Source organism: Psychromonas sp. SP041, from assembly GCF_000470315.2.
Classification (GTDB): Bacteria; Pseudomonadota; Gammaproteobacteria; order Enterobacterales; family Psychromonadaceae; genus Psychromonas.
This window is the reverse complement of record NZ_CBRF02000023.1, coordinates 1-57,671: the sequence shown is the minus strand read 5'-3', so window position 1 is coordinate 57,671 and position 57,671 is coordinate 1. Positions and strand designations below refer to the sequence as shown.

Below are 57,671 nucleotides of genomic sequence, written 5' to 3'. Positions count from 1 at the left end.
TTAATTCTTCATGCTTAATTTAACGTTACTCATACTTTATTACAACCTAGTTATGTTTAGTTAACAACCAGCATTGGTGTATCTTTTCATTACCTTTAAAGTCTTCAGGTATTGATGCTTTACTAATATCTTTAACATAAAAACCTAACGCTTTAATCGCTTCAATATCGAGTTTAAAACCACGTTTGTTATTAGAGAAAATAATCTCTCCGTTAGGGTTAACACGTTCACTTGCAGAGGTTAATAACGCAACGTGATCATCCTGTACATCAAACACATCACTCATACGTTTTGAGTTTGAGAACGTAGGTGGATCAATAAAGATAAGGTCATACATTTCATGTGCATGTTGTAACCACTTAATACAATCCTGTTGGATAAATTCGTGATTACCTTTGATGCCATTTTCTGTAAAGTTTTCTTGTCCCCAATTTAGATACGTATTAGACATATCAACACTTGTGGTTGATTTAGCACCACCTAATGCAGCATGGATTGAAGCTGTTGCTGTATAACAAAATAGGTTTAGGAAATCTTTACCTTCAGCCATTTTGCCAATACGTAAACGTGTTGGACGGTGATCTAAGAATAAACCCGTATCTAAATAATCTTGTAAATTAACAATTATTTTTGCAGGACCCTCTTGTACCACTAAACGTTGTTTTTTGCTGTCTAGTTTTTCATACTGTTGACGCCCTTTCTGACGCTCACGTACTTTGATGATCAGTTGGTCATCTGTTAAATCTAATAAGTAACGTGTTGTAGATACAATATCTAAGAAACGACGACGTACTTTTTGTGCATCTATTTCTTTAGGTGCACGATATTCTTGAATAATTAAATACTCATTGTAACGATCAATGGCTACATTATATTCCGGTAAATCGGCATCATATAAACGGTAACATTGAATATTTTCGCGTTTAGCCCATTTGTCTAAACGTTTCATGTTTTTTAATAAACGGTTAGCGAAGTCTTCTGCATAAATAGCAGGTTTAATTTGCTTAACCGCTTTAAATACGATTTCTGATTCAGACTCTTCTGCCATTGGGAAATCTTGAGCGGGTGTGATAGTGCCCCAAGGATTGTCATCGGTTGATTCAACATAAACCACTTCAGCAGCTTTTGCTTGCTTAGGTTGTTTAGCAGGTTTAACTGCTTCTTCAACAATAGCTGCCCCTTCAACTAAACGTTTAGGCGAAATTCTGTAGTTTTTAAGTACACACTCAATTGGACCATTAAAGAATTTAAAGCTTTTACCTGCACGCATCCCTAAACAGCTTAATAATTCAGTATCCATTGCAAACATACTTAAATTCCAGCCTGCAAAAGCTTCTTTAAAGTGATGACCTAATTCAGTATATAAACTGATGGTGTCACTAAAACCGCCTAGACGTTCACCGTATGGTGGATTTGAAATCAACATACCTGTGCTTAGTTCTTCTGGCGGCAATACTTTTTTCGCATCTTGTACGCTGAATTCAATTAACTCTGCAACACCTGCACGTTGTGCATTTTGACGTGCAATGGCAATCATATCTTTGCTTAAATCTGACGCATAGAATCGATCAGAACAATCTTTAACAGCACGTTTACCATAAACTTGTGCCGTTGTTTTTAATGTTTTCCACGTTTCAGCATCGTGTTTTTTCCACTGCTCAAAACCAAATTTTTCACGTAGAGAACCTGGTGCAATATTAAGTGACATCATCGCCGCTTCAATGACTAAGGTACCTGAACCACACATTGGGTCTAATAACGCTTCGCCTTGCCAACCACTACGTTTAATAATACCAGCCGCTAATGTTTCACGTAATGGCGCTTCACCAGCAATAGTACGGTAGCCACGAAGATGTAATGGTGAACCAGAAAGATCCAGATAGATTGACGCTTTATCTTTAAATAAACGACCATTAAAACGAATATCTGCATCACGTTTTTCAACGTTAGGACGCTCATCGAACTTTTTACGGAAACGATCCACAATCGCATCTTTAATTTTTAATGCGCCAAACTGTGTGTTACGAATTTCGTCGTTACTGCCAGAAAAGTCAATTGAGAATGTTTTATCAACATCAAAGTGTGTTTCCCATGGGATATTGCTACACCCAAGATATAAATCCATTGGGTCAATAACTTTGAACTCACTTAGTTTAAGTAAGACACGAGAGGCAAAACGAGACCATAAACAAACTTGGTAACCTTGCTCTAATGAACCGTCAAAGCTAACACCACCAGCAATTTGCTTAGTATTTTCAATACCAAGATCTTTAAGTTCTACTTCTAATAAAGGCGCAAGCCCTTTGGCGGTGGGGATAAAATAACTGAACATAGACGCTCTCATGCAATTGTTGAATAAAAAATAGCGCGTATTATACCTTGCAAACGGTATTATCCCTATGAAATTTTCAGCTGTTTGTTGTCTATTATTAATCTGAATATTTTACTTAGTTTGTTTATTATTAAGTTAATAAACAAACTAATTTATTTTCTCTTTTTATAAACCTTATTTACCTCTCTTTATAAAATAAGGTTTGATGCTGCTTCGCGGTGTCGAGCTTGTATTTCATCGATATCACTATCAATTAACTGCCCCAGTTTAACCTTCCAATGGCCTGCAACCATTACATAATCGGCTTTGTGAGCACCACATAAGATTAATGCAGCCAATGGATCATGTGACCCAGAGAAACGTAACTCATCTAAATTAAACAAAGCAATATCTGCTTGCTTTCCAACGGCTAATTCCCCTATATCATCTCGACCTAATACTTGAGCAGAACCTTTCGTTGCCCAAAATAAGGCATCTAAATGAGTGACTTGATCCGCTTGATAGCGTAAACGATTAATCATCAATGCCTGACGAACTTCTTGAATCATATTAGAGCCATCATTTGAAGCAGAACCATCAACGGCAAGACCTACGTGTACACCTGCGGCTTCTAATTCTTTGGTTCGACAAATACCAGAAGCTAATATCATATTAGAGGAAGGACAATGGGCTACTCCTACTTTTGCGTCCCCTAATCGTTTAATTTCTTGATCATTAAAATGAATACCATGTGCTAGCCATACGTCAGACGATAACCAACCAACGGATTCTAAATAATCAACAGGACGTAAACCAAAAGTACTTAAGCAGAAGTTATTTTCATCTTCAGTTTCAGCTAAATGTGTATGTAAACGCACACCATTTGCACGGGCGAGCTTAGCCGTTTCTTTCATTAAATCAGTGGTCACAGAAAAAGGGGAACAAGGTGCTAATGCTAATTGCACCATAGCGCCCTCGCCTTGTTGGTGGAATTGAGTGATCACACGTTGGCAATCATCCAATATTTCAGCGTCACTTTGTACTGTAGATTGTGGCGGTAAACCACCATCGTCTTGCCCTAAGCTCATGGAACCACGCGTTAGCATGACGCGATTACCAATCAGTTTCGCAGCTGACACTTGAATATCAATCGCTTCCGTTAATGCTTGGGGAAAAAGGTAATGATGGTCTGCCACTGTCGTACAACCTGATAATAATAACTCCGATAACCCTAACTCCGTTGCGGCATGTAACATATCAGGTTGTAATTTTGCCCACACTGGGTACAGCGCCTGTAACCAAGGGAATAAACGTTTATTTAATGAGTCAGGAAAAGCTCTGGTCAGTGTTTGATAAAGGTGATGATGGGTATTGATTAAACCAGGTAATAAAACGTGTTGGCTGGCATCGAAGATAGCATCAATAGGTTGTGTCGGTTCGTGATTGCTTGCAACAAGTTCAATAATAACGCCATTTTTAATAACAATGCCATTGCCTGCATCTTGTTGGTTAGCGTTAAAAATTGAAAGTGGTTTTTTGATCCATAGACTTGTAGACATGTGTTCACCTATATATAAATAGAGCAAACGATAGAAAGGAGTTTAAAAAGCAGCTTACTTAAAAGGTCAATTGCTCAGTCACCTTATATCGTTGCGATATAATAAATAGCAGTGACTTGCGTGTTAATCTGCTGAGAGACTGTAATTGTACTGATTTATTTGTAAATTTGAATAGAAACTAACAAGACTTTATAGAAGCACTAGAGTCAGGGTTAACACTAAACCAGGAATGAGATTAGGAATGAAAGTAAAAACGCTTCACTCTAGAAGCGTTTTTAAGTCTACATACGAATAAAATTACTTATTCAATAAATATTTAATACGTGTTTTTAAAATATCAGTAGCGATACGATTTTTACCACCACGAGGGATGATGATATCTGCATGTTGTTTTGACGGCTCAATAAATTGCAAGAACATCGGTCTTACGGTTTTTTTATACTGCGCCATCACTGAATCTAATGTTCTACCACGCTCCATAATATCGCGTGTTAAACGACGCATTAAACAAATATCCAATGGCGTATCAATAAAGATACTGGCATCAATTTGTGAGCGTAATGTTGAGTCTGTTAGTAATAAAATACCTTCAATGATAATGATTTTTTTAGGTGACAAGTTAATCACTTCATCAGTGCGGGTATGTTCAGTGTAACTATAAACAGGAATTTCAACGGATTGGTTGTGTTGTAATGATTTTATATGCTGGCTTAATAACTGATGGTCAAATGCTTTTGGGTGGTCGTAATTGGTTTGTACACGCTCTTCCATTGGCATGTGCGATTGATCTTTGTAATAAGCATCTTCTGAAATAATGCCTATTTGATCAGTCCCTAATTCTTGTCGAAGCTCATTACAAATAGTATGTGCAATTAAACTTTTTCCTGAGGCTGATGCCCCTGCAATGGCGATAACGACACAGTGATTTTTATTCAAAATTGACCTTCATAAAATAAATTAAATTTAAATAAGCTTTAATTTATTAGGTAGCCATGTTTCTTTTTAAGTATTCAAAACACTTAAAAAGAAAGACTGTCTAATAGATTAATTCTTCAGTATAGATACGTTTAATGAGCTGGAAATAAACGATTAGTGATAAAAGCTAATGCCGCACCACAAGTCAGCCCACCAATATTAGCCAGTAAATCCAACCATTCACCATAACGGTTTTGGTAAGGTTGGATTAATTCGATAGCGCCGCTCAATAAAGCAAATAAAACGACAATAACAAACCAATAGTTTGGCTTTTTCAACATCAATGGAAAAATTAGAGCGCTATAGGCAATAAAATGATGGCTTTTATCACTGCCCGGTACATCAGGTAACTGTGCCATCGGCGTCAGTGATAAAAACGTAATTAATGCGGCTAATATTAGCGATAATAAAATCCAATAATTTCTTATTAACTGCAGTAGTAGCATTATAAAATTTCCAGTAATGTCTTAGTTCATTGATTCTGCTAATTCAGTCAGTAACTGATGTTGATGATCAGTTAATTCTGTCGGCGTTGGAATGATAACGGTATAAATTAAATCGCCTATTTGATCGCTGTTCATGGCTTTAACGCCACGACCTTTGATTCTAAACTTGCGTCCTACTTGTGTACCAGCAGGGATTTTTAAGTTTATATGTCCAGTGAAAGTAGAGGCTTTAGCAGTACCACCAATAGTAGCAACAGGGAAAGATGTCACTAAATCACAATATAAGTCATTACCTTTACGAATGAAGAACTCATGCTCTAGTACAACGACTTCAACAAATAAATCACCACGCGGCGCCCCTAACGTACCAGGATTACCTTGACCAGCAATACGAACGCGCTGACCTTGGTTAATACCAGCAGGAACAACGACTGCTAATGGGTTTGTTGTATTAGGTAAACGTACTTCTTTGTTACAACCTTCCACACACTCTTCTAATGTTAATTCGATTTGTAGAATAATGTCTGAGCCTTTTTCAGGCTGTGGTTGATGACGTGGTTGTTGCTGATGTTGTTGGCGTTGACCAAACATATCACCAAACATGTCATTAAAATCACCGCCACCACCTTGTCCGAATCCGCCTCGACCACGTGCTTGACCATTTTCAAATGCACTGTGTCCAAAGTCATCGTACTGTTCACGCTTTTCAGGATCATTTAGTATTTCATAAGCAGCTTTCACTTCACGAAATTTTTCTTGTGCAACTGGGTTATCAGGATTTCTATCAGGGTGATATTTCATCGCTAATTTTTTATAGGCTTTTTTAATTTCTTTCTCAGATGTTGTTTTAGTCACACCTAATACTTCATAACAATCACGTTTTGACATTCTTTTCTCAATAATTCCAATTGTAGTTGCATATTGCACAGCAAAGCGCGCGAATTATAGCTTAACTAATTTAAAATCACATAAAAATTGCTCAATGAAAAAAATAAATAAACACAAATAAAGCCATCTATACATTTATTTATGGTGTATTTTATTTTTTAATAATAATTCAGGAACATCATATTAATCAGCAACCTTACGTGCACTCATACTGCTTTTATTTTTAATAACCTAGTAGAAACTAATATATTAAGTTTATCAGGGACAACGTTTTTATTACATCCACTTTTATAATTACTCAATGATCGCTCAGTAGTCATGGATAATTACTTTATTTATTAAGAAGTAGACAACTTATAAGTCTATTTCATAAATAACCTTAGCTCTGGATAAGCAAAGCGATACAACACCGCTATGTGCGCAGATTTCTGCCATAAATTATCTATCAATAACCCGTTATTACTTCAATAATTCGCCTTGAACTACGCAAAAATAACGACACTGACTAGTAAAAAATAGTACCTTATGATTTTAAATATAACTCCGTTTTCATTAACTAGAATTGAGTTTAAATACATATAAATGAGGTATCCAACCCTCTTCCCACATAAACTATCAGTCTAACCTTTTAGTAAAAAATCTTAGTGAGAGCCTATTAGTTGCTATTTAAAATACTCTTTTATCTTTTAGATTTTTTAAACCATTATTAATGTAAACAATAATTAAATCATTGATTGGAAAGATTATTTAATTAATTTTTTCTTTTAAAAAATTTAATTAAATATATCTCTGCAATACATAAAAACTATATAAAAACAACAATCAATCGACTTTGCCTATCAATCGTATCAGTACAAACGTTTTTTCTTTTCATTTGAATCCCTCTATTATCCTCATCACTTACTACAAACAACAAGTCAAAAGGGAATAAATATGAAATCTAAATTTAAGGTATTAGTACCGGCGTTAAGTCTTGCTACCGCTTTCAATGTAGGCGCAGAAGTCTTTACTAAAGATAATGGAGCACCTATTGGTGACAATCAAAACTCAGTGACTGCTGGACCAAATGGCAGCGTATTATTAGAAGACGTTCATCTTATTCAAAAATTACAACGTTTTGCGCGTGAACGTATACCTGAACGTGTTGTACATGCTCGTGGTACTGGCGCCCATGGTGTATTTGTAGCATCTACAGATTACAGCGATGTAACAACGGCAGCTCCTTTTGAAAGTAAAGGAAAAGAAACACCTGTATTCGTGCGTTTCTCTTCAGTTATTCATCCGTTAGGTAGCCCTGAAACAATGCGTGACCCTCGAGGCTTTGCGACTAAGTTTTACAGTGATGAAGGTAACTGGGATCTAGTGGGTATTAACTTACCAGTCTTCTTTATCCGTGATGCAATTAAATTCCCAGATATGGTGCATTCATTAAAGCCTTCTCCAGTCACTAACATTCAAGATCCTAACCGCTTTTTTGACTTCTTCTCAAATGAGCCAGGTTCGACCAGTATGTTAACACGCGTATTTAGTGATAACGGTACACCTGCAAGTTACCGCGAAATGGATGGTTTTGGTGTTCATGCCTATAAAATGATCAATGACGAAGGCGATGTAAAATATGTGAAATTTCATTGGAAAAGTCATCAAGGCATTAAAAACCTAGATGCAGACCAAGTTAAAGAAGTGCAATCAACAGATACACAACATATGACACGTGATTTATACGCAAACATTTCAGAAGGTAACTTCCCTAAATGGGATTTATACATCAAAACGATGAAACCTTCTGACCTTAATAAATTTGCTTATAACCCATTAGATGCAACAAAAGCATGGACAAATATTAAAGAAACAAAAGTCGGTACGATGACGCTGAATAAAGTTCCAGACAACTTTTTCCAAGAAACTGAGCAAGTTGCAATGGCACCAGCTAACCTTATACCTGGTATTGAACCTTCTGAGGATAGATTATTACAAGGTCGTATATTTTCATACTCAGATACACAGCTTTACCGTTTGGGTGCTAACCACCAGCAACTACCGATTAACCGTCCAAAAGTAGCTGTATTTAACTACAATCAAGGTGGCGTAGGTAATGTTGGCAATACTCAATCTGATATTAACTACCAACCAAACAATGAAGGTATTGTTGAAGATTCAAAAGCACGCCATAGCGAAACGCCTTTAACAGGTACAGTGCAGCAAAAAGCAATTCACAAAGAGCTTGATTTTGCACAAGCAGGTGAAGTTTACCGTGCATTCTCTGAACAAGAACGTACAAACTTAATCCGCAACTTATCGGGTGACTTAGGTGCTGTTACTAATAAAGAAACTCAACACAAAATGTTAAGTCACTTTTACAAGGCAGATACTGAATACGGTACACGTTTAACGAAAGCAGTGAACGGCGATATCGAAAAAGTGAAAGCAATAGCTAAAACGCTATAAATTCACACACAAATAAGTAGGTGAAGCCCTCACCTACTTATTTAACCTGATTATAAAAAGAGGAAAAGATATGTTTACTATTAAGTCATTCATTTCAAATAATAGAACAACGAAAAAAAATGGGTTACTGGCGACTTTCTTCCCTCTTTTTGTATTAGCGATAACGTCTCCATTCACTTTTGCTAATGCTAATGCTAATGCTAATGCTAATGCTGACGAAGCTAATCAAGAAAAAGCCTATGAACAATTAATACCTTACTACTATGCTGCAGCACGTACTGGTGACAATGAAGTCATTAGTGAATTTTTAAATGCAGGTTTACCGATTGATGTTAAAAATCATAAAGGTTACACCGCATTAATGATTGCCACATACAATGGACAAAAAAACATTGTTAATACGTTAATTAAACAAGGCGCTAATGTTTGCGCTCAAGATAATAGAGGTAATACTGCTTTAATGGCTGCCGTATTTAGAGGTGAGTTTAGTATTGCTAAAACATTAATGTCAGAAGATTGTGATGAAAACCAACAAAATAAAGCAGGACAAACAGCTGTCATGTATGCAAGTTTGTTTGGTCGTGAAGAACTTCGTGAATTATTAGTTGAGCGCGGTGCGGATATTAACTTACAAGATAATAGCGGTAACTCGGCAACCACTATTGAACAACTAAATGACTGAATAGCTGAATAGCTGAATAGCTGAATAGCTGAAAAATCTTTATCCAGTTAATTTTATTTTAAAGTAATGAATATTAGAAGTTTATAAATGACACCATAAATGATTCATTACTAAGCTAACTTGCGACTAATCCTTCTCTGTTTTTTACAAACAACACAGGATCATGATTAAAACTGATAACACAAGCATTACAAATACAGGTTTTATTTTTAAGGCTGGTAGGTACTAACTGTACAAGCTGAGCAGGAATATCGATAACTTTACACCAACAGCTATTAGCGACATCACATTGATTGTCCTTGAAACAAAAGGGACAAGCCGTTTCATTGATATTTTCACGCATAGTATCTCTCTTATAAAAACCAGCTCAATTATCATTTCATTGGGTTAATCATAAAAAACCTGAACAATGATGGTAATAGCAGTCTTTCAGCATTAAGTAAAAGACGACTCTTAACCCCATAAACTCATTCAGGTTTATCGATTAATGCTGATGGGATTGTTCACCACAACTTGTACTACTGCATTGCTCTGTATGCACATGATCTTCTTCGCTATGCGCACTTGAATAAGCGCCTAGAACTTCACTGCTAGGGCTATAATCATCATCATTTCCTGCAATATAACGTAGATGTTCCCACGTGAGCATATAAGCAAAAAATAAACGGTGTTGACGTTTTAGTTTAATATTTTTTGCTTCAAATAACTGGCTACCCGCGTAACCTTGTAATGATTCAATGATATTCACATAACGTAACCATGGTTGAGAGTTACTAGTAGGGTTAAAGTTAATTTGATTAAACGCTAATAAAGCATTCCAAAAATGCTTATTGGTATCTGCGTTATTTGTTTTTTTCGCTTGCTCAATTAACGAGAAAAAACTTCTTGGTTGTGCTTGTTCAACGCCTAAGTAATCTTTTAGCTGAGTCACTAAATGAAGCTCAGCTTGATAAAAGAATGCACCTAATGAGACAGGTTGCTGATCTTTAAATTGAGCAACAAAGTTTTCAAAGTTATTTTCCACGTGCCTTTCCTTTTATTTTATTTTATTTTATTTTATTTTATTTTATTTTAATGTATTAAATGTGAATGATTATACTCATCTCTGTTTAAACTCGTCTAGCTTATAGTACGACTATTCTTTCTATATAAAATCTAAGTGTTTAATAGTTATTCTTTAAGCATACCTTGATATTTTATTTAAAACTTTAGAGCTGATATTTAATTAGGATACAAAAAAGGAGATGAATAAATTATTATTCATCTCCTTTTTTCAAATCATTCCATATCATTAGCTTTTTAAGTTTAAGCATTTGGCTAAACGCTTTCGCTACTGTTATCGGAGTAATGTGATTGATCGAATCTCATTGAGCCAGTGCAATTTAATTGCTCTTTTTGATCATGCTATTTGGTCAATGTCATTGAGTAAAAGTAGCAAAGCAATAACAATAACAATAACAATAACAATAACAAATATTAACCTAGCTTATTTTGTAAGTAACCAAATGCCGTTAACATTGCTTGCTCTTGGAACTTTTTAAGGCCTAATTCAATAGCCGTAGGTGTGTTTTGTGCTTGCTTAAGACCTTGTTTGATATAATCAGACGAGATCACTTGTACTTCAACACTTTGCATTAATTGTAATGCGCCTTCAATTTTAAAACTTAATGTATGACCTGCAAACTTACCTTTTAATGCACGTTCACGAATAATCACTTTATCAACTTGGTAATCTTTCATTAATTGTGCAAAATCAAATTGAAACTTTTTTAACGGCTCAGTATTAATCGGATCATTTAATGTTAGTTTTGTTGTACGTACAGGTGGCACATCATATAAACCATTTTTATACTGCATAATAGCAATGACTGCTTCGTTACCTGTTAATTCAACACCACATACTCTCATTTTCTTTCCTCTTTCATCATTTATTCGACAGCTTATTTTAATTAACGCTAGTATATTCGTCAAAACAGAAAAGCCCTAATCAAAGATTAAGGCTTTTGTTTTAATCATCTAACGTTAGCTAAGTTTGTTGTTTAAATTTAGCGAGTTAAGGCTAAAGTTAAATTTTATTATGCATACGTAAATTGATCATACGGATCGTTGCGCCAATCCCTGCTAATACTTGGTTTGCATTAACGCCACGTGTTGTAAAGTGGTCATCGCCGTCTTCCCAAGTAACAATACACTCAGTGAAGGCACTCGTTTGACCACCTGGTGGAATACGCAATTCAAAATCAACTAATTCAGGGAATACAAATTCATTTTTATCTAACACTTTTTTCATCGCACTGATAAAGGCATCAAAACCACCATTACCACTACCACTTGTTTTATATATTTCATCGTTAACACGTACACGAATACTGACCGTTGATTCTAAATCTAAACCTGAATTGATAGAGCAGTTTAATAACTCAACATAGTTGTAATCATTACGCTCCAATAAATCAGCAATAATAAACGGTAAATCATCTGCAGTGATCGTCGCTTTTTGATCTGCTAAACGCACAATACGTTTTAATAGTTTTTTCTGTTGCTCAGGGTCGAGCTCAATATCCATCGCTTCTAAGTTTTTAGCGAGTGATGCTTTACCGCTCATTTTACCTAATGCATAACTGCGTGAACGTGCAAAACGCTCTGGTGTTAATGCAGAGATATATAACCCCCCCTTTTTATCACCGTCAGCATGAATACCACTGGTTTGAGTAAAGACATCTGCACCTACTATCGGTGTATTATCAGCAATACGTTTACCTGAGAAATTCTCAACTAATTTACTTAAATTGTGAATTTCAGATTCATCTATATTGACTTTTTTACCCAATTTATCTTTTAAGACCACCGCGACTTCGGTTAAAGAGGCGTTACCCGCTCGCTCACCTAAACAGTTCATGGTGCAATGGATAGAAGAAACGCCCGCTTTTACCGCATACATCGCATTAGCAGTTGCTAAGCCATAATCATTATGAGGATGGAAATCAAACTTCAAGTTTGGAAAACGAGTCACCATATCACTTAGGCTTGCAAACACTTCATCCGGTGACATAACACCTAATGTATCTGGCAACATAAAGTGCGCAATACCAACGTCTGAAAGCTTAGTCACCATGTCATATACGTAGTCAGGACTATCTTGATATCCGTTTGACCAATCTTCTAAGTAAATATTAACCTTTAAGCCTTGCGATTTAGCATACTCAATTGTTTGTTTAACGTCATTAACATGCTCGTCTAACGATTTTCTTAATTGCTCAGTACAATGCTTTAGGCTGCCTTTTGCTAATAAGTTTAAGACCTTACCGCCAGTATCAGTGATCCAATCAACGCTTAATGTATGGTCTACAAACCCTAATACTTCAATACGATCAACCAGCCCTTCTTTTGCTGCCCACGTATTTAATTTAGTAACGCCTTCTTTTTCACCTTCTGATACACGTGCTGAAGCAACTTCAATACGGTCAATTTTAAGTTTTTGTAACAGTGCTTTAGCAAGGCTAACTTTTTCAGCTGGAGAAAATGAAACAGCTTGAGTCTGTTCTCCATCGCGTAATGTTGTATCCATCAACTGCACAGTGACATTATCTTGAGTCATTGCTTACTCCACATGTAAAATTTAAGGTAAAAGCTTATTGCACTGAATTAATAAAAATAGTGTTAAATAACAATTCACTACATACAGTCCACTACAATAAGTTTTCGATAAAAAAGGTGCAACAAGTGCACCTTTTATTTGTGATAACAAACGACTACCAATTTAATTTAATTGGCATTACGTTTGATTAAGCGCTAGGCCATAACCACGGTAAGCGTTTTCTTTGTGCCGCTTCATACGTAGAAATTTGCTCTTCATGCTTTAACGTCCAAGCGATATCATCAAGACCATCAAGTAATGATTCTTTACGGAATGCATCCACTTCAAATGAGATTGAAAGGCCACCCGGTGTTATTACTTTTTGAGCTTCTAAATCAACTGTAAATTCAACACCTTCGTTACCTGCAATTTCAGCCATTAATGCTGCAAGTTGCTCATCGGTTACGATAATTGGCAAAATACTATTTTTAAAACAGTTACTGTAAAAAATATCAGCAAAACTAGTTGAAATAACAGTATTAAAACCGTAATCAGCGATTGCCCATGGCGCATGCTCACGAGATGAACCACAGCCAAAGTTTTCACCAGCAACTAATATTTTAGCGCCTTTAAAAGCAGGTTTGTTTAATTCAAACTCAGGATTTGGAGTGATGTTATCCGCAAGGTAACGCCAGTTATGGAATAAGTTAATACCAAAACCTGTACGCTCCACTTTTTTCATGAAGTTTTTTGGGATGATTTGATCGGTATCCACGTTACTACGATCCATTAACGCTGCGATACTTGTATGTTTAATATATGGTTGCATTATCTAGTCCCTATTTCCAATCTCGAATGTCTACAAAGTGACCTGCAACTGATGCTGCAGCAGCCATTGCTGGTGATACAAGGTGAGTACGACCACCTTTACCTTGACGACCTTCAAAATTACGGTTCGAAGTAGATGCACTGCGTTGACCATCTTCTAATTCATCACCGTTCATTGCTAAACACATTGAACAGCCTGGATCACGCCATTCCCAACCGGCATCAATAAAGATCTTATCAAGACCTTCTTTTTCTGCTTGTACTTTAACAGGGAAAGAGCCAGGTACAGCAAAGGCTTGAACACCGTCAGCTACTTTTTTACCTTTCAGTAATTCAGCAGCGGCACGGAAATCTTCAATACGACCATTAGTACAAGAACCAATAAATACAACATCAATATGGATGTCTGTAATTTTTTGACCTGCTTCTAATGCCATGTATTTAAGTGCATTTGTACATGCTTGTGATTTAACTTCATTAGTAAAGTCAGATGGAGATGGCACCACACCGGTTACAGAAATAACTTGCTCTGGGGATGTACCCCAAGATACTTGCGGTGCAATATCTTCAGCTTTTAATTCAACAAGAGCATCAAACTCAGCGCCTTCATCAGAGACTAGTGATTTCCAGTATTCAACAGCCATTGGCCATTCGTCGCCTTTTGGTGCGAACTCTTTACCTTCAAGGTAATCAAATGTTACTTGATCTGGTGCAACAAGACCTGCACGAGCACCCGCTTCAATCGCCATGTTACATAGCGTCATACGACCTTCCATTGTAAGGTCAGTAATAGTATTACCAGCGAACTCCATTACATAACCCGTACCGCCAGCAGTACCTGTTTTAGCAATGATAGCTAATGCAATATCTTTTGCTGTTGAGAAAGCAGGTAGTTTACCTTCTACTTTCACTAGCATTGTTTTTGCTTTTTTCTGTTGTAATGTTTGTGTTGCCATTACATGTTCAACTTCGCTCGTACCAATACCAAACGCTAATGCGCCGAATGCACCATGTGTTGCTGTATGGCTATCGCCACAACATACAACCATACCTGGATGAACAAAACCATGCTCAGGTACAACGATGTGAATAACACCGTTTTGGTTACTGTCCATACCGTAAAGATTGATTTCATTCTCTTCACAGTTAGCAGTCATCGTTTCAACTTGTTTTTTAGCAATAACATCAACAATATTGAAACGGTCTTTAGTTGGTACACAGTGATCGATTGTCCCTAGAATACTATGCACGTTACGCACTTTACGATTTTGTAGGCGTAGGCCTTCAAAAGCTTGTGGACTTGTTACTTCATGCATTAGATGTCTGTCAACAAACAAAAGCGGAGATCCTGCTTCTGGTTCATGAACTAAGTTCGCATCCCAGATTTTTTCATACATTGTTCTAGTCATTGTTTCCCTTACCACACTATTACTTAAAATCTTTTTTCCGGCCTAAACATATTTGGATAATGCGAATGATTATCAATAAGCAGATCGCGGCGCATTTGTAAAGCTCTATTCTAATGGATCTGTCACAATCGCACAATAATAAGCGCTTAAATTTGTTAGCCTTGCTTATATATTTATGCAATAAATCATACTTTTTATGCATTAGAATCTATTTTAAATAAAAGCTAACTAATCAATATTTCAATAGAAAAAATACATCAATTTCCGTAAGATAAGAAAATATTACAATTCTATTTAGGTTATCAATTGATGCAATTTGAGATCATTTCCACACAAGCTAAATTATCTGAGTATGTTGCTACATTAGATAACTCCCCTATCTCTTTAGATACTGAATTTGTTCGTACGCGTACATTTTTTGCTAATTTGGGTTTATTACAAGTCTCGCAAAATGAAAGAATCGTGTTAATAGACCCAATCGAAATAGGCGACATCAGCGCATTTTGGCAAGCGATCGATCAAAAAGATTGTATATTGCACGCCAGTAGTGAAGATTTAGAAATCATTAGACAACAAAAAGGTAATCTTGATATTAAGCTGTTTGATACACAAGTTGCTTGTGCTTTTCTAAATCATGGCGGATCGTTAGGTTACGCAAAAATGGTTGAATTAATCGAAGGTGTTGTATTAGATAAAGGCGAATCTCGCACCGATTGGTGTGCTCGCCCATTAACTGAAAAACAGCGACATTACGCAGCAGCGGACGTTTTATATCTACAACCAAGTTTAGAAGTACTGCAAGCACAACTAGCTGAAAAAAACATGACTGATTTTTTTGAACAGGAATGCCAAATGATTCTTGACCAAAAAATGAAACCCGTCGATTCAGAAAAAGCGTATAAATCGTTAGATAATTTATCTCAATTAGACAGATACGGTTTAGCACTGATTAAAGCTCTCGCTAAATGGCGTTTAGAAACCGCACAAGCGAGAAACCTAGCGCTTAACTTTGTGGTTAAAGCGGAACATTTATGGTTATTAGCTTATTACCAGCCCGCAACACATGCCGACTTGAAGCGATTAAATTTATTACCGAATGAAATTCGTATTCACGGCGACAATATTTTAGCGGTCATGGCTCAAGTCACCGCACAAGATCCAGAAACGTACCCACCATTGATTTCACGTTTAGTCGATTTTCCAGCTTATAAGAAAACATTAAAGTCGATCAGAGACCAAGTTAAAACCTGTGCTGAAAAATATGAATTGCCCGTTGAATTAATTGCTTCTAAACGTGTCATTAATGAGTATTTAAGCTGGTCTTGGAAATTAAATGATCAACAACGTTTAACAGCAGTAAAACCTAAAATATTAACAGGTTGGCGTTTTGAGTTGATCGGTCATCAATTAAAGCATTAGTTCCAATAGCGATGTAGGTGCTAATGTAGTATCAATCACAATATCAATGATATGTTAAATAAAGCTCGCCATGTGTCGAACATGTGGCGAGCTTTAAAAATATGATCAACGAGTCACTATCAAGCTTATTCATTTATTTTAACGAGACCATCATTCTTTTATCGAGTTAACTCCATGGCAACAAAAATATCACAACAAATAAATAAACCAAGCTGGTTAGAAAGTTTCAAAATTTATCTACAAAAACGTGTAGTTATTTTGTTTTTTTTCGGATTCTCTGCCGGTTTACCCCTCTTACTGGTTTTTTCTACTCTTTCATTTTGGTTACGTGAAGCTGGCGTGAGCAGAGCAAGTATTGGTTTTTTCAGCTGGATAGCACTGGCTTATGCATTTAAATGGATATGGTCACCTTTTGTTGATCGCTTATCAATTCCATTATTAACACCATTGCTTGGACGACGACGTTCGTGGCTATTATTGTCTCAAGTATCAATCATCCTCTCGTTGATTGGCATGGCCATGAGCGATCCACAACAAAACTTAGCCATGTTTGCTGTTTGTGCTTTAGTGGTTGCTTATAGTTCTGCAACACAAGATATAGTCATTGATGCTTTTCGAATTGAATCTGGTCCAGAAAAGTTTCAAGCCGCGATGGCTGCCGCTTACATGACCGGATACCGCTTAGCAATGATAATGGCAGGTGCAGGTTCTTTAGCGATTGCAGCTTGGTCAAGTAACTCGGAAGCCTATCAACTTTCAGCTTGGTCAACCTCTTACTTTGTGATGGCCGCTTGTATGGGTGTGGGCATTATTACTACTTTTGTAGCAAAAGAGCCTGACTATAAAGGTACGGCATTGCAACAACAACAAGCGGTAATTTTAGAGCAATTAAATGCCGCTAAAATCCCTTCTGCAGCTGGACGCTTTATGGCATGGTTAAACATGGCGGTGATTGCCCCTTTTGCAGATTTCTTTAAGCGCTACGGCAAACACGCCATCTTAATTTTATTATTAATTGGTACCTATCGAATATCCGATATTGTAATGGGTATTATGGCGAATCCGTTCTATGTAGATATGGGATACACCAAAGGAGAAATTGCAGCGATATCCAAAGTATTTGGTGTCACGATGACTTTATTAGGAGCGGCATTAGGTGGGGTTTTATTAACTAGATACAGTACTTATTCTATCCTTTTCCTCGGTGGACTTTTAGTCGTCATCACTAATTTCATTTTTGCTATTCTCGCTTTTGTAGGAAAAGACTTAACATTATTAACGTTAATTATTTCTATGGATAACATCAGTGCAGGTATCGCAACAACAGCCTTTATCACTTATATTTCAAAGCTGACAAATATTGAGTTTTCAGCCACACAATCTGCATTATTTAGCTCAATTATGTTGTTATTTCCAAAATTTATTGCAGGATTCTCTGGTGTGTATGTAGATGATTTTGGTTATGTAAACTTCTTTATTGCCTCGGCTTTGATTGGTGTGCCAGTGTTAGGATTAATTGTTGTATTAAAGAAAGTTATCGAAGAATAGGTTTAACGAGTTAACATTCAAATATTCGTTAAAAAGTACTTTTTACAAGCTATTCTCACAAAGCAGTTGTTACAAAGCACTTATACTAATGGAATTAAATAAGTGCTCAGAAATTGCGCAGGAAAAATTAACACTAATAAGGCGTGAGTTGTAGGAGATAGTTGTTCTCACTTCAAAACTCACAGCGCAGTTAGGGGTAATTTTAACCAGCAAGAATGATCACCTTATTAATTCTTTTGGTATTATTACAAAATGATTGCTTAATACCCTTGTCCTTTTGATAGACAACGGCTCCTTTAATAGACATTAAAAAAGATGATAATAAAAAAGCCCCACGTTAACCTATTTTAACATGGGGCTTTTTATTACAAAGAGATGCGCTTAGGTAAAGCGAAATAAAGTTAAGTTAAATAAAGTAAGTTACTCTACCGATATTTCGCCAGACTCTGCAGCTTCACCTTGCATGATCATAATTTCAACACGACGATTACGACGTTGTTCAGCAGGTGAGTCACCTTCCGCTAATGGTTGAGTATTGGCATAACCGACGACTAACATCTTTTTATCTCTAATCCCTTTTAACTTAAGCATCTCTTGAGCAACAGAAACAGCACGTTGCGCAGATAAATCTAAGTTAGAACGGTATAGTTCTGATTGTATTGGTTCATTATCAGTATGTCCTGCAACCGTCACTACACCTGGTACATCCACTAATATTTTCGCCACTTTAGCAATCACAGGTCTAAAACGAGGTTGTAAAAAAGCAGATCCAGCAGGAAAAGCGCCTTTCTCTCTCACACGAATAATTAATTGTTGTCCTAAGGATTCTATTTCAATCGCACCATCTTCAATCTCTTCACGTAGATCCTCAGCGACCTTTTTAGTTAACGCTTGTTGTGCTGCAGCGCTTGCACTAGACGCCTTCTCAGTTTCATCTAGTTGCTCTTCTGATTGTTCTGCGATTGATTCTGCAGCTTCAGCTGACAACACTTCTTTCGTTTCTTCATTAACTTGTAACGATGTTTCTCGTACAGGTACATCTTGTTGGCCGCCAGAGCGACTACTATCACCCTCTTGAAAATCTAAGGTCGTTTGAGTAACTTCAGTGGTGCGCTGCATGATCACTTCGATAGGTGTCGGTTCAGGCTTACCGGGTCTAAACTCCTGTGCAATGACCGAGGTCCCTTTAGGAATATCTTTTACTTCTAATTGGTTTTGTACACCAAAAGCAAATGCCATCGACCCAGCTATTTGTTTAAACTTTAATACATCCATTTCTGAAAATGATAAAAGTAAAACAAAGAAGCACATTAACAAGGACATTAAATCTGCAAAGGTCCCCATCCATGCAGGTAATCCCTCGGGGGGACATTTACATTCTTCTTCCATTATTCAGCTCCACCATCGGCAGCACCACTACCTCGTTTTGATTCTGGCAAGTAATTACGTAATACACCTTCAATAACGCGTGGATTTTGGCCATCTTGAATACCTAATACGCCATCTAATATAAGGCTACGATTCAATTTTTCTTCTTGAGCTCTTAATTTAAGTTTGTCTGAAATAGGCAGTGCGACCATGTTAGCAACTACCGCCCCGTATAACGTAGTCAATAACGCAACCGCCATCGCAGGACCAATCGATTTAGGGTCATCCATGTTAGATAACATTGCTACTAAGCCAATCAAGGTACCAATCATACCCATTGCTGGTGCTACATCACCAAAATTTTTGAATATATCTGCACCTACTTCATGTCGTTCAGAGGTTAATCGAATATCATTTTGCAATGTCTGTCTTACAACATCAGCATCGTGACCATCAACTAACATATCAACTCCCTTCTGCATAAAAGGATTTGTTATCTCTGCTTCTTCAAGTGCTAAGAATCCTCCTTTACGAGCAGCATCAGCCATCTCTACTGTCTTTATTATTAGCTCTTCAGGAGAATCTGTTTTAAACATAAATGCTTTCATTGCAATTTTGATCGCCCCAAAAAATTGTCCGATGTTATATTTCATCATGACAACAAAGGCCGTACCGCCAAACACGATCAAAATAGAAGTCACATCAACGAACATATCGATGGTTCCTCCCATCAACATTGCCATTACGACAAAGCCAAAAGCGCCTATAATTCCAACGAGTGTTGCTAAATCCACAGATAAATCCTTTTTAATTTAAAATTAATGCATTGTTAAGTAGATAGTATAGCTATTTATGGTTAGTTTGTAGTCATAAACTATCATTTAAAATCAGATCTTTTGCAAGTAATCAAACAGCTTACAACTTCACTATTTCGAAATTATTTTTATACGTTAGTTTGACATCCTTAACAGGCACGGTAATCTTGCACAAATTATAGAAAAGAGATGCCCCATGGCCTTAAAAAAACCTGAAAATATGCAATACGAAGAAGCAATTACTGAACTTGAACAAATTGTTCAACATTTAGAAGTCGGTGATTTACCACTTGAAGACGCTTTAAAGCAATTTGAACGCGGTATTTCTTTAGCGCGTAGCAATAGTCAAAAGTTACAACACGCTCAGCAACAAGTGAGCATTTTAATGCAAAATGATGTTCAAGCGCCTTTACAGAACTTTGAAGAATAACTTTTTGTCTTACATTTCAAATACTAAGCAGCCTAGATGACACAATTAACTTCTACCATGCAACAATTTCAAGTACGTGTAAATGAACAGCTTGAAAAACACATTAATTACTCCAGCCCCGCTTCAAAAAAACTAAATGAAGCAATGACTTATGGTGCATTACTAGGAGGAAAACGAGTCAGACCTTTCTTAGTGTATGCCGTAGGACAAATGCTAGGTAGTAAGCTTGAAACACTTGACCCGCTTGCAGCCGCTATTGAATGTATTCATGCTTACTCTCTAATACATGATGACTTACCTGCAATGGACGATGATGCACTTCGTCGCGGTCACCCGACTTGCCACATTAAATATGATGAAGCGACTGCGATATTAGCTGGTGACGCATTACAAACCTTAGCCTTTGACATTTTATCAACAGATATTGAACATTTATTACCTCAAGCACAATTGAAAATCATCAACACATTAGCTAGAGCATCTGGTGAAAAAGGCATGTGTGCAGGACAAGTATTAGATATAGCGGCTGAAAATACCGCCATTTCATTAATTGAATTAGAAACGATCCATAATGCCAAAACCGGAGCTCTCATATTAGCCGCGGTGCAAATGAGCGCATTAACTAAATCTGATATTGACCCGCAAGAGTTTGCACTATTAACACGTTTTGCGACGGCGATAGGGTTAGCTTTCCAAGTACAAGATGATATATTAGATATTACTAGTGATACTCAAACCTTAGGTAAACCACAGGGTTCTGACCAAGAGTTGAATAAATCAACCTACCCAGCTTTACTAGGTTTACCAGCAGCACAACAAAAAGCACAAGACTTATATAAAGAAGCGCTTCATGCTTTATCACAATTACCTTATAATACTCAGTTACTCGAGTTGTTCTCTCACTACATCATCAAACGTGATAAATAAAATATGCCATTGGATTTAAAAAATTACCCGTTGCTCGCTGATATTAATTATCCAGAAGATCTGCGTCTATTAAAAAAACACCAGCTCCCTGCACTGTGCGAAGAATTGCGTCAATTTTTATTAACCAGTGTTAGCCAGACCAGTGGTCATCTAGCTTCAGGTTTAGGTGTTGTCGAATTAACCGTAGCTTTACATTATGTTTACCACACCCCATTTGATCACCTTGTTTGGGATGTTGGCCATCAAGCTTACCCGCATAAGATCTTAACGGGTCGTCGTGACCAAATGGAAAATATTAGAATGTTTAAAGGTTTACACCCTTTTCCATGGCGCGAAGAAAGTGAATATGATGTTTTAAGTGTTGGACACTCATCAACGTCTATTGGTGCAGCACTCGGTTTAGCGATTGCAGCAGGAAAAGAGAAAAAAGACCGTAAAGTCGTTGCCGTGATTGGCGATGGTGCAATTACTGCAGGCATGGCATTTGAAGCTTTAAATCATGCAGGTTCTTTGCATAACGATATGTTAGTCATTCTCAATGATAATGAAATGTCTATTTCAGAAAATGTTGGTGCTTTAAATAATCATCTCGCTAAAATATTATCTGGTGATTTATATACTCAATTTCGTGAAAGCAGCAAAAAAGTATTATCTAATATTCCACCGATTAAAGAATTAGCGAAAAAGACTGAAGAGCATTTAAAAGGCATGGTTTCACCAGGCACTATTTTTGAAGAGTTTGGTTTTAATTATATTGGCCCAATGGATGGACATAATGTAATTGCATTAGTCGATACCTTACGCAATATGCGTTCTCATTCTGGTCCACAATTTTTACATGTCATGACTAAAAAGGGTAAAGGTTACAAACAAGCAGAACTGGACCCGATCACTTATCATGCGGTACCCAAGTTCACACCCGATCAAGCATTACCGATTCCTAAACCATCTGCACCGACTTTTTCTAAAATATTTGGTCAGTGGCTAAATGACATGGCCGACAAAGACCCTAAACTCACCGCAATTACACCTGCTATGCGTGAAGGTTCTGGTATGGTTGAGTTTTCTAAACGCCACCCGGATAAATATTACGATGTTGCGATTGCAGAACAACATGCAGTGACATTAGCAGCAGGTATGGCGATTGCAGATTTAAATCCTATCGTTGCTATCTACTCAAGCTTTTTACAACGTGCCTACGACCAAGTGATCCACGATGTAGCGATTCAGAACCTCGGTGTTTTGTTTGCTATTGATAGAGCGGGTATTGTGGGCGCTGATGGGCCTACACATCAAGGTGCTTACGACTTAAGCTTTTTACGTTGTGTCCCTAACATGACGGTTATGACCCCTTCTGATGAACAAGAATGTCGTAATATGTTATACACCGGACATTTACTTAATACACCAGCGGCTGTTCGTTATCCGAGAGGTAGTGGAACAGGAATAGCAGTTGAAGCAGTAATGACACAATTAGAAATTGGTAAAGCAAAAGTCGTTGCTGAAGGTAGTAAAACAGCGATTTTATGTTTTGGTACATTTTTACAAGCAGCGGCTCCGGTTGCAGAAAAACTTAATGCAACGTTAATCGATATGCGATTTGTAAAACCATTAGATAAATCATTATTGAAGCGACTTGCTGAAAGCCATTCTCAGATTGTGACGATTGAAGAAAATAGTATTGCAGGTGGTGCAGGTTCTGCCGTTAGTGAGTTCTTAATGACACAGCAATATACGGGTAAAATACAACACTTAGGGTTACCTGATTCGTTTATTGAACAAGGTACACAACAAGAAATTTACCACATGTTGAAACTTGATAGTGATGGGATTGAAGAGCAGATAGTGAACTTCTTTTCATAAGCATTGAGCATAAACATTTAGACTTTAAACCATTTAAGCTAACTGTCATTAAGTGAGTCAATTAATTTATATCATTAAATTTCAGTAACTCACAAGGCAGTTAATTAAAATCTTTAAGCACTCCTTAAATAAGAGTGCTTAATCAAAAACCAACATCATGCAACGAGTAATGTTACTTCATGATGTTGGTTCTTTTCTATCTTTCCTTTTTATCTTTAAGCTTTAACAGCACATCTTCATTATTTGGCTTATCTTCAGTCTTCTTTAACTTTAATAATGACCAATAAGGGATGCCATTGCTTGAGAATATCTCATCTAGATTAAACTTATTATTTTGAGCCCAAATTTTATCTTGATAAAACAATGGGATAACCCAATTATCCTGCTGTAAGGTTTTAAAATAATTAGATTCTTGTTTAAAGTTATGCTTTAACCCTCGCTCTTTAAACTTATCCTGAAGATACCCTGTTAAATAACTTTGTAAGAATAAATTTTCATACATATTATCTTGGCTCATTAATTGAGTCTGCCAAGTAGAAATGGTTAGGTCATAATACAGATTAGTATTTTTCCATATTTCTTCAGAACTAATTTCTTGTGTCGCAACGACAATACCCGCCCTCTTTAACATTTTACTTAATGCTTCAGCGACTTTCTTTGTATTCCCAACATCATCTAACATCACCAACAACGACATCTGTTTCGGTAATTTCATTGCCTTCACTAAGGCTTTAGATTTATCTAAATTATACTCAGGCATTTCTTCATTGGTTTTATTGGGTTTATCTGAAAATGTATTGTCGGCTAGCGCCATCACAGAAGGATGAAGTTGACCGTTATCTTTTAAAATATATTTCAGCATACCCGCTTGATTAATAGCTAAATGAATAGCATCTCGCGCTTCTTTATTTTTTAGTACTGGTGATAATTTATCGTTAATTGTTAAAAAAACAACATTTGAAGAAGGAACTTTAACTAAGTTTTTGGTGGTATTACTTTCAAGGTCTTCAGTGCTTTTATTAGGGATGGCATAACTCACTTGTACATCATCAGCTAATAAAGCGAATAAGCGAGATTGGGGCTTATTAATACGCATGAATCGAAAGAATTGAACCTTAGGGAAACCGTCCCAATAGTTTGGATTCGCCACAACAACCATTCCTAATACAGGGTTATATTGTTGAATTAAATAAGGACCCGTACCGGACATAGGTAAATTTCTGACTGGTGGTAATATAATAGAAGGCGATGTATCTAAGACATTGGCATTCTTTTCATAGAATCTTGAATCTAATATAAACACATTAGTGAGGTAATCTAGCAACTGAATATCACTGAGACTTGTTCTAATATCAAAACTATTTTGGTTATTCGCTTTGACCCAATCCAGCTTACTAAGAAAGTTACTATTGATTTGTTTCTTTGCTTGTTCAAAAGACCAAAGTACGTCATTTGCTGTGAGTATATTGCCGGTATGGAAGTGTATATTTTCTCGTAGTGAAAAACGCACAGTTTTCTTATCGATACGCTTCCAACTTTTGACTAAGCGAGCTTCTATTTTTTGATTTTTATCCCAACGGAATAACGGATCAAATAACAGGTGCTTAAATTGCTGGCTCATTAATGCTTGATCAGAATAAGGATTAAATGAAACAGGTGTTTTATCAATAGCGACCGTAATCGCCTGCGGATTAAATATATTCTGACTTTGTGCAACACTACTAGCTGCATAAAAGGTGACAGAAAGAATAAGCCAACGTAGTAACATATTTACCCCCAATATTGAATTATCAAAAGCAATCCAATTGCAGCAAACACTCCAGCGACGATATCGTCAATCATGATCCCAAAACCACCATGTACTTTTTTATCTAACCAGCTAATAGGGAAAGGTTTTAGTACATCAAAAAAACGAAATAAAGCAAAACCAACAGCAATCCAAATAAAAGGTATATCCATTGTATTGTTGAGGTCTGGATAAAAGAATAAAACAGGTAACATAGTAATCCAATAACCTACAAACTCATCCCATACAATCGCTTTATGATCATGTACGCCCATTGCATCACTCGTCACATGGCAAAACCAAAATCCAGCAAAGCTAGTGATGACCAAGACAGCAATATAAGATTCGATGCTAAGCATTGCTAAAAGATAAAAAAGTGGCACTGCCGCTAATGTACCGAATGTTCCTGGTGCTTTAGGTGCTAAACCACTACCAAAACCGACAGCGGCTAAATGTATTGGATTCGACAGCTTTAAGCCTTTTAAATCATCACGATTTAACATGTTATTACCTTATTTGAAATGATCCCAGCCGCTGCTATTTAAATCAACAGACTGTTGTAGATGAGTGAATAATATAGAAGGTGTTGTTGACGATATGCTGGTCGATTTATTGCTATCAATAAGCGTAGACTCTGTTATTTTACCAATTTCATAACAAGCCACATCGTCTAACGTTGACTGTGTTTTTAATAAGGCGTGAAATGCACTCATTTTATCTGCAGGAATGGTAAATAATAATTCATAATCATCTCCGCCATTCACCGCATATTGCCACACCTGTGATAACGGAAGATGACCTAATTTAATTTCATTTAACACTGCATCGGAAAAAGGTAATTTATCTAATGTAATCTCAGCGTTACACTGTGATTTTTTAAGGATATGCGAGAGATCTTGACTCAAACCATCAGAGATATCAATACAACTGGACGCATAGCCAACGAGCAGTTTAGCCAGTTCTAAACGAGGTTCAGTAAGCTCTAACGCATTGATAAATACTTGTTGGTTTTCTGGGGTAAGTTGTTGTGCTTCAGTCGATAACAGCTTAACAGCGAGCCCTAAAGCGCCATCACCTAAACAACCACTCACACAAATTACATCGCCAACTTGAGCACCGCTACGTGTTAAAGCTTGACCTGTTTTAACGATACCTTTAGCTGAAATGGTAATTGATAGCGGACCTTTTGTGGTATCTCCACCAATTAATTGCACATTATATTTATCGGCTAACGCAAAAAAACCTCTGCAAAAATCAGCTAACCAAGTTTCATCGATTGTTGGTAACGTAATGGCCAAAGAAACCCATTTTGCTGTTGCGCCCATGGCTGCTAAATCGCTTAAGTTAACAGCCAAAGATTTATAACCTAAACGGTAAGCATCAACATCATGAAAAAAATGTACTCCACTGACTAAGCTGTCAGTAGTGACGGCTAATTGATGCCTTTCAGGAACATTCAATATTGCACAATCATCACCGATGCCAATTTCAACACCATCAACTTTATTTGTTGGGCGTTGAAAATAACGTTTAATTATATCGAATTCACCTTGGCTCATTTTCTTTTTAATGACAACTTTGGTTTGTTGATTGTTGCACTTGATGTACTTGGTTTTGCATTTTTATTAACAAATACTTTCTTCGCTTTAGGGGCTGTTCTATCATTCGAACCATACTTGTCATTTCTATTATTTCTTTCTGCGTTGCCACTTCTTTCAACTTTACCGTAGTAAGCACCAGAAGCAGTAGGCTCAGAAGCTTTTCTTTGACGAGATAGTTTATCACTATTCGTTTGATCAGTAGATTGCTGTTCTTTAGGCAAGGTAGTATTAACGGCTGTTTTTGAAGAGCCTTCAACTGCAGTATTAATTTCAGCCATCTCTTTTTCAGAAAGATTTCGCCATTGCCCTGCTTTCAAGTTATTCAACGTCACATTCATGATACGTGTACGTTGTAGACGCGTAACCTCATAACCTAAATATTCACACATACGGCGAATCTGACGATTTAAGCCTTGCGTTAAAATAATGGTAAATACAAAACGACTTTCAACTTTAACAATACAAGGTTTAGTAATTGTATCTAAAATAGGAACACCACGTTGCATACGGTCAACAAAACGTTCACTTAGTGGTTGGTCGACTGTGACACGATATTCTTTATCATGTGCATTTTCAGCGCGTAAAATTTTATTAACGATGTCACCATCACTAGTAAGAAAGATTAAACCTTCTGAAGGTTTATCTAAACGGCCGATGGGAAAAATACGTTCTTTATGTCTAATAGCATCGATAATATTACCGTAAACATCACGTTCAGTGGTGCATGTAATACCTGTTGGTTTGTTATAAGCAATATAAATACGGTCAGATTTATTCTCTGCTATTTTATTGATACGTTTACCGTCAACAAACACTTCATCGCCTGGCTGAACTTTAGTGCCTAATTCAGGAACTTGCCCATTAATTTTAACGCGATTTTGTTCAATTAACTTATCTGCTTCACGTCGAGAACAATGTCCCGAATCACTGATAAATTTATTAAGACGTTTCTCGATATCTTGACTCACAGTAAACCCCAATGCTATTTATTTAACGACTATCTAAGCGCCGTATTAAAGCATAATCAGGGTGTTAACGGAAATAAAATGAAGTGATATCAATGATTCGAAGCGTTATTGGCGGAGTATTTTCTTTTATTGTTTGACCGTTTTAATATTAGCGGTGATCTATTTACAAAGATTATAAATACTTAGCGAACATGATAGAAAAACAAATATTCAATTCTGTGCAGTTTTATAGCATTCTTTAAATATAAACCAGTCTTAGATTACTTTTACAGAATTAAAAATAATGGTTTAAAACTCAATAAAAATAAGCCCCAATCATGTGAGGTTTCATACTTTACTGTTTTGTTAAAAATTTAAGGTTTGAAGTTTAATCTTTAAGGTTTCCACTTAAATTAAACGTCGACCAAGCTTTATCAGGTGTCCAATTTTCTGACCAGGTTAGCATATCTGCAGCAGGCATAGGTCTTGCGATACCGTATCCTTGTGCTAAATAACAACCTAACCCTAATAATGCGGTTCCGTGCTCAAGTGTTTCAACACCTTCAGCAATAATATCGAGCTCGAAAGCCTTAGAGAGCCCCATCACGCCCTCAACAATCGACAAATCTTCAGAGTCGTCTAACATACCAAAAATAAAGCTTTGATCTATTTTTATCAAGTTAACGGGTAAACGTTTTAAATACGTTAACGAACAATAACCCGTTCCAAAATCATCCAACGCAAACCCAACACCTAGCTCAATACAAGCATGCATTATTCTTGCGACGTCTTTTACATCAGCTAATTCGCTTGTTTCTAATACTTCTAATTGAAGAGACCCTTTAGGAACATTGGGATGAGCGGCTAATAACGAAGAAAGTCGTTCTACAAAAGAAACTTGTTGTAGTTGTAATGCATCAATATTGACACTAACAACAATATTTAAACCAAACTTTTGCCAAAGTGTAATTTGAGCAAGTGCCGTATCAATAACCCACTCACCTACTTTTATTGTGAGTTCATGGCGCTCAATAATCGGTAAAAATTCAATCGGCGGTAATAAACCTAGTTCAGGATGCTGCCAACGAATCAATGCTTCCACACCTATCAATTCACCAGTGATCATATTTACTTTAGGTTGGTAATAAAGAACAAACTCGTTTTCTTGTAAGGCGGTTTCAATTCTAATTAATTTTTCATGCTGCGTTTTTAAGGCGATATCTTGGACCATATCAAATAGATAATAACGATTCTTGCCTTCTTGCTTCGCGGTATACATCGCCTGATCGGCATGTCGCAATAGTTGTTCTGCATCAACATCATCATGAGGATAAATCGTCACACCAATGCTTGCAGAAATATTAATAGCGGCATGCCCTATCATAAGCGGAATTTGTACCGCTGAAAGTAATTCCTCTAATATAGGCTCACAATCATGCGCATTATCAAGATTCCCTAATACGGCTACAAACTCATCTCCACCGAAACGAGCAAGTGTATCGCCTTCTCCTAAACAAGCTTGAATACGTGAGGCCATTTCGACTAATAATTTATCCCCCGTTTTGTGGCCATGAGCATCATTGATTTCTTTGAAACCATCTAAATCAAGGAAAATAACCGCCAAGGATTGTTTCTTACGTTCACAAAATAGCATTGCTTGTTTTAAACGATCCGCGAGCAAGCTTCTGTTAGGTAAGCCAGTTAACACATCATAATGAGTAATGCGTTCTAATTGCCATTGCTGTTCTTTTATCGCACTAATATCAGTGTATAAAGCAATATAATTGGAGATTTTTCCGAGAGTGTCATTGATCGTGCTGACCGTCAATAATTGAGAAATAATCGTTCCATTTTTACATTTATTACTAATTTCTCCCGTCCAATGCCCTTTTTCAGCAATAATCTTGTATATCTCATTATAAAATTCAGTCGTCTCTAAGCCAGAGCTAAACATACTGGTTGTCTGGCCTATAGACTCTTCTTTTGAATAACCGCTTATTTTTGTAAATGCATCATTAACATCGATAATATGATGGCTTTCGTCAGCAATAATGACCGCTTCTTTGGCATGTGTAAAAACACCTGCCGCGAGCTTTAATTTATCTTCAATTAATCGTCTGTCTGTAATATCAACGCCAATCGCATAATAAGTCCTATCTTCACTAGAAACGGTGCAAGACCAAGCAATTAAACGATACTTTCCATCTTTCGTTTTACATCGTGTTTCAAAAGAAAGAAGGTCATGATCGGTTTGTAATGTAGTCCTGACAATTTTAGACTTTTGAATATCATCAGGGTGCATTAACGTTAATATATTAGTGCCTAACAGCGCTTTTGATGTGTGACCAAGAATAGTCTCCCAACCTTTATTCACTTTAATAATAGATTTATCAAAATTAACGATGGCATGAAGGTTCATTGGTAACTTAAAGAAATTATCTAACGTATCCTGATTACGTTTCTCTTCAGTTATATCTTTAACTAACGTCGCAAATCCATTAGCATTTCCTTCTTTATCGAGAATTAAAGTATTATGCCAACTGCAATTAAGGTTGCCGCCACTTTTAGTAAGATGACTTCCTTTAAAATAGGTCCCACCTTCCTGTTTCAATAATAATTCATAGTGTCGAACAAACGCTTCTTTTAAATCAGCAGAAACAATTAAATCACTCACTACGGCACCGATAGCCTCGCCTGATGAGTATCCAAAGATATGTTCAGCGGCACGATTCCATTCTGTACAAATAAAGTTTTTATCCCAACTAATTGAACCAAGCGGTGTATTTTGTAAATGTCTCGACAGTCTCATTTCACTTTCTTGCAAAAATGCTTGGCTAAACTTAAGTTGTTCTTCTGCATATAACCTTGTTTTTGCCATTAAATAAAAATGCTCTTGTAGATCAACAAACTCTTTCGTCCCCTCTAGAGAATGAACACTTTCATCCACTCCCAGCGCAAATTGCTTAGTAGAGTTTTTAAGTGTTTGAAGTGGTTTTAAGACGCTCTTATTGATGGTAAAAATAGCAAATAGAACAATGATTAAAACAAAAAATAATAATATTGAAATAATTTTCAATAACCTTGAGTCAATAATATTTAATTCATTTTCAAAAGGTATACCCACAATAATATTAACAGTGCCATCAGTGCCCTCTTGATCATCCATATTTATTAATGCTCTACTAACAAATATGCGCAAGTAATCGTTTGAATCTTTAACTAACTTTACTTTTTTATCTGGCATTAATTTAATTGAATATTGAACACTGCCTAAGGAAAGGCCGAGTAGTGCTTTATTTTCAGGATAAAGCGCAATGATTTTATGATTGGAGTCAATAATATAGGCTACAGATTTTTCAGGTAAATTAGCAAGTTCAAGTTGCTTACTCCACCAGTCAAGTGAAACAGCCGCAACAGTGGCACCAACAACATCATTTACAGCATTGATAATTGGATAAGCAAAATTAATACTGGTTTTCTCGGTCGCCCGATCAAATTGAAATTGACCAATAGTAAATTTTCTTTGGGTGATGGCTTGTTGTATATAAGCTCGGTCAGAAACATTAATCGTTTCACTTAATGGTGTTGCATTACACAATAATTGACCATCAACGCTAGGTGCACCTAAGTTGACGTAATTATCTGTTAGATGATGAATATTCGCTAAAAATTGACTACATTCAACAGAGGCAGGATTTAATAAAATAGGAGATTGCGATAAACGCTGTAAAAATAATTTTGTATTTTCTATGATCTTTGTTTGTTCTGCACTGATGTTATCGACAATCACCACAGCAAGTTGACGCGCGTTTTCTATTGCATTATTACGCTCAGAAGTTGCTTGAAATAAAATGGCAACTAACCCAGGTAACGCAACAATAAAGATCAAAAATAATAAGCGAGATTTTAACGTATGGAAAAAGTCCATTTTTTATCTATACCTTCTTTAAGTCTGATGACTTCATACCAAGCATGTAACATTTAGTATTTGAGTTTTATTGTCTGTGGTACTCAAAAAATGATTTGATGATTTGTAATACTAATAATTATTACATCAAATTTAACTGAGTTATGGCAAAAGGTCTATAAAACAATAGACTATATTGGCAACTATTCTCACACTTCCATGCTAACAAGGCCTAAAGTGATTGTTATTATAAAACTAATTTTTCTACCTATTAATAGGTTGGTAAAATTAATTGAATTTTAGTCTTATCATTTTATTTTTCTACATTAACATCTACTTAAATTCATCAAACTAAACACAATAAAACTCACCATTATCCAAAAATAAAAAACATGAGGTTAAGTAAAGTATTAAAGGAAAATGATATAGAGATAATTTTTAAATAATAACGATTAAAAAATAGTGACTAGAGAGCCATCATTTAAGAGTCATTATTAGAAGGTAGCGATTAGAAAGTAACGATTAGAAAGTAACGGTTAGAAACTAATGATGAAAGAGAAATCATTATAAGTTAGGCTGGTATGAATAGAATAATGACTAAGCAGTAAAAATAAGTCTTTGTATTTTTGCTTTCTGCTAAAACCCAATCGATGAGAGCAAAGTTGTTTAAGTTATTAAAAATTTTAAGCAAAAAAAAAGCTTCGCAAATGCGAAGCTTTTTTCTTAAAATTGGTGCCCGGAGACGGACTTGAACCGTCACGACCATAAGTCGAGGGATTTTAAATCCCTTGTGTCTACCGATTTCACCACCCGGGCGATTGCTTTAAAGCGTTCTCAAGCAAGTGAGGCGTATTATAGAGAAGTTAATTTTAACCACAACCCCTAAACAGTAATAAAATCAAAAATATGAACTGACTGCCGATAATTTCAACACTTTGATATTTAACAAGCAATTATTGTTTAAGATTCATACCCAAGCTTGAATGATAAACTCAAATATAATGTTCGTAATATGATTTTCATGAAGTATCGCCACATTAAATGACCTTTATTCCCTCTTTAACAAGCTTTCCGTTTTATGTTTACTATTGAATAAATCATTTTAAAGCAGCGATTTAATAAAATAGTCACAATAATAAGATACAAATATGTCTACTTTATCCAATATGACATGGAAGCCTTACGATGAAACGTAATTTAATCACCAGTATTATTCTTTCTTCAACTATCTTCAGTTGTTCAACTATCTCAGCTCAAACAACAAAACAAGTTCAACTATCCAGTATTAAACTGATTGAAGCGGGCCGATACCACGCTAATATTTTTGACCAAAGCGCAGCTGAAATTGTCGCCTTCGATAAATTAACTCAACAAACCTTCGTAGTGAATGCACAGTCAGGGAAAATAGATGTACTTAATAGCAGCAATATAGACGCCCCGACTTTAGCGAATAGCCTAGATCTTAAAGCCGATATCAAACAATACTTAAATGAAGAAGCTGGCGCGGCGAATAGTGTAGATGTTTATAATGGATTATTAGCCGTTGCCATTGAAGCAAAAAACAAAACAGGTAAAGGCTGGGTTACCTTCTATGATACTTCAGACTTACGTTTTGTATCTGCACATTATGTTGGCGCCTTACCAGATATGCTAACTTTTACACCTAATGGGAAGCAGCTTGTTGTTGCACTTGAGGGTGAGCCGAGTGTTGGAAATTACGCTGTCGATCCTGAAGGTGAAATAGCAATCTTAGATGTCCATTGGCAAAATAAACAACTCTCTACCAAGGTGACTCATTTAAACTTCACTGATTTTAATGAAGGTGGTTCCCGACATAACGAACTGCCTAAAAATATCCTGTTAAATGGTTATCAAGCGAGTATTGCTGAAGATGTAGAACCAGAATATATCGCGATTAACCAAGACAGTAGTAAAGCTTACGTTGCTTTACAAGAAAATAATGCCATTGCAGTTGTCGATTTAGTGACTAAAAAAATAGAACGTATTATGTCGCTTGGTTTTAAAGACCATCTCATTAAAGGCAATGAAATTGATGGTAACGATAAAGACAAGCAAGCACGGTTAAAAAACGAAGCATTATTAGGCATGTATCAACCAGATACGATTGCGACAGTACAAATTAATCACATTGATTATTTACTGACAGCAAATGAAGGTGATGATAGAAGTGATTGGGTCACTGAGTTATCTCAAAATGAATGTGAACAAGGCCATTTTTATTATCACTTAGAAGATAAGAACTGTGCAGATGATCTTAAGTTAAAAAATGCTTTTTCTAGTGATATTTATTCTCCTAAATCAATATCTGCAACATTGGACTTATCAAACTTTAAACAAGGTGGCTCACAACAATCAACTGTCAAAACAATCAAGTTTTCTCATTCTTTAACAGCAAAACACGGTGATTTAGATGGTGACGGTAAAATTGACCGTTTATTAACCTTTGGCGGCCGATCTTTCTCTATTTGGGATATGAGCAGTTCAACAATGATCTTTGATTCCGGCAGTGATTTTGAACGAATCACGGCTAAAAAATACGGCAAAGATTTCAACCAAACACATAACAAATTAAAAGCAGAGGATCGTAGTGCTAAAAAAGGCCCTGAACCAGAAGCACTCACTACGGGTGTGATTGACGGAAGGACCTATGCCTTTATCGGCTTAGAACGAATGGGTGGGATCATGGTTTATGATATCAGCGAACCTAGTGATGCACAGTTTGTACAATATTTAAATAGTCGCGACATGTCTGTTAATCCAAAAGATAATAAACAAAAAAATGCAGATGGCGTTAAAACTTATCAAGTCGATGCGGGAGATTTAGGACCTGAAGGCTTTAAATTTGTCAGTGCAAAAGACAGCCCTTCTGGCACACCTATTTTAATCGTAGGAAATGAAGTTAGCGGGACGACTCGCTTTTATCGAATTAATACACAGGTAAAATAGCCCTGCTAATGATAATTAACTGAGCTAATGTGCAACTTGCTCTACACGTCCTGATCTACACGTTAAGGTGTTTTGATTATTTGAAATTGACAACTAAAAATAGTGCGAATACAATCCGTTCTGTTTTTAGTTGTTTAATTAGCAGTTGGTTAATGAGCAGTTGGTTAGCAAAGCGTTAATTAACTTATTAAACGAGTTAGCAATATTAAAAAATGATAAACAGTAGTATAAACAATATAGTGGGGCTATAGCTCAGCTGGGAGAGCGCGACGCTGGCAGCGTTGAGGTCTGCGGTTCGATCCCGCATAGCTCCACCACTATATTGTTCATTTAAATTTCTTCGTGTTTAAACACTTATCTTTACAGTCTTATTTTTAACACGCCAAAAATGGTTTACGTTTTACTTACTCTCAGTATTCTCTTGCAGTGCATCTGTTTGTGGCGCGGTTTTCAATTTACGACGTTGTCGAATCAACCCTTCTTGAACACTTGAAGCCACTAACTTACCTTCTCTCGTAAAGAACTTACCTGAAACTAAACCACGGCCATCAGAGGCAACCGAACTTTCCACTGAATACAATAACCAATCATCTAAGCGGAAGTCATGATGGAACCACATAGAATGATCAATCGTCACCACTTGCATCCCTTCACTTAAAAAAGAAACACCATGTGGTTGTAATGCCGTCGGTAAGAAGTTGAAATCTGAAGCGTAAGCCAATAAATAACGATGAACACGTAAATCATCAGGCATATGCCCATCGGCCTTAAACCACACTAAACGTTTAGCAGGCTCAACTTCCGGTTCAACAGGGTTAACTAAAGATACTGGTCTCATTTCAATAGGTTTTTCAGCAACTAATTTGTCACGAATAAACGCAGGTAATAAATCAGAGTGTAACAATGCCATTTCTTGCTCTGAAATAAGGTCTTCTGGAGCAGGTGCTTCAGGCATAACATCTTGGTGTTCAAAACCTTTTTCTGGGGCTTTAAACGAAGCTGTCATATAAAATATTGGCTTACCGTTTTGTATTGCTTTAATCCGTCTTGCTGACAGTGATTTACCGTCTCTTATTCGCTCAACATCATAAACAATGGGTTGGTCTGTTTTACCAGGACGTAAGAAATAAGAATGGAAGGAATGCACTTGTTGCTGAGATTTAACCGTTTCTTTTGCTGCAGAAATGGCTTGCCCCATTACTTGCCCACCAAAAACAGCACCATAACCTAGATCTTGGCTCTGACCGCGAAATAAATTCTCTTCTAACTTCTCTAAACTTAACTGTTTTAAAAGATCGTTTAATACTTTGCCCATATTTTACTCCCAAAAAAGGGCGTGTAATACGCCCTTATCTAATACTAAAACTTAATAAATGGCTTATAAAGACATTAATAGTTCACGTACTTTTGCAAAATCAACCGGGAACTCTTTTGATAATAAAGGCAAATCTGCACGTGATGCTAGCTCTTCAGGAATGAAAATTTCACGTCCTAAAATATCTTCAACGCTTTCTCTAAATTTAGCAGGATGCGCTGTACATAAGAATAGGCCAGTTTCATTTTCTTTTAGTTGTTTAGTCAACTCGTGGTAAGCAATAGCACCATGAGGTTCACATAAATAACCTAATTTATCCATGTCGACTAGTGTCTTTTTAGTCTCTTCATCAGATAACTTACCGTAACCTAACTCAGCTAAAGACCAACCTTTCACTTTGAATAACTCTTCAATACGAGGCCAGTTATTTGGTGCACTTACATCCATTGCATTTGATAATGTTGCAACCGTCTTTTTAGGTGCCCAAGTACCTTCTTGTAAATAACGCGGTACCGTGTCATTTTCATTCGTTGCAGCAATAAAGCGCTTAATTGGTAAGCCTAGTGCTTTCGCTAATAAACCTGCCGTTAAATCACCAAAGTTACCGCTTGGCACTGATACCACTAAGTTTTCACGTTGCTTTGCATCTAACTGAGCAAACGCTTCAAAGTAATAACAAATTTGAGCCACTAAACGACTAATGTTAATTGAGTTAGCAGAGTTTAAACCAATCGCTTGTTTTAAATCTTGATCATCAAACGCATGTTTAACCATTGCCTGACAATCATCAAAATCGCCTTCAATTGCCACTGTTGTGATGTTACCACCGAGTGTACAAAACAGTTTTTCTTGTAACGGGCTAATTTTACCTTTTGGATAAAGAATAACAACGTTGATATTCTCCATGCCAAAGAAGGCATGTGCTACCGCAGCACCTGTATCACCAGACGTTGCAGTAAGAATTGTTATTTTCCCATCATCTTTAAATTGCGCTAAACATTGCGCCATAAAACGGCCACCAAAGTCTTTAAACGCTAATGTTGGACCGTGGAATAATTCTAATGCATTGATATCTTCAGTTACTTTTTTCACAGGAGCAGGGAAAGTAAAAGCTTTAGAAACGATATCGAATATAGCTTCTTTACTTAGCTCGTCACCAATTAAGTGCGATAAGATTTCAGTTGAACGATCAACTAAATTCATTTTAAGTAATGCATCAATATTATCTAGTGGATTGATCGTTTCAGGAAAAAACAAGCCTTGGCCACGTCCTAGTCCTTGTTTAACAGCTTGTTGAAAGTTTACTTGTTCGCTGTTGTCTGTGATGTTGTATAAATTCATAGTTCTTTTCCTAGCACGCGTGCACCCTGTTCATCAAGGTGACAAATATGACAAAATCCTTCTTCATTTTGAAGGAAGTTTTCTGTTAACCAATTTTTTAATAATTCAGCTTGCGGTAAATCAGTCATCACTGCAAAGACTGTTGGGCCCGATCCAGAAATCCCCATTGCTAATGCACCACTTTGTTGTGCAAATAAACGCGCTTGGTCGAAACCAGGGATTAGCTGTGAACGATAAGGTTCTGCAATCACATCTTTTAACATAGAAGCCGCTAAAACAGGCTGATTACTATGACAAGCATGTACAAAAGCACCTAAACGACGACCATAGGTCAATGCGTCCGATAAGCGATATTGCGATGGTAAAATATCACGAGCAGCAGCCGTAGAAATAGTAATGCCCGGATATGCAACAACCCAGTACCATTCTTTAAATGAAGGGATTGTTTGGCTAATTTCGCCACCTTCATTAATCATCAACTGCATACCGCCAAGGTAACATGGCGCGACATTATCATAGTGAACACTGCCACTAATCTTGCCTTCCATTTCGCCCATAATCGTTAACATTGCATGCTCATCTAATAGATAATCATGCCATGCATTTAAGGCTTCTAATGCCGCAACAATTGAACTTGAACTAGAGCCTAGCCCACTGCCTACCGGCAGGTTTTTCTCTAGCGTCATTGCCACGGGTAAGACTTCTTTATTTAATTTTGCTATTGCTGCTTGATAAGCTAAATAACAGTCATAAACGATATTGCTTTTAAAGTCATCTGGCAATTTGTGTGAGTATGGGCCAACACATTGTAGCGAAAACCCATAGTCACCTTTAGTGATTTTAACGCGGTCACCTAGTGGTGAACCGTCAATCGGCGTAAGTGCTCCACCTAATACATCAAAACCTACACTCACATTAGCTGTTGAGGCTGGAGCATAAACAACAATAGACATCTTAAAACTCCTGTTTCCAGTTCAACGTACGCAGTACATCAGCAAACACACCTGCAGCGGTTACTTCAGTACCTGCACCATATCCACGTAATACTAACGGGATTGGTTGGTAATATTGGCTATAAAACGCTAATGCATTTTCACCATCTTTTACTTTATTTAACGGATCATTCTCATCAACCGCCATAATACTACATTTACACTTACCGTCTTCAATACTACCAATGTAACGTAATACTTTACCTTCTTCATTGGCTTTATCTTGTAATGCTTTGAAGTAAGCATCCGCTTCAGGTAAGCGAGCCATAAACTCATCCGTTGTACCTGTATCATCAAAGCCTGGTGGTAATGCTTGTTCGATTTCTACATCGTCTAGGTTTAATTCCATACCCGCTTCACGCGCTAAAATAAGCAATTTACGTGCAACATCTGTCCCGCTTAAATCATCACGAGGATCTGGTTCTGTAAAGCCAATGTTACGAGCTTCAGAAGTCACATCGGAGAATGATTTACCTTCATCTAACTTACCAAAGATAAATGATAATGAACCCGATAAAATACCATTGAATTTAACTAAACGGTCGCCTGCATTAAACAGGTTTTGCATGTTTTCAATAACCGGTAAACCAGCACCTACGTTAGTATCGTATAAGAATTTACGACGTTTCATTAATGCCGTTAAACGTAACTGATGGTAGTAATCCATGCTACTTGTATTGGCTTTCTTATTCGCAGTAACCACATGGAAACCAGCGCCTAAGAAGTCAACATAACGAGCAGCAATTGCATCGTTGCTCGTACAGTCAACAATCACAGGGTTAATAATATGAGAACCATCTACCAGAGATTTCATTGACACTAATGACAACTCATCTGTTGCATCTTTTAATAGGTCGCGCCAATTATTTAAATCGACACCTTCTACATCTAAGATCATCGCACGACTATTGGCTACGCCACAAACACGGATAGCAATATTACGCTCTGCTAAGTAACTTTGTTGACGATGTATTTGGTCAACTAATGCGCCACCAACACCACCACAACCAATCACAAATAGGTCGATAAACTGCGCTTTACTGAAGAAGCTATGATGACAAGCCGTCACCGCTTCATTGGCTTTTTTCTCAGAGACAACTGCTGAAATAGAACGCTCAGAAGAACCTTGCGCAATCGCCGTTACATTAATAGACGCATCTGTTAATGCCATTAAGAAACGCGCTGCAACGCCTTTTTCTTTTTTCATACCATCGCCAACCAGTGAAATAATCGCCTGTTTGTCGATAACATCAATCTCTTCTAATAAGTTATTTTCGAACTCTAATTTGAATTCTTCATTTAACGTATCAATGGCTTTTTGTGTATCGTTTGAGTAGATACAAAAGCTTAAGCTGTATTCTGATGAAGACTGCGTAATCAATATAATAGAAACACCAGCACGCGAAATCGTCGTAAAGATACGACCAGCCATGCCCACAATGCCTTTCATGCCAGGGCCTGAAATGCTTAGCATACTCAAACCTTTCAGGTCTGAAATACCTTTTACGCGTAACTTTTGGTCACTTTTTTGTGCACTAATCAACGTACCTTCCGCTTGGGGATTATGTGTATTTTTAATTAAACAAGGAATATGGTGCTGCGCAATCGGTGCAATCGTTTTTGGATGCAAGACTTTTGCGCCAAAGTAAGACAGCTCCATCGCTTCAGCATAACTCAATGATGTTAATAATTTAGCATCTTTTACTAGACGAGGATCACAACTGTAAACACCGTCTACGTCTGTCCAGATTTCACAACATTCAGCTTTTAAACAAGCAGCTAATACCGCAGCAGAGTAATCAGAACCATTACGGCCTAACACTAATGTTTCGCCTTCTTCATTACCGGCAGTAAAACCAGGCATTAAGTAAATAGCATTGCTAACAATGGCTTCTTTAGCGAATAGCTCACGTGATGCTTTAATGTCGATTTGCGCTTCTAAATAACCCCCCTTGAAAGAGATTAATTTTTGCTGCGGAATGATCATCTCAACATCTTGGCCTTTAGCAATAAGTAGTTGCTTCATACAAGCAACACTTAAGACTTCGCCTTTACTTAAAATACGTGCTTCGATGCTAGGAGGACATTGCCCTAATAAGCGCACGCCTTCTAACAATTTAGTCAGTTCAGCAATTTCAGTTTCAAAGGTATTACGTAATAATTGATCTGCTAATTCAACGTAGGTTTCTTTTAAACCTTGAATGAGTTCAGAAAATATTTTTTGAATTGCAATTAAATGTTCGTCAGCAGACAATCCTTGGCTGGTTTTTTCTACTACCGCAACTAAGTTATTGGTCACACCTGATGGTGCCGATAATACTAGAGCGATTTGAGACTGTTGATGATTGTTAATAACAATATCAGCAACCTGATTGAAACGTTGAGCATTTGCTAATGAAGTGCCGCCAAATTTAAGTACGCGCATCGTACCCCCCTGCTTTAATACGAAAAAACCCGCCATCAATAGCGGGTTTTATGAATGTTGAACTTACTCTTTTACAAATAACAAAAAGCACTGCGAACAAAGCGCAGCACTTTTCTGTTTGAACTGAGAAAATAAAGTAAAATCCATGTGTGTTAATAATTTCGTTAAATTTATATCGCTCGATTATATCAAAGCTTATTGCGTACTGGAACAAACAACGGAACTAGGTTGCAATTAATTAGCATAACAAATAACAAAATGTTAACTATACTCGTAGATGTATTGATAAATATCAAATAGATAAGGTAAAAGTATCGTTTAGTGACAGAATAAGTTGTTATCTATATGTTAAGTAATTACACTTTGATTACTGAAAACTGAGATTTTTTAAACCGTATTTCCTTTCATTTGCACATTTTGTTTAAAAAAACAGCCAACCATAAGTGCGGCATGACAGTTTCACTTAACTTATTTGATGTTAGATCTACTAATATTAAAGTCAGTTAAGAAAAAATTATTAATTTTATAGGAGTCAATTCATGTCTAGCGCTAAAATTTTAGTTGTAGAAGATGAGTTAGTTACACGTAGCACATTAAAAAGCGTTTTCGAAGCCGAAGGTTACCAAGTTTTTGAAGCGAACGATGGCACAGAAATGCACCAAGTTTTAAATAATAATGACATCAATCTCATTATTATGGATATCAACTTACCTGGAAAAAATGGTCTTTTATTAGCTCGTGAAATTCGTGAGCATAAGCAGATTGCGTTGATTTTCTTAACAGGTCGCGATAACGAAGTTGATAAGATTTTAGGATTAGAGATCGGTGCTGATGATTACATCACTAAACCGTTTAATCCACGAGAGCTAACGATTAGAGCACGCAACTTGTTAACACGTACGATGCAAGATACTTTGTATTTTGAAGAAGTACGCCAAAAAGTTGAGCATTATAAGTTCAGTGGCTGGACGTTAGAAATAGATAGTCGTTCATTAATTAGTCCTAATGGCCAAGTGTTCAAATTACCACGTAGTGAGTTCCGTGCTATTTTACACTTCATTGAAAACCCGGGGAAAATTCAAACCCGCGCGGATTTATTAATGAAAATGACCGGACGCGAATTGAAAACACATGACCGTACTGTTGATGTAACGATTCGTCGTATCCGTAAACACTTCGAAACCGTGCCAGAATCAGCTGAAATCATTTCAACTATTCACGGTGAAGGTTACCGTTTTTGTGGTGAATTAGAATAATCTGTTTATAAATTACAAGCTGAAATAATAACCTGACTCACCCTAATATAGGTTGACAGTATGTTAGTTAAAAAAGCCTGCTATATTACTAGCAGGCTTTTTCGTTTTACGCTATCACCTAAATTTTAACTTCAATGCTCACTTTACTTTTTACTTCAGAATGAAAGTTCACTAATGAAAGCTCACTAATAAAAGTTTACTCATACCAATGGAATTAAATAAGCGATCAGGGGTTGCGCAGGAAAAATTAACACTAATAAGGCGTGAGTTGTAGGAGATAGTTGTTCTCACTTCAAAACTCACAACGCAGTTAGAGGGGATTTTAACTAGCAAGAATGATCACCTTATTAATTCTTTTGGTATCATAGCCTTCACGTGATCCATCGATAACTTAAGCATTAGCAACAATCCATTTTTTCAATTCTTTAACATCTTCTACATACAAATTCTTAATTAGCTCATGCCAATCATCAATATTATCCCACCATGCAGGTAAGTCAGGTGATTGCATTTTTTGTGCTAAATTTTGAATGCGTAACAGCCCTACTGAAGCTGCAGCCCCTTTTATTTTATGTGATTTATCAACAATCCCTAGTTCGTTTTTAGCGACCATGTGACTATCCAATACCGACAAATATTCAGGCATTAATTGTTCGAATAACGACACATTATCTAACATCACAGAAAGCGGTAAAAACTCCATCAATTCTTTTAACATCGGTTCGTTAAACAAGACCAACTCTTCGTCAATAGGCTCTACTTCATGTACGTCTTCTTCAATAGTCGAGATCATAATACGATCGCTAAATTGACGTTCGACCATGGTATTAAATACCGACAGGCTAAACGGTTTTCCAATTGCATCATCCAACCCTTTATTAACAAACTCTTGGGTATTAGAGAATACGTTCGCGGTTAACGCAACAATCGGCGGCAGTTTATGATGTGCTTCACGTAAACGACGAGTCACTTCAAAACCATCCATATCAGGTAATTGAATATCCATTAATATTAATTGATATTCTGACGCGGCTACTTTATCAATCGCTTGTTGACCATTCATTGCAACATCAATTTGATGCCCTTGCCTTTCTAGTAAGGCACGTGCGACAAGAATATTTAACTCAATATCTTCCACTAACAAGATAGATAAAGGAGGGACAGTAAACTCGGTTTTATGTTTTTTATCTGGCGAGCAAGTGCTTGGTAAATCTAAAGTAAAGATGCTCCCTTTACCTAATTGACTCGTTACCGTTAATCGGCCGTTCATTGCCTTCACTATTTGGCTAGAGACAGATAACCCAATCCCCGTTCCTGTGGCATGGCGTTCACCTTTCACTTGATAATACATCGCAAATATTTTATCTAACTTGTCTTCGGGAATACCAACGCCAGTATCTTCAACTTCAAAACATAGCCATTTTTTATTACCTTCACTGCGATGGCTACAACGAATATTCACTTGCCCTTGATCGGTAAATTTCACAGCATTAGTGATTAAGTTCCATAATACTTGGCGCAGACGTGTCCCATCTGAATAAAGGCATTTAGGCAAAATACCTTTCTGCTCAAATACCAACTTAAGCTTTTTTTGCTCCGTTTGAATATAAGCAAGGCTTTGTAAATCATTCATAAAATCATCAACAATAATACAATCATTCACTAAGTTTAAACGTCTTCTATCCAACTTATCTAAATCGACAATATCATTAAAAATATTACCTAACGTGATCGCACTCATGTGAATCGTTTTAAGGTATTTAATTTGATCTTCATTAAAGCTTTCATCTAACAACATACGACTTAAGCCAACAATACCGTTAAGCGGTGTGCGTAACTCATGGCTAATTGTTGAAATAAAAGTAGTTTTATCGCGACTCGCTTTTTCTAAAAATTCTTGATGTTTTTTACGTTCAGTAATATCACGCCCAAAACCAATTAAACCAACGCATTCATTCTGACTATTAAATAAAGGCAACGCGCGGATTTCAAAATAACCTAGTCGACCGTTTGGATAAGATAACCACGTTTCATGAATTTGTTCATTATGTGTTTTGATTACTTTTTGGTGGCGTAGCGAGACTTCAGCAGAATACTCTAAGGAGTAAATGTCTTTTGGCTTCAGGCCCACCAGCTCTTTCTCTGTTTTGCCTGATAATATTTCCATCGCTTTATTACAACTTACAAAGCATTCGTCTATATCGCGGTGAAAGATTAAATCAGGGGAAGTATCGAAAAACGATCTTAATAAGCCAGTACCTTCACGTAGACGCAATTGGGTTTTTTGATGTTCTACAATTTCTTTTTCTAAGAGGTTTGTTTTTGCTTTATCGTCTTTTAATATGTTCTCTAATTTTTTAACTGTTAATGCAAGACGCTGTCTAGCACTGTCTAAATCGCCAACCACTACACTTAGAAAGTAAACGGCCCAAGGGGTAATAATTAACCCTAAAATAACCGAACGATAAATATCGGCCATGTCTAAGGTTTCAGAAAAGACTTGCGCAATAATGACTTGTAAACAAGCATCGGCAAAAATAATAGCGAAAGCTAATAATAAGCTAAACTTGATGGGTCCCAATCGTTTCAATAAAGAAACATAATAATGAACCCAGGTTTTCAGATTAAATAAATTCACATATCCTCACAATCATCATGGTTTGAATTACTATTTTTGCTTACTTTTTACGTGTTTTTTGCATTGTACCGACTTTTTGCTGATTAACCTTGATCCAATCTCGATCAAACATTAAATCACGTCATTTTAAGCTCAATTCGTCCGCTATGCTTTGTAATTTATAAATCATAGGGATAAATTATCAATCACTTAGTTAAAACCATTGTATTTCATGGTTTTTAATTTTTCATAACCCGTTTATAATGCGTCTTCAATTTCATAATCATCTATCCATGTAAAGCATGTTGAAGGGAGCCTTATTTAATGGCAATGCCAGATATCGCAAATAGTGCACAAGCTCAAACTGAAGGAACGCTTGATCGCGTAGGTATGAGTAATATTGAGTTACCATTGATGGTACAAACAGATAACTACCCTGCTCAACAAGTCAGTGCAAAGGTTGAGTTATTTGTAAACCTAGGTGACCCGCAAGCAAAAGGCATTCACATGTCGCGTTTGTATTTGCAATTAGATCAGCTTTCTACGGAATCTGAGTTAACACTGCAAACATTAACGACATTATTAAATGGATTTATTGAAAGCCACATTGACTTAAGTACAGAAGCTTTTGTAAAAGTTGAGTTCGATTATAACTTACGTCGTAAATCGTTAATCAGTGAAAAACGCGGCTGGAAAGCTTATCCAGTAGTGATTATTGGACGTTTAATTGATGGGAAATTCGATTTTGAATTACAAGTCGATGTCCCTTATTCTTCAACTTGCCCATGTTCAGCGGCGTTAGCGCGTCAGCTAATCCAAGAAGCATTTAGCAAGCAATATGAACAGCAAGAAAATGTTGCAAAAGAAGACATTATTACTTGGTTAGGCTCTACACAAGGTATTGTGGCAACACCACATAGCCAACGTAGTGTTGCACAAGTTAAAGCAAAACTAAGTGATTCTGCAGATAACTTTCCAATTATTGCATTAATCGACTTAATTGAAGCAACATTAAAAACACCTGTACAAGCAGCAGTGAAACGTGAAGATGAGCAAGAATTTGCACGTTTAAACGGTCAAAACTTAATGTTCTGTGAAGATGCTGCACGCCAATTACAATACGCATTAAACCAACAAACACAGTTCTCTGATTTTTGGTTACGTGTAAACCATTACGAAAGTTTACATGCTCATGATGCAGTATCAGTAACAACGAAAGGCATTAAAGACGGTTATAAAGCTTAATTATTAAGTCTTATAGTAACCCTAACGCTTTATACGTTTTTATAGTGCAGAATACTAATACCAATGGAATTAAATAAGTAATCAGAGATTGCGCAGGAAAAATTAACACTAATAAGGCGTGAGTTGTAGGAGATAGTTGTTCTCACTTCAAAACTCGCAACGCAGTTAGGGGTGATTTTAACCAGCAAGAATGATCACCTTATTAATTCTTTTGGTATAAGAAGAAAATAATAAAAAAGCCCTTAATCAGCAATGACTAAGGGCTTTTTATTATCTATAAAACCAGTGTACTGCCTGATGACTTAACTGCTTTTAATAGATGACTAAATATTGTATAAAATAGTGAATGCTTTAGTTCAAAATAAAAGCGTTTATTGCCCGTTTACAGGCGTAATAAAAGGTACATCCGTTTTAAAGCACACCGTCTTTTTAGTGTAAGGGTGTTGAATTGAAATCTTACTTGCGTGTAATAACAAACGAGGAGACAAGGCTAATGCAACGGGATCTGCATAAAAGTCATCACCTAATATAGGATGCCCGATAGCCATCATATGTAAACGCAATTGATGAGTACGCCCTGTCACCGGCATCAACTTAACCAGTGTACTTTGCTCTCCATAACTCACCACTTCATAGAATGTTTTACAAAGCTTACCTGCCTTTAAGTCGACCTTATGTTTAGGAGGATTATCTGTATCTTTAATTAATGGAAAATCTATACAGCCTTTCTCTTCTTTAACGTGGCCAAATACACGAGCGTAATAGACTTTCTCTGTTTCACGTTCTTGAAACTGTATTTTTAATGCCCTTTCCGCATCTTTACGTAATGCAAAAATAATTACACCAGACGTCGCTAAATCTAAACGGTGAACCGTATGGCTATCAGGATGTAATGTTAATAAACGACTATACATACTATCATGCCGTTCAATATCTCGCCCAGGTACAGACAAAATCCCAGCGGGTTTATTAAACACAATCATATCTTTATCTTTATAGATCGTATCTAACCAAGGTTCAGTAGGCGGGTTATACAGAAAGTCATTCATCGGCATGTCAGTTAGTTGCTTAAACAAGTGGCAAAGATACCATTTACCAATAATTTTTCAATGAATGAAACGCCCCTTTGTAGGCATAGTCATTACTATGATCAAAAGAAAGATGATCAGCAGAGTAATAAGAGTCGTCATACACATCACCCTCCATTGTTAATTCGTCACTAAATTAAGCACGTCACACATGCTATAGTCCATAATTTAGGTTACTAAATGGCAATATCACAATACCCTTCAAAACTGAGTTTACCCATAATTAACCCAGGCGTCACGGCAGTATTTGAATACCTGCTTATTAAATTCCCTTATGTTAAAGCAAGCGTTTGGCAACAGCGTATTAATGATGGCAAAGTGCATTATCATGATGGCTCACTGTTAACGATGCAATCCCCCTTTCAAGCACAACAACGTATTTACTATTACAGAGAAGTTGAAAACGAGCCGATTATTCCTTTTTCGGAAAACATATTATTTCAAGACCAACATATTTTAATTGCCTATAAACCGCACTTTCTTGCTGTCACACCTGGTGGAATCTATGTGAGTGAATGTTTACAAAATCGTTTACGTCAACGAACGGGGATAGACACCTTACAAACATTACACCGTTTAGACAGAGTCACCGCAGGATTAGTAATGTTCTCTATCAACCCTGAGACGCGAGCGCTTTATCATGATTTATTTGAAAATAAGAGAATACTCAAAACCTATCAAGCAGTGGCTAAGATTACAAAAGATCAGGCTTTAATCGATAAAGAATGGCAGGTCAACAATCGTATAGAAAACAGTGAACCACGTTTTACAATGCGCATTACTGAAGGAGAAGCTAACAGTCACTCTATTATAAAATGCATACAACAAACGACTCAACAGGCGTTATTTGAACTAACTCCCATCACGGGTAAAACCCATCAGTTACGAGTCCACATGCAATCATTAGGCTTCCCGATAGTAAATGATAAATATTATCCTCATTTACAGCCATTATCAGCAGATGATTATTCAGCACCATTACAATTATTAGCTAAAGAACTCAAATTCATAGACCCTATTACCCAACAACCAAGGCACTTTCAATATGATGGTAATTTATCATTACTTTAAATGATGTAGTAAAAAACCCATTAAATGGGGAAGTGTATAAATAATTAACACTCATCATTAATTTATCATCCATCATCACAAACTTGAATTAAACCTATCAACTAAGGTTAAATAGAGAGTACTTCCCTATACTTTAACCTTTTGCTTTCATATACTTCTGCACTATTAACTTATACGTGACTGACACGGTTAACTTACACTACTAACTTGCGCTAATTTATTACCTTAGACTTACTAAGCTATCGCTTAAATAAACCGATTATTCACAACTAGGATCAACGATGTCGACAATCATATTTATATTCCTCGTTATCCTTCTAGGTTTCTTAACGGGTCAAATCTTATATCGTAAAGCGTCAACCAATTTAGATAAAATCAAGCTGTTCACCACCTTCCTAGCAATGCGCTTTACTATCCCGTTATCCGTGATGCTCGCAATATGGCAATTAGAACTCCAAAGCTGGCGCTTAATCTGGCTCCCTATTATTGGTTCAGCGATATTATTAGCAGGGTTTTCAATTGGTTGGCTAGTATCAAAATCCTTTCGGCTACCGGGCATACAACGCGCTGTCGTTGCACCCGCAGGCGCCTTTACCAATATAGGTGCCATAGGTTCGTTAGTCGTGTTTGTCTACCTTGGAGAATCAGCCTTTGCACTGGTACCATTATTTAAATTATTAGAAGAGTTTATTTATTTTGGCTTTCTATTTCCTTATGCAGAACGCTTTTCAACATTAAAAAACATAAAGAAACGAGCACTTTGGAAAGACCCTACCTTACAAGCCATGTTTGCAGCCTTAACCTTAGGTGCAATGCTAAACGTCACAGAAGTGGTTCGTCCAGATTGGTTTAAAGATGTTACATCGGTTTTAATACCGTTAGGCACATTTTCTATGATGATAACGGTTGGTTTAGTGTTTCGATTCAATGCCATCTTACAACACTGGAAAATTGCGTTGGCATTATCACTCTCTAAACAGATGCTCTTACCTGTTATCGCCTATTTTTTAGTGGTATTAACAGGGCAAGCAGACGCTTATGATGGTTTAATTTTACAAATCGCTGTGCTCATAGCAACCATGCCAATCGCCTTTATTGTTATTTTACCCGCTTCTATCTACAAATTAGACCAAGGCTTAGCCAATTCATGTTGGGTAATGAGCTCATTGGTATTTCTTGTTATGTTGCCTTTCTATTCAACGTTTTTAGTTTAGATATAGCAGCATTAAATCAGTAAAGAATTAGTTAAAAAAACAAGTGATTTAAACGAGTATAAGTTATAAATTAAGATCGCCCTTGGGAAAATGATAAAATGCAAAAAGAGGGTAGGCGCTCAATACGTAAATATGATTATCAGTGTCTATACTTTTTATTTGGGCATCTAATATTTCATTTTGATCATAGCAAGTTTCAAAATGAGATCTACCTTCAATAAAATAGTTTGTTTTTTCAACATTGGCTTTTATTAATTCCTTCCAATTTTCTAAAGTTAACTTTTTGATTTGGTGAAGATAATTCATTCCTCTATCTGCCGATAATTTCTTATACTTCTTACCTCGACAATTCTCTACATCGACTTTTAAATTTTTATAGTCTTCTAAAGATGGAACATCTCTTAAAGCTTCAACCATGGGGTAACTAAGAAATAATTTTCCTTTATCATCTTCAAGATTAAATATTTCTAGCATTTTAGTCAATGTAGATGCATCATACTTGTCGTCTTGACACTCCATATCAAAGAACAAATAAATTTGATTCACATCTTCGAATGTAAGTTTATCGAGTAATACTTTATTATTTGGAGTGAGAACAGATTCTTTTACTAAATCAAAAAGATTTAGATCATCATCTTTTTCTAACTCTTCAAAAAGCTCAAATATATCATTACCATACGAACACTTTACTATATCGACTTGTTCTTCATTGAAGAATTTACTTTGTAATGAATAAAAATATTCGTGTTCTCGTCTCTCACCTTCAAATAAACATAAAATTGTACTTCTAAGCACTTATTTCAACCCTTTAAATATTTTTTCTAAATTATGTGCCTTTCGTAAATCTTTGTTTACTAGTTGGTCAAACCGATATTGTTTATCTGCTAATAATGAATAGCAATCAGGCCTTAGTAAGTCATTACTCATAAGTCCAGTATTATGAGTAGTTAAAACTGTTTGACACTCAATTTCAGAAATTTTATTAACTATTAATTTAGACAATGCGTAGTGATAATATGCATCAAATTCATCAATATATGCGAAGGAGAGAATTCCAGACTCTAGTTTTAACCACCAGTAATAAAACACTCCTAAAGACATGGTACCTGTTGAGGCTACAAGCGAAAATTCCAGAGTGTTACCATCATCAAAATCAAATGCTATTCGTTGATCCCCAATATCACCAGTAGTAGTTAGATTGCATTCTATTCCTGCATCATTTAAGAATTTTTCAAAGTCTTTTACTTTATTAGACTCAATAATTGCATGAGATAACCTTTTAGAATCTGGGCTATGTCCGCTAACTTCAGCCCCTTTAGTCAATGTTCTAAAAAAAACCATTCCCTTAACGAAAGCAATAAATTTATTAAATACATTATTTTCGTGATTGTCATCCAAAACTGCATTTGAGCTTAAATATTTTACAGCTGAAATTTCAGATTTAGTAAGGTCATTTTTTAGAGACTGTGCTCCAGCTAGTTCAAATGTTGCTAATCCAGATTTTCGTCTATCAAAAGAAACACATTCTTTTCCGTCAATTTTTAAGAATTCGTAAACAGTATTAAAGCAAGTTGACTTTCCGTAAGAATAAATTACAACGGAGTTTTCAAATATAAATTCATACTGAAATTCAGCAACTCCCTTTTGTGCTGTGCGAGCATTAATATAGTTAGTTTTTAAAGAAGGCATTATCAAACTGTCACTTATGTGGCAAGTAAGATCAAGAATTGCTAATCCTAAATTAGATTTTCCACAGCCATTTTGGCCATATACCATTGAATGCTTAATAACATTTTTATTTGATATTACTTCTGAATTAAATTCATAGTTCTTATCTGTAATAAAATTAAATTCGAACCAATTCGTAAAATTCCTGAAATTTTTAACTGAAAATTTTGATAACATAATAGATAACTCTGATTTCGCATTGGTTAATATGAATGAATATTAACATACACATATTCATCCGTAAAAAAAATACGGCAAAAAATAAAACTTAAAAGTTCTATTAATAAGTGAAAACTATAAGTGCAAAGACCTATATAACCTAATTAAATAACCTTTAATATGAGTAGAGCTCGAATATGAATCGCAGTTACAAACCATCGTAATCAGCCAACCTATAAAATAATTATCTAGAATTCTCTTGTTTAAATTTTGTATTTGTTAGTGGTTTTTTGCCATTTAGTCGTACAACTTGTACTGACATAAAACTGTACTACCAAATGTACTACTTAAAAATATAGATGGGATGATGTTTATAGGCATAAAAAAAGCCCGTAACATCAATTGGTGATTGACGTTACGGGCTTTAGTCGATTCTTAATATTTTAGAATCTAGTAGGTGGTGGAGATGGGGGGAGTCGAACCCCCGTCCGAAAAACCTACATCCTCGGTACTACATGCTTAGTCAGTTATTTGGTTAACTCGTTAATCTCCAACTGACAGGATATTAAAAAGCGAGTCCGATACTATTTCGCGGTTCACCCTCGAACAAGGTTCCCTCGCTATCCGATGTAAATGACCTTCCGAATCCCTACCCATTGGAAAAGCGCGGGTGGAAGGCTAGCTAGCCTAAGCTGCTAGAGAGTAGTTAGAGTCGTTTGCAACTATAACGTTGGCGGCTTTTTACGAGGCCAACCGCCACCTCGGCATGCACCTTGGGTTTCAAGAATCTCGTCGAGTCCTAAATCATCCCCACAGTGGTTAGTGATAAATCACCAACAAGTTAAGTCTAACAAAGCTAAGTGATGCAAGATAGTATTATCTTGCATGTTGTTTGCTAACTGCTTGTTTATCGAACGCTATGCTTCATCATACGTTCTTTTTGAACTTGCCATTCACGATCTTTAACATCACTACGTTTGTCGTGATCTTGTTTACCTTTTGCTAAAGCAAACGAGATTTTTACCCACGCATGTTTCCAATAGAGTGAAATAGGAATAATGGAGTAACCCTGACGTTCTACTTTACCGACTAAGTTATCAAGCTCACGGCGTTTAAGTAATAATTTACGATAACGTAAAGGATCACAAACTACGTGCGATGATGCGGCGAGCAATGGTGGAAATGTTGCATTAAGTAAGAAAGCCTCTCCATTTTTTAAGAAGATATAACTATCTGCAATATTTGCTTTACCTGCGCGTAAAGATTTTACTTCCCAACCTTGTAACTCAATTCCCGCTTCAAAGCGTTCCTCTAAGTGGTATTCATGAGAAGCACGTTTGTTACGTGCAATCGTATTGTCGTTATTTTTTGGTTTTGAGTTTTTTTTAGCCATAACCTGCATTATACCCTTTATCATTCAAGGTGGAAAGTTCAGCAAGCATTGAAATGAACAGGTTCTAGATAGAAAGTTGGAAATATAATGGGTTAAATTATAACTTTCTAATCACTAAGATGTTTACTTCAGAATTTGCTCTATGAGTCGCTCGCTGAGAATCAACTTTGTAATACAATACTGAGTAATGATCAACTATTATCATCACCTTATGATCTTGATTTTAATCGACAAGCTAGTGACAGAGTAAAACATGCTAATGACTGAAATGTCACTAACATTTGTTTTTGAATGATTATTTTATTTGTTGAAAAGTCACTCATTTATCAGCATTTTTTTGCTATTTTTTTTCAGTTCGCGCATCGCATCGTGTAAGATACCCCTTTTCAAACGAGGTAAGACATGGCTCAAGTATCACGTAGCGCACTGTTGATGTATAGCGCACAAGAAATGTATCAACTAGTGAATGATGTGGATGCTTATCCTGAGTTTTTACCTGGTTGCAGTGAAACGTCTGTATTAGTCGATCAAGCTAATTTAATGAAAGCGTCTATTAAAGTGTCTAAAGCAGGGATTAGCCAAACGTTTGTCACTGAAAATACGCTTATTTCAGGACAATCGATTGCAATGAATTTGGTTGAAGGCCCTTTTAAGCATTTAACAGGCGGTTGGACTTTCACTGAATTAGATGAACAAGCGTGTAAAGTGAGTTTAGATTTAGAGTTTGAATTTAGCAGTTCAATTATTGAATTAGCTTTTGGTCGTATTTTTCACGAACTAGTTGGTTCAATGGTGAAATCTTTTTCTAATAGGGCTAAAACAGTTTACGGCATCCGTTAATTTTAGCTAAGCTAAAGCTGAGTATTTAAATAAAATATTAAAGCTAAATGTTAAAATTAATAGTATGAAAAGGTGAAGAGATGAATCAGTTAATTGATATAGAAGTCGTTTATGGCCTTCCTCATAAACAAGTCTTATTGTCATTAAAAGTACCTAGTGGCACGACTATTGAAAATTGCATCAAGCTATCGGGTATTGTTAAACACTTTCCAGAGATTGTCCCAAGTGAAGCGGTTGTTGGTATTTTTAGTAAACCAGATAAGTTAGAAAATACAGTTAAACAAGGTGATCGTATTGAAATTTATCGCCCATTAACAGCAGATCCAAAAGAGATGCGTAAGTTACGGGCTGAAAAAGCAAAACAAGCTAAAAACAATTAACTGATTACTGTAACTCACTTATTAGTAATAGTTTGTATTTCTATTACTAACAAAAAAGCGCCTTTCGGCGCTTTTTTGTTGATTTAATAAACGTTATTAATAGTAAAGTAACAACGCCTAAAATTGATGACTGAATTGTACTGCTGCTAAAAGCGCATTAGCATGTGTTGTCCCAGTGATTTCAGAAACGCCATCGACTTGCTCTTCTACAGAAACATCATCCCCTAATAGATAAGTCACCCCTACATCTATATTAGAGTCTTCCGACAAGTTATAAGTAAAACCAGCAGAAATCCATTGGCGATCAGAATCAGGTACAGAAATTGAAGTCACTTCATCTTGAGCACTTATGTCGTACATGTAACCTGTACGTAAAGTCCATGTTTCATTTAAGTAATAAGTACCACCAATGGAAAAATGCATTGCGTCTTTCCATTCGTAAGTATTCACTGTGCCAGTCGTTTTGGACTCTAATGTATCGAATGAAGACCACCCAATCCATTGAACACTATAGTGAATTGCATATTGAGTGTCTGTAATACGATGATACCCAGAAAATTCAGCCATATCTGGTAAGCCTAAAAATAGTGAATCATTTTTAGTCGTTACGTTATTATGAGTAACATCTCCCTTTACTTCTAACTCTGGGCTGTAATGATAAGATAAGCCAAAGCGGTTATTTTCATTTAATTCAAATACCGCCCCTAAATTAAAACCTACAGCAAAGCCATCCACATCAGCATCTAAGGCAGTAAAATCAGCAACTCCAATATCCAACGTTCTTTTTAATTCACCTGTTCCGTAAATAATATCGACTCCACCACCTAGGCTCCATTGTTGATTAATACGATACGAGGCTGCTAATCCAAGATTCAAACTTTTAACATCGGTCAAGCCACCAAATTCTGAGCCAGAAAATGAATCATCAAAATCAGTTCGAGTGCCAAAGTTAGAATACAAATTAACCCCAACAGCAAATGCGTCATTAATTGGAAAAATGACGTGAAGATTAGGCGAAACTGACACACCACCAGCATCATCATAATTTGCACTCGTACCATTCGGTGCTGTAGGACCAGTATAAATGCTATCTGATACAGATATATCAGTTTTTAAAAAGTTAACTCCTAAAGATAAAGATGTTTTATCAAACAATGCCATTGCTGCTGCATTACGAGCCATAACAGACGCATTATCAGCAATAACAGCATCACCCGCAAAAGCACGCCCCAATCCTGTTGCAGATTGTGAGTTTAATTGGAAGCCCGCGGCATTAACTTGCATAGCAGAAAGAGAAAGAGCACTAACGAGTAGTGATTTTTTGAATAAATGAAGTCCTTGCATCCGAGTGCGCATATTATCATCCTTGGTATTTGGTGTAGTGAGTCCGAAGTGTTACAACATCACTTAATATTAAATAAGAAGAGCATAATTCAGAAAAAATATTTAGATTTAGTTATGCTCTGAAATCGTGATCCGGTGCAAATGCTTTCTCTTATTTTATCGAAAATAGCTAAGTTGGTTATGTATTTCACAATTTTAATGGGTCTCTATAGTATTAAATTTAATAGTAAAATTGATAAGAATTAATACTATAGAGTAAAGAGCGTACGAATAATTAGTAAACGAGATGTACTAAATTATTGTCTGATAAAAAAGTGTTGTCAGTCACGCTTAGTTTGTTATAACGAATTAAACTGCGTAATCCATCGATATAAGCTTGGCCACGTTCTGAATATTTGATCAACGTGCCTGCTAATAATAAACCTGAGAAATCTTTATTAGCAATCACTTGTTTAGCGCGTAGATTGCGCAATGATTTATAGGCCGATGTGGTATTAATATTTAACATATAACCCTCAACTGAACCTAAAGGACTATCAAAGCGGGCGATACCGTAATTACCTAACTCTGTTCGTTGTTGTTTTGGCTTAATACCATTACCGCTAAAATCCCATTGTCCAAAAAATGCATTGCCTTCCAAGGCAAATCGAGATGTTCCCCATGCGCTTTCTTCTGCTGCTTGTGCTAATGCTAACGAAGGTGGAATAATATTAACGCGCTTCAATAATATTTGTTTGTCTGCATTGGTTAAAGCCGTTGTTTCATCTTTAATAACTTCATATTTAAGCGCAATAGAAAGTAACTCAGGTGAGGTTAATTTGGCGTTTTTAACAATTTCTCGTTCACGCAAAATATTTTCATTTGACACTAAAATTAACGGTAATATTAATCGTAAGAAAATGCTTTTTTTGTTTTCAACGGGCATGTTCTTAGAGATATCTTGCCATTTTGGACTAACGCTTTCAAACGTTAAGCGAGGAACTTCTTTGATGCCATTATCCCAATCTTCAGGGGTGTAATGTAGTTTTTTGAATACTGCATTGAGATCATCTAATGAGGTGATTTTTATTTCAGTTGGATTAGCCATTAGCTTTTCAGAGGTCGAAAGACTTTCGGTACAAGCAGACAAAAACAACACAGTGATTAATGTAAAAATAATGTTTTTTTTCATAAAAAATTCCAGAAAATAGTTAGTTAAACCTATTTTTAAATATGGGGGGTAACAAGTAAATCTAAGTTACATGCAGATAAAGCTGATAGGTGAATAATGCGATATATTATTTACAATAAACAAATAACATTACGATACCTCTATTATAAGCAACAAAGAGGACTCGTAGTTAGTAAACTAATTATAAAAAAAATGTAGAAGTGAAATCTTAAATGGCATTCATGAAATGAAAAAGTAAAGGTAACAAGCAGTTATTATTGTTATTACCTTCTTTATGCTGATTTATACAAGATTGATTTGGATGCTTTATGGCTATTAAGCACCAATATTTATTAATCCAAACATCGTTGACAAATGAATAATCGGTAGCATTAACATACAAACAAGTGCTAACCACATTAGCCAACCAATAAACCCATTGCCTGTCATGGTTTTCAAAATACTAGTGCCGTGTATTTTACCTACAAAATATAAAAGACCATATTGAATCAACATCACACCAATTACGATCGGCATTGCTGGTAAACCTACTGAATTAATAGCTGCAGGAATAGTTAGTAGCGACATATATGCGACAACAATAATAATGATGAATGCTTTGGGTTTAAATCCCGTTAATTCTTCGAGAACTGAATTACCAGGCTTAGAACCTTTTATATCCATGTTTACCCTTTTTCTATAAAGTTTAAGTTAGCTAAAAGCTAAATGATTAAAAACGTAATAATACCGTGTTATATACTAAATGCTTCATCATTAGTTATATAGTGTGATGGTAATTGTATGATGAATAAGATTCATACAATTATCCACCCTACTTTCACCATTAAAGGTTGATCATTCAAACAACATCATTATTTTCACTTATTGTATAGATATACCTTTAATTATGACCGATTAAGACAATTCGCTTGTTCTTTAAGCAACTAGTATCTCATTTGCTTAGATACACCAAATAACGCTTGCAATATAATGTGATCCCTATATCATTCGCCGCACTTAAACGGACGCGAGATGGAGCAGTCTGGTAGCTCGTCGGGCTCATAACCCGAAGGTCGTAGGTTCAAATCCTGCTCTCGCAACCAATTCTTCTTAAGAAGAAAAAGTTGTCGTTTAAGTGTTTACTAAATCCGGACGCGAGATGGAGCAGTCTGGTAGCTCGTCGGGCTCATAACCCGAAGGTCGTAGGTTCAAATCCTGCTCTCGCAACCAACTTCTAATTCAGTTTAGAAAAGAAAATTTAGTAGTAAAAAAGTTACAAATATATCGGACGCGAGATGGAGCAGTCTGGTAGCTCGTCGGGCTCATAACCCGAAGGTCGTAGGTTCAAATCCTGCTCTCGCAACCAATTTTGACAGTTACAGATTTAGAAAAAGAAATATCAATTCCGGACG

General features: G+C 36.3%; 44 protein-coding genes, 5 tRNA genes and 1 other RNA gene. 18 read left to right on the top strand and 32 right to left on the bottom strand.

Going from position 1 to position 57,671, the window contains the following annotated elements; translation table 11 throughout:
* Positions 1 to 46 precede the first annotated feature (46 nt).
* The 5 genes from rlmKL to SP041_RS13360 form a co-directional block, all read right to left on the bottom strand.
* Entirely contained in the window at positions 47 to 2,332 is a 2,286-nt protein-coding gene (rlmKL, locus tag SP041_RS13380; protein ID WP_025565010.1) for a bifunctional 23S rRNA (guanine(2069)-N(7))-methyltransferase RlmK/23S rRNA (guanine(2445)-N(2))-methyltransferase RlmL, read from the bottom strand.
* A gap of 188 nt (positions 2,333 to 2,520) precedes the next feature.
* Positions 2,521 to 3,870 (bottom strand): 8-oxoguanine deaminase, encoded by a 1,350-nt coding sequence (locus tag SP041_RS13375; RefSeq protein WP_025565009.1) that lies wholly within the window; start codon positions 3,868 to 3,870, stop codon positions 2,521 to 2,523.
* Positions 3,871 to 4,167: 297 nt separating this feature from the next.
* A complete protein-coding gene (udk, locus tag SP041_RS13370; RefSeq protein ID WP_025565008.1) occupies positions 4,168 to 4,806 on the bottom strand; it encodes a uridine kinase in 639 nt (212 codons plus the stop codon).
* A 131-nt stretch (positions 4,807 to 4,937) separates the two neighbouring features.
* Positions 4,938 to 5,291, bottom strand: a complete 354-nt coding sequence (locus SP041_RS13365) for a VanZ family protein (protein ID WP_037049503.1) — start codon at positions 5,289 to 5,291, stop codon at positions 4,938 to 4,940.
* Between the two features lie 21 nt (positions 5,292 to 5,312).
* Positions 5,313 to 6,179, bottom strand: a complete 867-nt coding sequence (locus SP041_RS13360) for a DnaJ C-terminal domain-containing protein (RefSeq protein WP_025565006.1) — start codon at positions 6,177 to 6,179, stop codon at positions 5,313 to 5,315.
* A 933-nt stretch (positions 6,180 to 7,112) separates the two neighbouring features.
* Here SP041_RS13360 and SP041_RS13355 point away from each other — a divergent pair.
* Together SP041_RS13355 and SP041_RS13350 are read left to right on the top strand one after the other, a co-directional pair.
* A complete protein-coding gene (locus SP041_RS13355; protein ID WP_037048796.1) occupies positions 7,113 to 8,627 on the top strand; it encodes a catalase in 1,515 nt (504 codons plus the stop codon).
* A gap of 70 nt (positions 8,628 to 8,697) precedes the next feature.
* Positions 8,698 to 9,309: an ankyrin repeat domain-containing protein gene (locus SP041_RS13350; RefSeq protein WP_025564244.1), complete on the top strand. Its 612-nt coding sequence runs from the start codon at positions 8,698 to 8,700 to the stop codon at positions 9,307 to 9,309.
* Positions 9,310 to 9,424: 115 nt separating this feature from the next.
* Here SP041_RS13350 and SP041_RS13345 read toward each other — a convergent pair whose 3' ends face one another.
* The 6 genes from SP041_RS13345 to leuC all read right to left on the bottom strand — a co-directional run bounded on the left by SP041_RS13345 (position 9,425) and on the right by leuC (position 15,123).
* A complete protein-coding gene (locus tag SP041_RS13345) occupies positions 9,425 to 9,652 on the bottom strand; it encodes a cysteine-rich CWC family protein (protein WP_025564246.1) in 228 nt (75 codons plus the stop codon).
* Between the two features lie 141 nt (positions 9,653 to 9,793).
* A complete protein-coding gene (locus SP041_RS13340; RefSeq protein WP_025564247.1) occupies positions 9,794 to 10,333 on the bottom strand; it encodes a hypothetical protein in 540 nt (179 codons plus the stop codon).
* A gap of 452 nt (positions 10,334 to 10,785) precedes the next feature.
* Positions 10,786 to 11,217, bottom strand: a complete 432-nt coding sequence (locus tag SP041_RS13335; RefSeq protein ID WP_025564249.1) for a DUF3010 family protein — start codon at positions 11,215 to 11,217, stop codon at positions 10,786 to 10,788.
* A 157-nt stretch (positions 11,218 to 11,374) separates the two neighbouring features.
* On the bottom strand, positions 11,375 to 12,907 hold the full coding sequence (locus SP041_RS13330; RefSeq protein ID WP_025564251.1) for an alpha-isopropylmalate synthase regulatory domain-containing protein: 1,533 nt from the start codon (positions 12,905 to 12,907) through the stop codon (positions 11,375 to 11,377).
* Positions 12,908 to 13,094: 187 nt separating this feature from the next.
* The gene (gene leuD, locus SP041_RS13325) at positions 13,095 to 13,715 is read right to left on the bottom strand and encodes a 3-isopropylmalate dehydratase small subunit (RefSeq protein WP_025564253.1); all 621 of its coding nucleotides are present in this window, start codon (positions 13,713 to 13,715) and stop codon (positions 13,095 to 13,097) included.
* A 10-nt stretch (positions 13,716 to 13,725) separates the two neighbouring features.
* Positions 13,726 to 15,123, bottom strand: a complete 1,398-nt coding sequence (leuC, locus tag SP041_RS13320) for a 3-isopropylmalate dehydratase large subunit (RefSeq protein ID WP_025564255.1) — start codon at positions 15,121 to 15,123, stop codon at positions 13,726 to 13,728.
* Positions 15,124 to 15,432: 309 nt separating this feature from the next.
* Between leuC and rnd the strand changes: the two genes are divergently transcribed.
* Together rnd and SP041_RS13310 are read left to right on the top strand one after the other, a co-directional pair.
* On the top strand, positions 15,433 to 16,542 hold the full coding sequence (gene rnd / locus SP041_RS13315; protein ID WP_025564257.1) for a ribonuclease D: 1,110 nt from the start codon (positions 15,433 to 15,435) through the stop codon (positions 16,540 to 16,542).
* A 174-nt stretch (positions 16,543 to 16,716) separates the two neighbouring features.
* The gene (locus tag SP041_RS13310) at positions 16,717 to 18,090 is read left to right on the top strand and encodes an MFS transporter (protein WP_051368508.1); all 1,374 of its coding nucleotides are present in this window, start codon (positions 16,717 to 16,719) and stop codon (positions 18,088 to 18,090) included.
* A 420-nt stretch (positions 18,091 to 18,510) separates the two neighbouring features.
* Here the strand turns inward: SP041_RS13310 and SP041_RS13305 are convergent, their stop codons facing one another.
* Both SP041_RS13305 and pomA read right to left on the bottom strand, forming a co-directional pair.
* Entirely contained in the window at positions 18,511 to 19,482 is a 972-nt protein-coding gene (locus SP041_RS13305) for a flagellar motor protein MotB (protein ID WP_240791471.1), read from the bottom strand.
* The gene (gene pomA / locus SP041_RS13300; protein ID WP_025564262.1) at positions 19,479 to 20,252 is read right to left on the bottom strand and encodes a flagellar motor protein PomA; all 774 of its coding nucleotides are present in this window, start codon (positions 20,250 to 20,252) and stop codon (positions 19,479 to 19,481) included. The genes SP041_RS13305 and pomA overlap by 4 nt, the downstream gene beginning before the upstream one ends.
* 217 nt (positions 20,253 to 20,469) lie before the next feature.
* Here pomA and xseB point away from each other — a divergent pair, with 217 nt between their 5' ends.
* From xseB to dxs, 3 genes are read left to right on the top strand one after another with little or no spacing between them, the layout of a single operon-like run.
* Complete coding sequence (xseB, locus tag SP041_RS13295) at positions 20,470 to 20,703, top strand: exodeoxyribonuclease VII small subunit (protein WP_025564264.1); 234 nt, start codon at positions 20,470 to 20,472, stop codon at positions 20,701 to 20,703.
* 36 nt (positions 20,704 to 20,739) lie between these two features.
* On the top strand, positions 20,740 to 21,630 hold the full coding sequence (ispA, locus tag SP041_RS13290; protein WP_025564266.1) for a (2E,6E)-farnesyl diphosphate synthase: 891 nt from the start codon (positions 20,740 to 20,742) through the stop codon (positions 21,628 to 21,630).
* A 3-nt stretch (positions 21,631 to 21,633) separates the two neighbouring features.
* Positions 21,634 to 23,493: a 1-deoxy-D-xylulose-5-phosphate synthase gene (dxs, locus tag SP041_RS13285; RefSeq protein WP_025564268.1), complete on the top strand. Its 1,860-nt coding sequence runs from the start codon at positions 21,634 to 21,636 to the stop codon at positions 23,491 to 23,493.
* Between the two features lie 196 nt (positions 23,494 to 23,689).
* Here dxs and SP041_RS13280 read toward each other — a convergent pair whose 3' ends face one another.
* The 6 genes from SP041_RS13280 to SP041_RS13255 all read right to left on the bottom strand — a co-directional run bounded on the left by SP041_RS13280 (position 23,690) and on the right by SP041_RS13255 (position 32,550).
* Complete coding sequence (locus tag SP041_RS13280) at positions 23,690 to 25,261, bottom strand: ABC transporter substrate-binding protein (RefSeq protein ID WP_025564269.1); 1,572 nt, start codon at positions 25,259 to 25,261, stop codon at positions 23,690 to 23,692.
* Positions 25,262 to 25,263: 2 nt separating this feature from the next.
* A complete protein-coding gene (locus tag SP041_RS13275) occupies positions 25,264 to 25,782 on the bottom strand; it encodes a phosphatidylglycerophosphatase A (RefSeq protein WP_025564271.1) in 519 nt (172 codons plus the stop codon).
* A 9-nt stretch (positions 25,783 to 25,791) separates the two neighbouring features.
* Positions 25,792 to 26,838 (bottom strand): thiamine-phosphate kinase, encoded by a 1,047-nt coding sequence (thiL, locus tag SP041_RS13270; RefSeq protein WP_025564272.1) that lies wholly within the window; start codon positions 26,836 to 26,838, stop codon positions 25,792 to 25,794.
* Positions 26,835 to 27,848, bottom strand: coding sequence for a 23S rRNA pseudouridine(2604) synthase RluF (gene rluF / locus SP041_RS13265; RefSeq protein WP_025564274.1), 1,014 nt, complete (start codon positions 27,846 to 27,848; stop codon positions 26,835 to 26,837). The genes thiL and rluF overlap by 4 nt, the downstream gene beginning before the upstream one ends.
* 367 nt (positions 27,849 to 28,215) lie before the next feature.
* The gene (locus SP041_RS13260) at positions 28,216 to 31,755 is read right to left on the bottom strand and encodes an EAL domain-containing protein (RefSeq protein WP_025564275.1); all 3,540 of its coding nucleotides are present in this window, start codon (positions 31,753 to 31,755) and stop codon (positions 28,216 to 28,218) included.
* A 709-nt stretch (positions 31,756 to 32,464) separates the two neighbouring features.
* Positions 32,465 to 32,550: transfer RNA gene (locus SP041_RS13255), tRNA-Leu, on the bottom strand.
* Positions 32,551 to 32,919: 369 nt separating this feature from the next.
* Between SP041_RS13255 and SP041_RS13250 the strand changes: the two genes are divergently transcribed.
* On the top strand, positions 32,920 to 34,701 hold the full coding sequence (locus SP041_RS13250; RefSeq protein WP_025564277.1) for a choice-of-anchor I family protein: 1,782 nt from the start codon (positions 32,920 to 32,922) through the stop codon (positions 34,699 to 34,701).
* 241 nt (positions 34,702 to 34,942) lie between these two features.
* A tRNA-Ala gene (locus tag SP041_RS13245) sits at positions 34,943 to 35,018 on the top strand.
* An 83-nt stretch (positions 35,019 to 35,101) separates the two neighbouring features.
* Here SP041_RS13245 and tesB read toward each other — a convergent pair.
* From tesB to thrA, 4 genes are all read right to left on the bottom strand, one after another.
* The gene (gene tesB, locus SP041_RS13240; protein WP_025564279.1) at positions 35,102 to 36,016 is read right to left on the bottom strand and encodes an acyl-CoA thioesterase II; all 915 of its coding nucleotides are present in this window, start codon (positions 36,014 to 36,016) and stop codon (positions 35,102 to 35,104) included.
* A 63-nt stretch (positions 36,017 to 36,079) separates the two neighbouring features.
* Positions 36,080 to 37,357 (bottom strand): threonine synthase, encoded by a 1,278-nt coding sequence (thrC, locus tag SP041_RS13235; protein ID WP_025564281.1) that lies wholly within the window; start codon positions 37,355 to 37,357, stop codon positions 36,080 to 36,082.
* Positions 37,354 to 38,310, bottom strand: coding sequence for a homoserine kinase (gene thrB, locus SP041_RS13230; RefSeq protein ID WP_025564283.1), 957 nt, complete (start codon positions 38,308 to 38,310; stop codon positions 37,354 to 37,356). Before thrB ends, thrC begins: the two co-directional genes overlap by 4 nt.
* Before the next feature lies 1 nt (position 38,311).
* Positions 38,312 to 40,774 carry a bifunctional aspartate kinase/homoserine dehydrogenase I gene (gene thrA, locus SP041_RS13225; RefSeq protein ID WP_137297880.1) on the bottom strand — a complete coding sequence of 821 codons (2,463 nt, stop codon included), beginning with the start codon at positions 40,772 to 40,774 and terminating at the stop codon, positions 38,312 to 38,314.
* Between the two features lie 539 nt (positions 40,775 to 41,313).
* Between thrA and arcA the strand changes: the two genes are divergently transcribed.
* Entirely contained in the window at positions 41,314 to 42,030 is a 717-nt protein-coding gene (gene arcA / locus SP041_RS13220) for a two-component system response regulator ArcA (RefSeq protein ID WP_137297879.1), read from the top strand.
* A 391-nt stretch (positions 42,031 to 42,421) separates the two neighbouring features.
* Here arcA and arcB read toward each other — a convergent pair whose 3' ends face one another.
* Positions 42,422 to 44,668 carry an aerobic respiration two-component sensor histidine kinase ArcB gene (gene arcB, locus SP041_RS13215; RefSeq protein WP_025565848.1) on the bottom strand — a complete coding sequence of 749 codons (2,247 nt, stop codon included), beginning with the start codon at positions 44,666 to 44,668 and terminating at the stop codon, positions 42,422 to 42,424.
* Positions 44,669 to 44,971: 303 nt separating this feature from the next.
* Between arcB and folE2 the strand changes: the two genes are divergently transcribed.
* On the top strand, positions 44,972 to 45,892 hold the full coding sequence (gene folE2, locus SP041_RS13210; protein WP_025565849.1) for a GTP cyclohydrolase FolE2: 921 nt from the start codon (positions 44,972 to 44,974) through the stop codon (positions 45,890 to 45,892).
* 371 nt (positions 45,893 to 46,263) lie between these two features.
* Here folE2 and SP041_RS13205 read toward each other — a convergent pair whose 3' ends face one another.
* Positions 46,264 to 46,941 carry a pseudouridine synthase gene (locus tag SP041_RS13205; protein ID WP_025565715.1) on the bottom strand — a complete coding sequence of 226 codons (678 nt, stop codon included), beginning with the start codon at positions 46,939 to 46,941 and terminating at the stop codon, positions 46,264 to 46,266.
* 219 nt (positions 46,942 to 47,160) lie between these two features.
* Between SP041_RS13205 and SP041_RS13200 the strand changes: the two genes are divergently transcribed.
* The gene (locus SP041_RS13200) at positions 47,161 to 48,051 is read left to right on the top strand and encodes a pseudouridine synthase (protein WP_025565716.1); all 891 of its coding nucleotides are present in this window, start codon (positions 47,161 to 47,163) and stop codon (positions 48,049 to 48,051) included.
* A gap of 281 nt (positions 48,052 to 48,332) precedes the next feature.
* The gene (locus tag SP041_RS13195) at positions 48,333 to 49,265 is read left to right on the top strand and encodes a hypothetical protein (RefSeq protein WP_025565718.1); all 933 of its coding nucleotides are present in this window, start codon (positions 48,333 to 48,335) and stop codon (positions 49,263 to 49,265) included.
* A gap of 63 nt (positions 49,266 to 49,328) precedes the next feature.
* On the opposite strand, the gene SP041_RS13190 is transcribed toward SP041_RS13195, so the two are convergent.
* From SP041_RS13190 to smpB, 4 genes are all read right to left on the bottom strand, one after another.
* Complete coding sequence (locus SP041_RS13190) at positions 49,329 to 50,060, bottom strand: hypothetical protein (protein WP_025565719.1); 732 nt, start codon at positions 50,058 to 50,060, stop codon at positions 49,329 to 49,331.
* Positions 50,061 to 51,170 carry an AAA family ATPase gene (locus tag SP041_RS13185; protein ID WP_025565721.1) on the bottom strand — a complete coding sequence of 370 codons (1,110 nt, stop codon included), beginning with the start codon at positions 51,168 to 51,170 and terminating at the stop codon, positions 50,061 to 50,063.
* Positions 51,171 to 51,610: 440 nt separating this feature from the next.
* Positions 51,611 to 51,964: a transfer-messenger RNA gene (gene ssrA / locus SP041_RS13180) on the bottom strand.
* A gap of 95 nt (positions 51,965 to 52,059) precedes the next feature.
* Positions 52,060 to 52,545, bottom strand: a complete 486-nt coding sequence (smpB, locus tag SP041_RS13175) for an SsrA-binding protein SmpB (protein ID WP_025565722.1) — start codon at positions 52,543 to 52,545, stop codon at positions 52,060 to 52,062.
* Positions 52,546 to 52,947: 402 nt separating this feature from the next.
* Between smpB and SP041_RS13170 the strand changes: the two genes are divergently transcribed.
* Both SP041_RS13170 and SP041_RS13165 read left to right on the top strand, forming a co-directional pair.
* Positions 52,948 to 53,385 (top strand): type II toxin-antitoxin system RatA family toxin, encoded by a 438-nt coding sequence (locus SP041_RS13170; protein WP_025565724.1) that lies wholly within the window; start codon positions 52,948 to 52,950, stop codon positions 53,383 to 53,385.
* An 80-nt stretch (positions 53,386 to 53,465) separates the two neighbouring features.
* Positions 53,466 to 53,765: an RnfH family protein gene (locus SP041_RS13165; protein ID WP_025565725.1), complete on the top strand. Its 300-nt coding sequence runs from the start codon at positions 53,466 to 53,468 to the stop codon at positions 53,763 to 53,765.
* Positions 53,766 to 53,882: 117 nt separating this feature from the next.
* On the opposite strand, the gene SP041_RS13160 is transcribed toward SP041_RS13165, so the two are convergent.
* From SP041_RS13160 to SP041_RS13150, 3 genes are all read right to left on the bottom strand, one after another.
* On the bottom strand, positions 53,883 to 55,121 hold the full coding sequence (locus SP041_RS13160) for an outer membrane protein transport protein (RefSeq protein WP_240791470.1): 1,239 nt from the start codon (positions 55,119 to 55,121) through the stop codon (positions 53,883 to 53,885).
* 262 nt (positions 55,122 to 55,383) lie between these two features.
* The gene (locus SP041_RS13155) at positions 55,384 to 56,280 is read right to left on the bottom strand and encodes a glucosaminidase domain-containing protein (protein WP_025565728.1); all 897 of its coding nucleotides are present in this window, start codon (positions 56,278 to 56,280) and stop codon (positions 55,384 to 55,386) included.
* A 315-nt stretch (positions 56,281 to 56,595) separates the two neighbouring features.
* The gene (locus tag SP041_RS13150; RefSeq protein WP_025565729.1) at positions 56,596 to 56,943 is read right to left on the bottom strand and encodes a hypothetical protein; all 348 of its coding nucleotides are present in this window, start codon (positions 56,941 to 56,943) and stop codon (positions 56,596 to 56,598) included.
* Positions 56,944 to 57,285: 342 nt separating this feature from the next.
* Between SP041_RS13150 and SP041_RS13145 the strand changes: the two genes are divergently transcribed.
* The 3 genes from SP041_RS13145 (at position 57,286) to SP041_RS13135 (ending at position 57,625) form a co-directional block, all read left to right on the top strand.
* Positions 57,286 to 57,362, top strand: a tRNA-Met gene (locus tag SP041_RS13145).
* A gap of 50 nt (positions 57,363 to 57,412) precedes the next feature.
* Positions 57,413 to 57,489: transfer RNA gene (locus SP041_RS13140), tRNA-Met, on the top strand.
* Positions 57,490 to 57,548: 59 nt separating this feature from the next.
* Positions 57,549 to 57,625: transfer RNA gene (locus SP041_RS13135), tRNA-Met, on the top strand.
* Positions 57,626 to 57,671 lie beyond the last annotated feature (46 nt).

Coding starts and splice junctions, on each gene's coding strand:
- SP041_RS13260 (WP_025564275.1), bottom strand. CDS start 31,755: ATGGACTTTTTCCATACGTTAAAATCTCGCTTATTATTTTTGATCTTT.
- SP041_RS13155 (WP_025565728.1), bottom strand. CDS start 56,280: ATGAAAAAAAACATTATTTTTACATTAATCACTGTGTTGTTTTTGTCT.
- SP041_RS13205 (WP_025565715.1), bottom strand. CDS start 46,941: ATGAATGACTTTCTGTATAACCCGCCTACTGAACCTTGGTTAGATACG.
- SP041_RS13375 (WP_025565009.1), bottom strand. CDS start 3,870: ATGTCTACAAGTCTATGGATCAAAAAACCACTTTCAATTTTTAACGCT.
- rlmKL (WP_025565010.1), bottom strand. CDS start 2,332: ATGTTCAGTTATTTTATCCCCACCGCCAAAGGGCTTGCGCCTTTATTA.
- SP041_RS13355 (WP_037048796.1), top strand. CDS start 7,113: ATGAAATCTAAATTTAAGGTATTAGTACCGGCGTTAAGTCTTGCTACC.
- ispA (WP_025564266.1), top strand. CDS start 20,740: ATGACACAATTAACTTCTACCATGCAACAATTTCAAGTACGTGTAAAT.
- SP041_RS13365 (WP_037049503.1), bottom strand. CDS start 5,291: ATGCTACTACTGCAGTTAATAAGAAATTATTGGATTTTATTATCGCTA.
- thrB (WP_025564283.1), bottom strand. CDS start 38,310: ATGTCTATTGTTGTTTATGCTCCAGCCTCAACAGCTAATGTGAGTGTA.
- SP041_RS13170 (WP_025565724.1), top strand. CDS start 52,948: ATGGCTCAAGTATCACGTAGCGCACTGTTGATGTATAGCGCACAAGAA.
- SP041_RS13200 (WP_025565716.1), top strand. CDS start 47,161: ATGGCAATATCACAATACCCTTCAAAACTGAGTTTACCCATAATTAAC.
- thiL (WP_025564272.1), bottom strand. CDS start 26,838: ATGAGCCAAGGTGAATTCGATATAATTAAACGTTATTTTCAACGCCCA.
- leuD (WP_025564253.1), bottom strand. CDS start 13,715: ATGCAACCATATATTAAACATACAAGTATCGCAGCGTTAATGGATCGT.
- SP041_RS13150 (WP_025565729.1), bottom strand. CDS start 56,943: ATGGATATAAAAGGTTCTAAGCCTGGTAATTCAGTTCTCGAAGAATTA.
- SP041_RS13350 (WP_025564244.1), top strand. CDS start 8,698: ATGTTTACTATTAAGTCATTCATTTCAAATAATAGAACAACGAAAAAA.
- tesB (WP_025564279.1), bottom strand. CDS start 36,016: ATGGGCAAAGTATTAAACGATCTTTTAAAACAGTTAAGTTTAGAGAAG.
- folE2 (WP_025565849.1), top strand. CDS start 44,972: ATGGCAATGCCAGATATCGCAAATAGTGCACAAGCTCAAACTGAAGGA.
- SP041_RS13310 (WP_051368508.1), top strand. CDS start 16,717: ATGGCAACAAAAATATCACAACAAATAAATAAACCAAGCTGGTTAGAA.
- dxs (WP_025564268.1), top strand. CDS start 21,634: ATGCCATTGGATTTAAAAAATTACCCGTTGCTCGCTGATATTAATTAT.
- SP041_RS13345 (WP_025564246.1), bottom strand. CDS start 9,652: ATGCGTGAAAATATCAATGAAACGGCTTGTCCCTTTTGTTTCAAGGAC.
- SP041_RS13330 (WP_025564251.1), bottom strand. CDS start 12,907: ATGACTCAAGATAATGTCACTGTGCAGTTGATGGATACAACATTACGC.
- SP041_RS13280 (WP_025564269.1), bottom strand. CDS start 25,261: ATGTTACTACGTTGGCTTATTCTTTCTGTCACCTTTTATGCAGCTAGT.
- SP041_RS13335 (WP_025564249.1), bottom strand. CDS start 11,217: ATGAGAGTATGTGGTGTTGAATTAACAGGTAACGAAGCAGTCATTGCT.
- SP041_RS13160 (WP_240791470.1), bottom strand. CDS start 55,121: ATGCGCACTCGGATGCAAGGACTTCATTTATTCAAAAAATCACTACTC.
- xseB (WP_025564264.1), top strand. CDS start 20,470: ATGGCCTTAAAAAAACCTGAAAATATGCAATACGAAGAAGCAATTACT.
- SP041_RS13275 (WP_025564271.1), bottom strand. CDS start 25,782: ATGTTAAATCGTGATGATTTAAAAGGCTTAAAGCTGTCGAATCCAATA.
- thrA (WP_137297880.1), bottom strand. CDS start 40,774: ATGCGCGTACTTAAATTTGGCGGCACTTCATTAGCAAATGCTCAACGT.
- rnd (WP_025564257.1), top strand. CDS start 15,433: ATGCAATTTGAGATCATTTCCACACAAGCTAAATTATCTGAGTATGTT.
- SP041_RS13165 (WP_025565725.1), top strand. CDS start 53,466: ATGAATCAGTTAATTGATATAGAAGTCGTTTATGGCCTTCCTCATAAA.
- leuC (WP_025564255.1), bottom strand. CDS start 15,123: ATGACTAGAACAATGTATGAAAAAATCTGGGATGCGAACTTAGTTCAT.
- SP041_RS13360 (WP_025565006.1), bottom strand. CDS start 6,179: ATGTCAAAACGTGATTGTTATGAAGTATTAGGTGTGACTAAAACAACA.
- thrC (WP_025564281.1), bottom strand. CDS start 37,357: ATGAATTTATACAACATCACAGACAACAGCGAACAAGTAAACTTTCAA.
- SP041_RS13250 (WP_025564277.1), top strand. CDS start 32,920: ATGAAACGTAATTTAATCACCAGTATTATTCTTTCTTCAACTATCTTC.
- smpB (WP_025565722.1), bottom strand. CDS start 52,545: ATGGCTAAAAAAAACTCAAAACCAAAAAATAACGACAATACGATTGCA.
- SP041_RS13185 (WP_025565721.1), bottom strand. CDS start 51,170: ATGTTATCAAAATTTTCAGTTAAAAATTTCAGGAATTTTACGAATTGG.
- arcA (WP_137297879.1), top strand. CDS start 41,314: ATGTCTAGCGCTAAAATTTTAGTTGTAGAAGATGAGTTAGTTACACGT.
- SP041_RS13195 (WP_025565718.1), top strand. CDS start 48,333: ATGTCGACAATCATATTTATATTCCTCGTTATCCTTCTAGGTTTCTTA.